This window comes from Aminobacter aganoensis (assembly GCF_014206975.1).
Lineage (GTDB): Bacteria > Pseudomonadota > Alphaproteobacteria > Rhizobiales > Rhizobiaceae > Aminobacter > Aminobacter aganoensis.
Genome location: NZ_JACHOU010000013.1, coordinates 1 through 56,543 on the forward strand (window position 1 = coordinate 1; position 56,543 = coordinate 56,543).

Below are 56,543 nucleotides of genomic sequence, written 5' to 3' on the forward strand. Positions count from 1 at the left end.
AACTCGGCCGAGATCTTGGCCTTGTCGTGGCCGTAGGGCAGCAGGTGCTCGGTCGGAATGCCGATCTTGGCGCCGATCTCCTGGATCTGTTTCTTCTTGGCGCCACGCGCGATCTCGATGTCGGTCTTAAATTCGGCCATGACTCTTTTCCCTTGAGTTTGGTTCGATTTCGACGGAGCCGGTCAGGCTCCCGGATTAAAAACGAGGTGCTGCCTGGCCTGCCGCCCGGAATGCCGAGACGACGGTGTTGGCCATCAGAAGTGCGATTGTCATCGGGCCGACGCCGCCGGGCACCGGCGTGATGGCGCCGGCCTGTTCGGCTGCACCCGCATAGTCGACATCGCCGACCAGCTTCGACTTGCCGTTGGCGCCGCCGTCGAGACGGTTGATGCCGACGTCGATGACGGTGGCACCCGGCTTGACCCAGTCGCCCTTGATCATCTCGGGGCGGCCGACTGCGGCAACCAGGATGTCGGCGCTGCGGCACAGTGCGGGCAGGTCCTTGGTCCGGCTGTGGGCAACGGTGACGGTGGCGTTGGCGTTGAGCAGGAGATTGGCCATCGGCTTGCCGACGATGTTGGAGCGTCCGACCACCACCGCGTTGAGGCCCGACAGGTCGCGGCCGAGCGCGCGCTCGATCAAAAGCATCGAGCCTGCCGGCGTGCAGGGCACGAAGGCGGTGTCGAGCTCACCGGTGCCGAGCTTGCCGACATTGGTGAAATGGAAGCCGTCGACATCCTTGTCGGCGGCGATCGTCTGGATGATCTTGCCGGCATCGATGTGGTCCGGCAGCGGCAGCTGCACGAGGATGCCGTGGATCGCCGGATCGGCGTTGAGTTTTTCGACCAGCGCCACGAGATCCGATTCGGAGGTGTCGGACGACAGCGCATGTTCGATCGAGTGGAAGCCGCACTCCTTGGCCTTCTTGCCCTTGGAGGCGACATAGACCTGGCTTGCCGGATCGTGGCCGACGATGACCACCGCGATGCCGGGCACGACGCCGGTCTTTGCGATGAGCTGCTCGGCCGCTACCCGGACCTTCGCCACCACATCGGCCGCCACTGCCTTGCCGTCGATTACCGTCGTCATGCTATGCCATTCCTCCCAGGCGAACGCGTCGGAACCCACGGCAGGTGCCGTCGATTCGCAGCCCCGGATACCCGATCCGGACAGCTTTTGCGCTGAATTTTCCCGTCTGAATCTATAACAGGCGAGAGCCGTGAAAGTCAACCGTAATGCAAGAATCTTTCATGGAAAGAAATATTGGCCCAGTGCTTTTTCCTGCCATGGCCATGGGGTGAGCCCTGGGGCATCCCCAAAGGAAAAGGCCGGCTTGCGCCGGCCTTGACCCTAGTGACGAGATGTCTCCGTCAGATGACGAAGAACCAGTTGGCGAGCAGCACCACCGCCACGCCTGCGGCGAGTGTCAGGTAGGGCAGGATGCCCGCCTTGCGGTTCTTCAGGTCTTCCTGGGTGATGCCGAGGTCGTCGAGCATGTGCGCCGGGAACTTGCCGCCGTCCTGGATGTAGTGGCGGTAGCAGAACACCGGGATGATCAGCGCCGCGGCGATGAATCCGGCATACAGCGCCCAGGGGTTCCAGACCTTGGCGCCGGCGCCCATGAACATCGCATTGACGTAGGACAGCAGCGCGCCGACCGCGATCAGGATCGTCGGGGCCTTCCACGGACGATGGATGTGGCCGTTGTCGATGCGGTGGATCCAGCCCGAGTTCAGGTTGAGGAAGTTGAAGATGATGTAGCCGCAGTTCGACACCGACAGCACGAAGAAGAAGCTGGTGGCGTCGGCGGCGGCGACGGCGAGCAGGAACACGTTGAAGATCAGGTCGGTCCACATGGCACGGGTCGGTGCGCCGTGGCTGTTGACGTGGCTGAGGAACTTGGGCAGCCAGCCGTCGACCGAGCCCTGGTAGAGGGTGCGCGACGAACCGGCCATCGCCGTCATGATCGACAGCATCAGTGCCATGATCATCAGCATCACCATGATCGAGGTGACGAAGCCGGCGCCGCCGACCATGCGTGCCATGGCCTCGGCAACGCCCGAGCCGTCGACGATCGGCGTCGCCAGCATGCCGTTGAGGCCGAGCACGCCCTGGAAGGTGAACGGCACCAGCGTGTACAGCGCCAGGCAGAGCAGGCCGGAATAGAAGATCGCCCGCACCGTGTCGCGGCCGGGGTTCTTGAACTCCGAGGTGTAGCAGATGGCCGTCTCGAAGGCGTAGGCCGACCATGCGGCGATGAACATGCCGCCGAAGGCCAGGGTCCAGCCGGCGACGTTCCACGTGCCGGGCTCAGGCGAGTAGGCGGCGGCGAGCGGAACCAGCGGCGAATAGTTGTCCCAGTTGATCTGGCCGGTGATGATCGGGACGATGCCGACGATCAGCATCGGCACGATGACGATCAGGCCGATGTATTTCTGCACGTTGGCGGTGCCGAGGATGCCGCGGTGCTGGATGGCGAAGGTGATCAGCATCAGGATGACGCCGATGAAGAACACCGAGTTGAGCGAGAAGCTGACCGGCCCGAGCGTGCCGTGATAGAGCGTCCAGGTGCGGATCGCGGGGGTCGCTGCCGCAGTCAGGGCGGCGACTGCGTCGGCAGCGCTCGTGCCGACATTGGCTGCCATGTACTGCAGCACCTCGGGCGAGGTCTCGGTGAAGCCGGGGATCGGCGCCAGCGCGTTGAGGATGTAGGCCGCCGCGATCGAGCAGCCCAGCGACAGCACCGGCGTCCAGGCGAGCCAGTTGCACCACACCGACAGCGGCGCGATGAATTTCGAATAGCGCAGCCATGCGGTCGCGCCATAGACCGAGGCGCCGCCCGACTTGGACGGGAACAGCCCGGCAATCTCGGCATAGGTGAAGGACTGGATCAGGCCGAGGATGATCGACGCGGTCCAGATCAGGAAGGCGATGTTGCCGGTGGTGCCGGCGATGCCGCCGATCGAGAACAGAACCAGCGCCGGCACGCCGCTGGCCACCCAGAAGGCGCCGCGCCAGTCGATCGTTCGTTGAAGCTGGCCGTCTCCGGCGTCGCTGTGACTTGCTGTCGTTGTGCTCATTTTCGTTCCCCGTCTTGTTCAAAAAGGCCCCGCGCCTCCCAGCGCGGGACCGTGCCTGTATTGTTGTTGGGTTCGGCGTGTCAGAGCACGAAGAACCAGTTGGCGATCAGGACCACCGCGAGGCCGAGGATCAGCGTCGCGTAGGGCAGGATGCCGGCCTTTCTCTTGCGCAGGTCGGCCTCATGCATGCCGAGGTCGTCGAGCATGTGCGCCGGGAACTTGCCGCCGTCCTGGACGTAGTGGCGGTAGCAGAACACCGGGATGATCAGCGCGACCGTGAACAGGCCTGCCCACAGGGCCATCGGGTTCCAAACCTTGGCGCCGGCGCCCATGAATGCGGCGTTGACGAAGGCGAAGATGGTGCCCAGGCCGAGCAGCCAGGTCGGCGCCTTCCACGGACGCTTGATGTGCCCGTTGTCGATGCGGTGGATCCAGCCGGCGTTGAGGTTGAGGAAGTTGAAGATGATGTAGCCGCAGTTGGCGACGGCGAGGATGAAGAAGAAGCTCGTCGCGTCGGTTGCAGCGATCGCCAGCAGGAAGAGGTTGAAGATCAGGTCGGTCCACATCGCGCGCGTCGGCGCGCCATGCTCGTTGACGTGGCTGAGGTACTTGGGCAGCCAGCCGTCGACCGAGCCCTGGTAGAGGGTGCGCGACGAACCGGCCATGGCGGTCATGATCGCGAGCAGCAGCGCCAGGATCATCAGCATGACCAGCAGCGTCTTCACCAGGCCACCGCCGCCGACCATGTTGGCCATGGCGTCAGCCACGCCCGAGCCGTCGACGATCGGGGTTGCCAGCATGCCGTTGATGCCGAGGACGCCCTGGAAGGTGAACGGAACCAGGATGTAGAGCAGCATGCACAGCAGGCCGGAGTAGAAGATAGCCTTGAACGTGTCGGTGGCCGGGTTTTTGAACTCGCGGGTGTAGCAGACCGCGGTTTCGAAGCCGTAGGTCGACCAGGCGGCGATGAACATGCCGCCGAGCGCCAGCGTCCAGCCGGCGGTGTTCCACGAGCCGGGTTCAGGCGCATAGGCCGCGGCCAGCGGTACCAGCGGCGAATAGTTGTCCCAGTTGATCTGGCCGGTGATGATCGGCACGACGCCGACGATCAGCAGCGGGATGATGACCAGCATGCCGACGATCTTCTGCACGCTCGCGGTGCCGAGGATGCCGCGGTGCTGGATGGCGAAGGTCATCAGCATCAGCAGCGCGCCGATCCAGAAGGTGGCGTTGAGCGAGAAGCCGACCGGGCCCAGCGTGTGACTGTAGAGCGTCCAGGTGCGGATGCCGGGGGTGCCGGCAGCGGTGACGGCGGCGACCGCGTCAGCGGCGCTCGTGCCGACATTGGCGGCCAGATACTGCAGCACCTCGGGCGAGGTTTCGGTGAAGCCCGGGATCGGCGCCAGCGCGTTGAGGATGTAGGCGGCGGCGATGGTGCAGCCGAGCGACAGCACCGGCGTCCAGGCGAACCAGTTGCACCACACCGACAGCGGCGCGACGAACTTCGAATAGCGCAGCCAGGCAGTGGCGCCATAGACCGAGGCGCCGCCCGATTTGTTCGGAAACAGGCCGGCGATTTCAGCGTAGGTGAACGACTGGATGAAGCCCATCAGGATGGACAACGTCCAGATCAGGAAGGCGATGTTGCCCGTCGTGCCGGCGATGCCGCCGATGGAAAACAGGACGAGCGGCGGCACGCCGCTGGCCACCCAGAAGGCGCCTCGCCAGTCGATTGTCCTGTGAAGTTGGCCGGCGGGTTCCGCCGGACTGATGTCCGTAACAGCGCTCATTGTCTCAGTTCCCCATAGATTTGAGAATGCCCGTCGCCCACGCCGGAATTTCCTGGTTTCGTGGTGCGGCGTCAGTTTCCGCTAAGGCTTCTTTTTTTCCTCAAAGTGAAGTTTGTCCGATTTCGATGCGCCGTCAAGCCATTTTGTCGCAGTGCCGGTGGAAACTTCGATCCATGCTCCCCATGTCACAAGATTGGCCAATGCGGGCGCATCTTTCTGGCCGGGAAAGCCCCACCCGAAGGGGTGGTTTGCCGGTCTTTGGACCGTTCGCCGGTTATGAAGCCGGCACTGAGTCTATTTTGCCTAATATACTGGAATGAAAAAATCATTCATGATATGAATTGCAATCAAGGCCGAGATGGATCGACCTGACACAGGAGACGTCGGCAAGAGGTGGGCGCACGAACATAGGCGGGAGGAACATGAACGCCGAATGGAAAGGTCAGCGCCAGGGCATCGGGATTGAGGTGGTGCCAGTGGCAAGAGACAGCAAGTTCAAGATACTGATCGCCGAGCGAAACCCGCTTGTGGTTGCGGCGCTAGGCGACATGATTTCGCGCGACGGCCGCTTCGAACTCGTCGACAGCGTACCGACCGGCAAGGCCTTTCTCCAGGCGGCTTCCGAGGCCGATCAATCGTTCGATCTCGCGGTGCTCGGCTGGAAGCTGTCCGACATGGACAGTGGCGAGGTGCTGGCCGAAATGCAGCGGCGCTCGCTGCATGCCCGGGTCGTGGTCTTTTCCAATGACCATGACATTTCGATCCTCAAGCAGTGCGTTCGCCTTGGTGTTCAGGGCTTCTGCTATCAGTTCGACGATCCGGCGATCCTGTTCGACACGCTGGTGGCGGTGGCGCATGGCCGCATCTGCATTCCCTATGTCGACGTGTCCAAGATCAACGACACGCCGCTGTCGCGCTTGACCGCGCGCGAGCGCGAGCTGCTGTCGGTTCTCGCCGATGGCTGGACCAATCTGCAGATCGCATCGCGCACCGGGATTTCGGAGAACACGGTCAAATACCACCTCAAGAATCTCTACGACAAACTCGACGTCCGCAACCGGGCGATGGCGGTGGCGCTCTACGCCAGCGAGAAGAATCGCGGGCCGAGCGTGAACGCCTAGCCGGACGGTTTTTCAGGGTTCAGAACGGGTCGTGTCCTTCGGGGCCGGCCCGTTTTTTGTTTGACTATGCCTTGCGGCGGCCGGCGTCTGAAGACGCTGCTCCGCAGGCCGCTGCCTTGCTTCGCCCTTGCGACGAACTCAGGGCCACGGCTTCGCCGTTTCGCGAATTCTGGGTCGCCGCAGCTCCCGGCCGAGATTGGTTGTTCCTCGACCTCCTGAAGCGTGGGGAGCGTGGTTCGCAAAGCCAGCCGGTGACAGCGCCGAACCCGAAAGTTGCGGGGATCGAATTTCACCGTGAAGAAAGTCGCAGCGTGGGGACTCGTCGCCCGGTCCTCGCTTGGCCGTGGCCGCTGCGATGCCCCTGAAAGCAAAATGCCGCCCCGGTTAGGGGGCGGCATCGCATGTCTTCAGGCAAGCCGGTCCATCCGGACCGGAATGTTACTCTGCCGCGACGGGGGAGGCGGTGCGCAGATATGCTTCCAGCGAATCGTCGAGCGCGTCCCTCCACGGCGTGTGGTGTGCCGGGGCCATCGTGCCGGTGATGACCGACCGGTAGGAGTGGTTGCGGAACTCCATGATGCCCTTCTTCTTGTGTTCCTTCCACTCGAAGAATGCCGCGTTGGCACCGTCCACGTTGAAGCTCGGATAGTCGGTCTCGGCGATCAGTTCCTTGACGTATTCGCCCTGGTATTCGATCGCGTCGTGGGTGTCCTTGCCGGCATCCTCGCGGGTCACGCGATCCTCGACGTCGGCAACCATCGCCTGCTTGGTGGCAGGCAGCTTGATGCGGCCGAGGATGACGTCGCGTGTCCACCAGGCCTGCGCGTCGAACATGTTGAAGGTGAACCACTGGTCCTGCATGCCGATGTAGAACATCGCCGGATTGTGGACATAAGCGACGCCCTTGTAGAGGTCGGCGGTCGCCAGGCGGTTGGCGGTCCGGAGACGCAGGTCGTCGGGCAGGAACGGGAAGTGGTGCTTGTAGCCGGTGCACAGGATGATGGCGTCGATGCGCTTGGTCGATCCGTCCTTGAAGGTGGCGGTGTTGACGTCGACCTTCTCCAGCAGTGGCTTCTCTTCCCAGTTTTCAGGCCATTTGAAGCCCATCGGCGCGGTGCGGTAGCTGTTGGTGATCGACTTGGCGCCATACTTCCAGCACTGCGAACCGATGTCTTCGGCCGAATAGCTGGTGCCGATGAGCAGGACGTCCTTGCCGGCGAACTCGCGGGCGTCGCGGAAGTCGTGGGCATGCAGGATGCGGCCGTTGAAGCGGTCGAAGCCGGGGAATTCGGGGACGTTCGGGGTCGAGAAGTGGCCCGAGGCGACGATGACGTTGTCGAATTCCTCGGAATAGCAGTGATCCTTGGGCAGGTCCTGCACGGTGACGGTGAACTTCTTGGTCTCTTCGTTCCAGGTCACCATGCGCACGGCGGTCTCGAAACGGATCCACTTGCGGACGCCGGCCTTGTTCACGCGGCCTTCGATGTAGTCGAACAGGACGGCGCGCGGCGGATAGGAGGCAATCTGCTTGCCGAAATGCTCTTCGAAGGAATAGTCGGCGAATTCAAGGCCCTCCTTGGGGCCGTTCGACCAGAGATAGCGGTACATCGAACCATGGACGGGCTCGCCATACTGGTCGAGGCCGGTGCGCCACGTGTAGTTCCACAGGCCGCCCCAGTTGGCCTGCTTCTCGAAGCAGACGATCTCGGGGATGTCGGCGCCCTTCTCCGCGGCCGACTGAAATGCCCTCAGCTGGGCCAGACCCGATGGTCCGGCGCCGATTACGGCGACACGCTTTGCTGTCATGGTTTCCTCCTTATTTTGGTATAGACCAAATTTCGCTATTGGTTCCACTGGTCCAGTGCATACTGACTGCCGTTATACCAATTTGTCAACGACGAGTTTCCTCTGAGGAAGAAAAATTTCGCCTCATGAGGATGAAGCTCCCAAGATTTGATGATACTTACAGCCATGCAGAATTCCAGCTTTGCTCATCATCTTGCGGTATCCAGCCTCTTGCCCCGGCTGTCCGTCGGCATGCCGAACGCCGTGAATGTCGGGTTCCTGGCTCCGCTCAGCGGCCAGGCGGAGTCATGGGGCCTGCCCGGACTGCACGGCTGCCGGATCTGGGAGGACTGGCTCAACAAGACCGGCGGCCTGCTGATCAACGGGCGGCGCTATCCGATCAAGATCGTCGAATTTGATTGCGACTACGATGCCGGCCGGGCGGAGGAGGGCGCGCGCCATCTGATCGAACAGCATGACATCAAGCTGCTGATGATGCTGGGCGGAGATACGATTGCGCGGATACGGGAATATCTGACCCAGCGCAAAGTCCTGACCTCAACCCTGCTGCCCAGCGACCTGTCGCCGGACATGCCGTATCTGATCGCGCCCAGCGAGTTGCATCCGATCTACAACGTGACCGGGGTCGACTGGCTGGCCAGGACCAGGCCGGAGCTTCGAACCGTTGCGATCTGCAGCCAGTCCGATGCGCTTGGTCTGCCCTCGCTGGCGACCTATCGCGCGGCCTTCAAGGCCGCCAATGTGGGGATCGTCAAGGAAATCCAGTACGATCCCCATGCGACCGACGCTGCCGGGATCGTGCAGCCGATGCTGGATTCGAACCCCGACATACTGTGCTGGTGCACCAGCTACACGCCGATGGTCCATGCCATGACCGAATACGCCCATGCACAGGGCTTCAAGGGGCAGATCATCTCCTGCACGCTGGACTATTACGACCAGCTCGTCGCCCGGACGTCCGCCGAATTCATGGAAGGCTTCGTCTTCCAGTTCCCCGACTTCGACGATGAAAAGCTGACCGACAAGACCTTCTTCTTCAACCAGCCGAAGGGCTTCTTCGACGAGTACAACAACCGCTTCCCCGGCACCTGGACCGCGGTGAGCTGGGAATATGTCGCCATCCTGGACATCTGGCATGCGGCGGTTGAAAAGTGCAACAGCGTCAATCCGCTGCCTGTATTGGCGGCGATGAAGCAGCTTGGCCATGTCACCCACGCGTTCGGCCCGGCCCATTGGTGGGGCGAGAACATGTTCGGCATCGACAACGCGCTGGTCGGAGACTGGCCGGTGGTGACGCTGAAGAGCGGCAAGGCGAAGATTGCCGCCTTCGGTTCGATCCCGCGCTGGCTGAAGCGCCATGGCGGCCTGCTCAAGCAGGAAATGTCGGACCTGGGCCAACTCTGGGAGCAGCGCCTGCAATCGAGCGGCAGTGGAACCGCCTTGCAGGCACGGACACCCGAGTTAATCCTGCAGAAATAGCTTCTGCTCCTCGACCAGGTGCAGCTTGATGAATTCGACCGCACGCTCCACGTCGCGCGAGGCAATCGCGTTGAACAGCGCGTTGTAGCGTTGTTGATATTCAAGGATCCGTTTCGGCGACAGATGCCGGCGCAGCAGGGTGGTGCGGAAGCTCACGCGGCAGGCCTCGATCGCCAGGTTGTAGCAGGATGCCAAGAGGCGATTGTGCGTTCCCTCGGCAATCTTGCGATAGATTTCCTCTTCGCATTTGACGAAGGCGACGACGTCGGTGTGCACGCTTTCGATCTTCGACATGAGCTGTTCCAGCTCCCACACCTCGCGCGGGGTCATGTTGATGACGGCAAGGCGGACCATTTCGGGCTCGAGGATACCGCGCACGACAAGGTGGTCCAGCGGGCTGGTCTCCAGCGCCACCGAGCTCTCTCCGCGCTCCGGCTCTTCCGAGCGATAGGTCACGAAACTGCCGCTGCCGGGGCGCCGGTTTATGACCTTGCGGGCTTCCAGCACGTCCAGCGCCTCGCGCACGGTGTTGCGGGCCACCCCCAGTTCCGAAGCCAGCGCCCGTTCGGACGGAAGGCGCGCGTTCAGCGGATATTCCTCCGACCTGATCTTCGCGAACAGCCGGTCCAGAACGGTCTGCACCGTCGCCCCCACCGAGTAGCTGGCGATGAGTTGAGAGGTGAGTTGGTCGGTTTCAGCCTTCATTTCGCGACCTTGCATATCAGTTCCGCCTCATGGCTGCAGCGGGCGACGAAGCCTACCGCAGCGCAGTCCAAGTTTGAAATGTTTATCGAATCCGACCCAGTACCACGGTAGAGCGAACCAGGACAATCGCTTGATGGGCGAGGCGGCGTCAATGGTCCGGGCCTCGCTCGCAGCACCGCCCGTCGGGCAGGCGCTTCGCCTTATTTTTAGGCTATGCGACGAAACGAAGCCTTGCTAGAGCGGCAAAATAGAGTATTCTCTAGACTGAAATATTTTTACACACAGGCAAAATTTCTGACGAGGTGGTGATGACTATCGCAGACTACCCCGCCGTGACATCGGGACCACCGCGTCCGAGTCTCATCCTGCAGCCCGGGCTGCTGTTGCCGGGCATGGAGCGTTACCACGTTCCGGGTCGTGGCGCCGCGCTGATCGACATCGAGGCCGGCGACAAGGTGACCGTGCGCAACCTCGAGGGCGGCCAGCCTTGCGAGCTGGTGGCGTTCGATGCCTCCGGCAAGGCCGATCCGGGCATCCTGGGCACGCGCTCCAACAGCGACGCTGCCGGGCTCAAGGCGCTTCTGGTTGACGGCGACGGCAGCCTGCAGACGTTCCGCGCTGGGCTCGCTCGCCGCAAGCTCGAGTTAGGCCGCGCCGAGGCCGTGCGCTTCTTCGATGGCGCCACCGTTGCCGGCACCGAAGAGACCTTCACCGTCACCCGCCCGGGTACGCTTGTGGTGGCCGCTCCCGGCGCGCCGATGGCGATCGACAGCCACGACACCTCGACGCCGCTGGTGGTCATGATCAAGCGGGCGACGATCCGGCCCGCCGGCAAGTCCGACCTGCCCGATCCGCTCGCCGATCCGGTGCTCGATCTCCGGGTCAAGTCGAAGACGGCTGAGTCCTTCTTCGTCAAGGCCGGCGACTACATCCAGATCATCGACGTCGACGGCCGCCAGTGCACCGACTTCCAGTGCTTCTCGGCGCGCAAGCTCGACAAGGGCCGCGACCTTGCCCTCGATGTCACCGCCACCCGCTCGCTGATGGGCCACGCCTATCCGATGCCGGGCCTGCATGCGAAATATTTCGACCAGGATTTCGAGCCGCTGGTCGAGGTGATCCAGGACACCTGCGGTCGCCACGACGCCTTCGCGCTTGCCTGCTACGCCAAATATTATGACGACATCGGCTACCCCGGCCACATCAACTGCTCGGAGAACTTCAACGGCGCGCTGACGCCTCATGGTGTCAATGCCCGTGCCGGCTGGATGGCGGTCAACTTCTTCTTCAACACCGGCATCGACGCCCATGGCGTCATGTTCTCCGACGAACCCTGGTCGCGGCCGGGCGACTACGTGCTGCTGCGAGCCCTGACCGACATCGTCTGCGTCTCCTCGGCCTGCCCCGACGACACCACGCCGGCCAACGGCTGGAACCTCACCGACATCCACGTCCGGACCTATTCCGGCAACAACAAGTTCCAGCGCGCGATCGCCCGACGCACGACCCCGGAGGCAGAACCCAAGATGACCCGCGAGACCGGCTTCCACCAGAGCTTTGCCAAGCACACCCGCAACTTCATCGAATACAAGGGCTTCTGGCTGCCGCAGGAATTCGCCAAGGAAGGTCCGATCGAGGAGTATTGGGCCTGCCGCCAGAAGGCGGTGGTGATGGACCTGTCGGCGCTGCGCAAGTTCGAGGTCACCGGCCCCGATGCCGAAGCCCTGATGCAGTACACGCTGACCCGCGACGTCAAGAAGCTCGGCGTCGGCCAGGTCGTCTACACCGCCATGTGCTACGAGCATGGCGGCATGATCGACGACGGCACCTTGCTGCGCCTCGGCAAGGACAATTTCCGCTGGATCTGCGGCGACGACTATTCCGGCGACTGGCTGCGCGAGCAGGCGGAAAAGCTTGGCCTCAAGGTGCTCATCCGCTCTTCGACCGATCAGATGCACAACATCGCCGTGCAGGGCCCGAACAGCCGCGACATCCTCAAGGAGATCGTCTGGACGCCGCCGCACCAGCCGGCGCTGTCCGAGCTCGAATGGTTCCGCTTCACCATCGGTCGCATCGGCGATGCGCAGGGCGTGCCGATCGTCGTCTCGCGCACCGGCTACACCGGCGAGCTCGGCTACGAAGTGTGGTGCCATCCGCGCGATGCCGAGAAAGTCTTCGACGCGGTCTGGGAGGCGGGTCAGCCGCATGGGCTTAAGCCGATGGGCTTTGCCGCCCTCGACATGGTCCGCATCGAAGCCGGCCTGATCTTCGCGAACTACGAGTTCTCCGACCAGACCGACCCGTTCGAGGCCGGCATCGGCTTCACCGTGCCGCTGAAGACCAAGACCGACGACTTCATCGGCCGCGAGGCTCTGATCCGGCGCAAGGACAACCCGATCCACAAGCTGGTCGGCCTCGACATCGACTCGAATGTCGTCGTCGGCCATGGCGACTGCGTCCATATTGGCCGCGCCCAGATCGGCATCGTCACCTCGTCGATGCGCTCGCCGGTGCTCAACAAGAACATCGCGCTGGCCCGAGTTGATGCAACCCACGCCAACGTTGGCACCGAGGTTGAGATCGGCAAGCTCGACGGCCACCAGAAGCGTCTGCCGGCACGGATCGTCCCGTTTGCCCACTACGATCCCAAGAAGGAAAAGCCGCGGTCGTAATCAGCCGCGACTTCGCCTCCATGAATGCAAAAGCCCCGCAACCTGCGGGGCTTTTTGTTTGAGGATTCCGGGAATTGGCTTATTCACGGTCAATAGAAAACACCCTAGGCGCAAGGCAGCATCGTGGAAATATTCTCCTGGTCGCCCATCTTGCTGACGCTTCCCTTCATCGTCGTCGGCGTCGTCTCATTTTTCCTCGGCGCGGCCTTCCTGGCGATCTTTGCCAGGCAGGCACAAGGCGACCCCTTGTCGATGCCGGTCGCCGCTTTTGTCGGCACCATCACGACGGCCTGGGCGTTGTCGCTCGGCTTCACCGCGGCCGACGTCTGGTCGGTCAATGCGCGCGCCAGCCAGGTCGCCAGCGAGGAACGCTCGTCGATGATACGCCTCGCCGGCATGGCCAAACCCGAGGCGCTTGCCTCTGCCGAATTGATGAATGGTCTTCAGGCCTACAAGGATGCCGTCATTTCGGTAGAATGGCAGAACGCGAACCTGTCGCCCGAACCCGCCGTCGAGCAGGCGCTGCAGGACATCCGCCTGGCTTTGATAGCCCTGTCGAGGTCAGGCCTTCCCGATCCGATCATCGCCCAGATGGTCCAGGATTTCGACGAATTGCAGGATGCTCGGAACTCGCGCCTCGCCGTCGGGGTGGGTTCCGTGAACCAGCTCAAATGGTATCTCGTGCTGTTCCTGACGCTGTTGTCTGCAATCGTCATCGGCGCGGTCCATGCCGACAGGCCGCATGCCGGCAGAAAGGCGATCCTGATATTCGCCGTCACGGCGAGCGTCAGCCTGTGGATACTGGCCCTGCACGCCAACCCCTATGTCGGCGTCGCGCGGGTGATATTGGGCGATGCGCGCATCTGACCTCGGTGGTCGCTCAGCAGTGTTCGCTCACGCGGTCCGGGCGACGACGACAGGCTGCGGAGAGGCATTGCGCATAGCCAGCCACGCTTCGGCCTGCGCGTCAGGCATCGGAAAGGCCACGCCGTAGCCCTGGACTGCCGGGCATCCCAGCGCCTGCAGGAAGGACAGCTCCTTTTCGGTCTCGGCGCCCTCGGCGATGATCGAAATGCCGAGGCCGCGGGCCAGTTCGATGATCGCCTTGACGATCTTGGAATTGGCCGGGTTCTTGTGGATGTCGCGGATGAAACGCCGGTCGATCTTCAGCCGGTCGACTTCGTTGGCGCTGATGTGCGACAGCGATGCGTAACCAGTGCCGAAATCGTCCAGTTCCATGCGGATGCCGGCCTTGCGCAGCCGCTTCAACGTCAGTCCGATGCCGCTGTTTTCATCGTCGAGCATCACCGATTCAACGATTTCCAGCGCCACCAGGCGGGTCGGCAGGCCTTCGGCCTTGAGCAGGCCGAGCAAATGGTTGGCGAAGTCCGCCTCGTGCAGCTCCTGGGCAGACACGTTGAGCGAGAGCCGGCCGAAATCCAGCCCCGTGCGATGCCATCCGGCGGCCGTGCGTATCGCCTTGGCGAAGATGGAGCGGCCGATGGCCGGCATCAGCCCGGCCTTCTCGGCGGCCGGAAGGAACTCGCCGGGCGACACGCTCCTGCCCCTGGCCTCCCAGCGCACCAGCGCCTCGACGCCGATCACCTTGCCGGTCTGGAGCGAGACCTGCGGCTGGAAGTGAACGGCGAAGGCCTCGGCGGCGATGGCTTCGCGCAGTTCGCGCTCGAGATTGGCCCTTTCTTCGAACTTGTCGCGCAGGGTCGCGGCGAACAGCCGATAACCGCCCCGACCTTCTGCCTTGGCGCGGTAGAGTGCGAGATCGGCGTTGACGAAAAGCTCGTCCATCGTTGCCGTGGCGTCGTGGAACAGGGCCACGCCCGCGCTGGCGCTCGGCTTCAGCGACGCGCCCGCAAACTCCAGCGGCTGCTTGATGCTCGTGGTGATCCGCGTCGCGACCTCGACAGCGTCCGCCTCGGTGCCGACATCGGTCAGGATGACGGTGAACTCGTCGCCGCCAAGGCGCACGCAGACGTCGGATTCGCGCACGCTGGCCACGAGGCGCCGCGCGGTCTCGATCAGCACGGCATCGCCCGCGGCATGGCCCAGCGTGTCGTTGACGGTCTTGAAGTGGTCGAGGTCGATGTGGATGACCGCGACCGTCTCGCCCTTGCGTCTGGCCGCGGCCAGGGCGGTATCCATGTAGTCGTTGAGGAACGCCCGGTTGTACAGCCCGGTCAGCGCATCATGGTTGGCGGCGAAGTTCATCTGGTCGCGCGCCCTGAGCAGTTCGCTGGTGCAGGACACGACGCGCCGCACCAGCGGCCGGAAGATCAGCACCGCCTCGGCGACGAGCAGCAGCAAGGTGAGGACGAACACCGTCAGGTGGATCTTCTCCACCGCCGCGCCCTTTTCGGCTGCTTCCGACGAGAACAGCCGGGTCAACGTTTCATATTCGCGACGGGCCTTCTCGGCGACGTAGAGCCTCAGCGCCGCGAAGTGGGCCGTGGCATCGGCGGGCATCTCCGCGGACACCGAGTCGGGCAGCAGCTTGAGATATGAATTGACCGTGTATTCGAGGATCCGCGTCGTCGCGTCGATCTGGCCGGGAGCTTCGGTAAACAGCCTGGTCGCGTCCTCCGAGAGTTCGAGCCGGTGGAGCGGCGACCGCGTATCGGGCGATCCGTTGCGCAGGATGCGCTCGTTGGCGAGGAAGTTATCGAGGGCCGCCTTGAGGTTCTGGCGCGCCTGGGTGCGCAGCCATTGCACGTTGGCCGTATGGGCTTCCGTGGCGCTCAGCAGGATCCGCTGCGACAGCATCTGCTGGCGGGCGCCGAGCTCGATCAGGGCGGTCTTCTGGGTGTTCGCCGAGATCACCGAACTCAGCATGAAGAAGCTGGCGGTGGCCAGCGACGCGATCAGGATCAGCGCTGCCACGTAAGACGCCCTGGTCTTGTGCATCAGGCCGTCCGCGAGTTTCTCGTGTTCCGTGCTCGCCTGCGCGCTCGCCGACATGTCGACTTTCCCCCGCCAACTCGATCTCAAAGTTCCCCCGGGAAAGAAAATGCAGAACAATGATGAATTGCGTGTAAATGGAAAGAGTTCTGGTTACGCGACCAAGTAGGTATTTCCGTATGGAATCCTGTTCGGCTTTATTTTTGCACGAATTTGCATGAATTCACGGCAGATGCGAGCGAACTGTTCTTGCCGGAGTTCGCCGGACATTTGGCCGGAGCCGGCAGGTAAAATTGGCCGCCGGTGACCGGAGAACTATCTCTTCACGCCATTTCGCCAGCGCGGTGACGCGCCGTGCTGACCCTCAAGCGCCCCTGGCCCCGAGCCCCATCGCTTCAAGTTCACGAGCGGTTCCATCAGGTCTGGCTGCGGTGAAGGAGTTTGAAGCCGAAAAGAGGCAAGCGACGAACAAGAACCGTCAAACCCTGCTGAGAAAACACCCGGCGCTGGAATCGATGTCAATGAAATCGAGGGGAAGAAGTGGTGCCCAGACGCGGAATGGGCATAGAGCAGAAAAAACCTAGCAAAATCAATCGCAAGGCCAACCATTCGTGCCGATTGTGTATCACCGGTGTGTAGCAAAGTCTATGCGGCAAAAGCTGCGTATTCCGCAGACGCCATGACCTGCGCACAGCATGAGTGGTCTGGATTGGATACCCAAGCTGCAAAGCGCCAAGAACGGACATCAGGAATATCGCCCGAATAGGACATTCATCAGTGGCGCAAGACGCAAGAAGCGTTTGACGCCCTCTCCTACCATTCGGCCACTGTGTGCGGCTGAGTCCATCTTATGGTTGTGTAGTGGAGGCTAGTGCAGACTCATGCGAGAATATTGACATGTCAGGCAATTAAATGGATCGTACCTGACATCAGGAGAATCGAATGAGCGACGGCCCGCACAAAAGTCTGCCTTTGCGTCCGCGGTACAGGCAGCTAGCCGAGTGGGCCTACAAGGCCGCCTTCGCAATTCCGCAAGTTTGCGAGGCAGCGGAAGCTGCCCTCATTCGTGATGCCGCCATCGAATTGAATGTCGCTCTCCCGGGGGTCGTGAGGATCGTCGATGGAGGTGATCTTCTGAGCCGGCATCCCGATTTTCTGCACGAGCAGCTTCGCTGCTTGCGCGATGACGCAGCAATCCAGCCTTTGGCAGCGAGTGTCATCGAGTGTACGCAGATGGCTATTCATCAGGGGCGTCTGGGGCGAGATGCTATTCAGGAGGCCGTCGCGACGGCTCTCGCCGAGCGTCTTGCTGCCAATTCCCGAGCGACCGAGGAACACTATCTGGTCGAGGCGGGGCGTAATGCCTGTCTCGACATTCGTAGTCGCCTGAATGAGACCATCGACGCAATGGACAAGGGCGGGGCGTTCGCTCGCATGGCTCGCTCAATTCTTGGCGACGCAACGGCGAAAGTAACGAGGGCTCCTACCGTGCGCGACGGCATTGATGAAGGGGTTTCGCTATGAAAGTCCTGCAAGGGGAGTATCCAGCAATCCGGGTTGCCGTCGTCGAACGGGGCGTCAAGCCAATGGATGGCTGGCACGCGATCGAGATTGGCAAATCGATCATCTTCAGAATGGACGATCTCGACGATTACCGGACCAGGAACTGGGACACGAGGGTTCTTGATGCGATGATCCTGATTGCCGCGGTCGAGTATTGCGACCGGGTTTGCAGGCGGCCCGCAATGGGATGGATGCGACGGATTGAGTTGCGTGTGCCGGTGCACGATTTGGCGCGGTGGCAGATGCCAGTCGTTGGCTCGGCCCTTGCTTCGGCACTCAAGTTCCTGACGGGCGACGAATGGCAGATAACGTTTTGTCAGCGTCATTCGCATGCCGAGGAAGATGTAGGACACCAAAGCCGACTAGAGTTCGGTGATCTGCAGCGCATTGTGACCCCCTTCAGTGACGGGCTGGATTCGCGGGCAGTCACGGCCATCATCTCTGCTGCCGGGCGTTCTGACCAGCTAATCCGAGTACGAGTTGGCTCAAAAGATTACGATCGGCCTCATCATGGCCGTCGAAAGGTCCCGTTTCTTAACATTCCGTTCAAGGTCAGAGCCGACGCGGTCAGTTTCAAAGAGTCTTCAGCGCGCAGCCGCGGGTTCAAGTTCACGTTTTTGAGCGCCATCGCAGCCTATCTGGTCGGTGCCCGTGACGTTGTCATGCCGGAAAGCGGCCAGGGGGCGCTCGGTCCGTCACTGGTTCCAACGAGTCACGGATACGAGGACTACCGCAACCATCCACGCTTTTTCAGCAGGATGGAACAGTTGTTTGCCATGATTTTCGACTATGAGGTGAATTTCAATCTTCCGCGTATTTGGAAGACAAAGGGTCAGACCCTGAGTGCGTTTGCTGCCTTGCAGTTTGCCCCCAGCGAATGGATCGGCACCCGTTCATGCTGGCAGCAAAACCGAAGTTCTTCAGTTGACCACAAGTGGCGACATTGCGGCATTTGCGCTGCCTGCATGCTGCGGCGCTTAAGTTTCCACGCAGCCGGCCTGGATGAGCCGAAAGAAAACTATATCTGGGAAGATCTAAGGGCCGACCAATTCCCCAAAGGGGCTGCCAAGGGGTTCAACAGAATTACCCGGGCGATGGAGCACTATGCGATTGCCGGCGCTTTGCACCTTGATCATCTCGCCAATCTGCGCTCTTCACCCGTCCATCGAAAACGTTTGAGCAGACACGCGTGGCAACTGTCTCAAGAATTGGAAATGGCTCACGTTGATGCTGAAGGGGAGCTCTTTAGCCTGCTTGAGCAGCATGAGATGGAATGGACGACGTTTATGAAAGATCTTGGGCCCAAGTCATTTGTCGCACAGTGGCTGGCTTGACCGATATGAGCGACCTTAATGATCAGCTTACGCCGGAACAGCTTGGCGACCGCATACGAGTTGCGCGCGAGAATGCGAGCAAGACCCAGGCCAACGCTGCAGAGGCCATCGGCGTTGCCCGCACTACCTTGGTCGCGATGGAGAAGGGCGTCCGTCGTGTAAAAATCAGCGAACTGCAGCAATTGGCGCGCCTGTACGGAACGAGTGCGAACGCCTTATTGCGCAAGGAAGCAGTGCATGTCGAACTGGCGCCTAAGTTTCGCAAATTGGCAAACAATGAGGAGCAATCCGTCGCGCAGGCAGCAGAGCTAATGGCGCAACTTGTACGTGCGGAAGTCGAACTTGAGAGCCTGCTGGGTATCGAGCGCGTCCACAACCTGCCACCCGAGAGACGTATCCTCCTTGGTGATGTTCGCCAACAGGCAGAACAGCATGCTTTGGATCTCCGCCATTGGCTCGGTCTTGGGCTGTCGCCGATTGTAGACATTGTCTCCATCCTAGAAATGCAGATGGGTGTCCGTGTCTACGTCCGGCGGCTGGCAGCAAAGATCTCTGGTTTGTTTGCATACGATGAGAAAGTAGGCGCGTGCATCCTACTGAACGCGAACCATCCACTTGATCGGCGCACTCAGACGGCCGCCCACGAGCTCGGGCACCTGGTAGCCACCCGCATGGACGTTGAGGTGTCCGAGATTGACGAACTTGAGAATTCTCGAGAGGAAAAATACGCAAATGCGTTTGCCCGGGGTTTCTTGACGCCGGCGCAGGCCGTCCGTCAAAAATTCGCCGAAGTGACGGCGGGTGCAACGAGTCTAACTCGCCGCCACGTGATCGTCCTGGCTCATTTCTTTCACGTTTCTCGGGAGGCGATTGTTCGGCGCCTTGAGGAATTGCAGCTGACCAAGAAAGGTACTTGGGATTGGTTTGTCGCCAATGGAAGCATAACTGACGAGCAGGCTCGTCAAGTGCTTGGGGAGGCATTTAGGCGTGACCCTCTCAAAGATGAAGCTGCTCTGCCCGTTTCGCTTAAGGCCAGCTTGATGGCGAACCAGGCCGCCAAACGCGGCCTTCTTAGCGAAGGCCAAATTGCTAGGCTCCTTCATCTGGACCGGGTACAGGTGCGTGATATTCTGAGCGACATTGACGCCGAGGAAAGCGGGGCCAATGCGGCAACCTCAATCCTTCGGTGAGACTGTGCCGCCTCTAGTGGTGGTTGATACCAGTGTCGTGATCAACCTCAACGCAACAGGCAGAGCGAACGATATAGTCCGCGCATTTGGTGTCACCCTATGCGCAAGTGGCGTAGTCCGGGATGAACTCTTTCTCGATCGATTGAATGGCAGGGACGACGCAGGCTTGGCGCAACTGCTCGTCAAGGATGGGCTCTTGGAATTCCTGCCGTTTGACGTTGAGAGCGAGTCGTTGTTCGAAAGCTTGGTTGCCGGACCCGCAGAGAAAACACTCGACGATGGCGAGGCTGCAACACTTGCCCTTGCAGCCGCGTGGAGTGGCGTGGCGATAATTGACGAGCGTAAGGCAATCAAGATTGCTGGCGATCGGTTTCCGGATCTCCAATTGAGGACGACTGCCGACATTCTGCGCTCAGATCGAGTTTTTGCCGCTCTTGGTCGGGCCGAGGTCGCCGAAGCTGTATTCAACGGGCTTAAGGAAGCTCGGATGGCGGTACCCGCGTTCCATCACGACTGGTTGGTAGGATTGTTGGGTGAACGCATTGTCGAGTGCCGTAGCCTGCCGGCCGCTCTTCGGCAGATTTTTGAGTAATGCGATATCAGCGTGAGCCCAGGGCCCAAGTGAGTTTATCCTCGCCCTGCACTAGTTGATGCGCCTCAGCTGGGAGGGGGAGTGCCCTCGCACAGCCGCAATCTCTCCCAGTGCGCGACGACCTAGTCGGGCTCGTAGATGATTGTGACCTGGAATGACTGGCCGGCATGGAAGCTCGGGTAACTGCGGCGACATCCTTACGATCTCTCATTGCGCATTGCGCATTGCGCATTGCGCATTACGCCGCGCCGTCAGTCTAGTTCGATCCGGGCTAGTTCATGCCAAACAAAATAGCCGGATGCGAGGCTGCGCATTGAAGTCAAGATAGCGGCATGGGGGCTCGGCCTCGCCGGCCTGTGGCCAATGTTCGCCAGTACACGATACCCGATGTGAGTCCCGCTGCCCCACCGTCGGATGCCGCATATCGCAGGTAAGAACGGTGTCGTTTTGGCTATGGCGGGACCGGCTGCGAGGCAGGAGTAGGGAGGACTGTTTCGAACGTAGCAAAAGCGTCTTTTAAACGCGCAGTGCAGTATACCCACCACCACCACTCAACCAGGCCCACCATGTAGCCTTACAGCATGTACATACTCCCAATGCCCACATTGCCCCGGTTTAGTGTGTTCATGCACTATGCCTCGTTCGTAGCCTCAGACCGCCACGGGTTTGCATGATGCCCGAGAGGAACACTCGATCACGAGGGCATTGCTTCAACAGCCAGAGATCGAATTCGAGCTGTGCCGATTCCGGCAGTTTGAAGGGCAGCCGGCCTTGGTTGCCGCGAAAGTCGGTGCTGACCTCCCGCGTGTCGACATTGATCTTGGTCGCATAGGAAACGGCGTTCGCAAGCTCGGTGATCTCATCGATCACGATAGTGCGAACTCGAGTGCCGTTCGGATTGACGGGCGCAGTACGACATCGCGGCCTCATCGTGTCGCGAACCTCCTTCCGTGAAACGTCGACCGCGACGATAAGGTGAGCGTGCGGTGTCCACAATTCAACGCCATTCGGGTATCGGTCGAGGGAGACATGAACGCCACCGACAGCCAAGGCATTTGACCACTCGGAACTGTCGCCGTTTCGCATGCGGCGTCGCAGCGACTGAAACAGTCCGTCGACCGAAATCGACGCGAGGTTACCCGGCTGCCGGAAGTAGTGGGGATCGATGAGGTGGATGAAGTACATCGGCACCGCCGCGGTCTGTATGAGTTCGGTCGCTTCGAGAACTAGCTTGTTGATCCCACGGCGCTCTCCGAAGACACATGCAGCGCTGCACGTGTCATTAGGGCATGGACCGCCATCACAATGCTTCAAATGGCGCCACTCGTACTGAGGCACTTTGTTTCGCGCCAGCCGAGCAAGTCGGGCGATATGCCTGTGATACAGCGCTTCTGGCGTTTCGAGTTGCTGGACGTTCATCGACGTCAATGCTTCCACGACGCTCATCGCCTCCTCGTCGTAGTCGACCTGAACTCCTGGCATTCCAAAGGAGCGGTGAGGCAGCTTAACCATGGCTGGCGCCGCCCTTCGGTTCGCTGGTGCTGGAAACGACGCGGGCGTTTCCCCAATCAATGACGTCTGACAGGCGATAACGTACAGAGCGGCCGAAGCGGCAGAACGGTACGCCGCCGCCGATAATGCGCTGGTTACGTATTGTCTTGACCGAGCGTTGCTGGCGCTCGGCGAGCTGGTGCTCGTTCAAAAAGATCTGATTGAGTTCGGGATTGGACACGCGGTCCTCCAAGGGGTGGGTTCAGTTACCCAGGCCTTTACGGAGGTCGGCACTTTTCCCCGGCGCCGTGAAATATGGGCGCTCTGCCACTTGAAAACGTCGATGCGAGCACACAACTGTTGTAGAACAATAATTTTGGTGGGAGGCCGGGGTGAAGGATTTTGACTTTGACGAGGTTGAGGAGGGCTCGCCCACCGCGAGGCCCCAGATGCTTTCGCCCAAAGACAGGCGGCTGAAACGGGCGCGCAAGGTAATGGTTGGCCCTAGAGCGCGGCGGCCACGAGGCGCCGTGGCGGCCGTTCCCTACGATCTGCCCGAGGCATTCGACGAGAGCCTGCAGCGGAGCGCGATGGACCTAGTTCGTCCTATGCTTCATGGGCACGAGGATATGCATTCGGACGGGCTGGTGCCGGCGTTGGTGGATAACGTCGCGAAACTGGCGCGGCTGAGCCATCGCGCCCATCTAAAGGCGATTGCAAGTGCCTACGCATTTTTCATTCTAGATAACTATCTTGGGCACAAGCTGAGCATCGCGCTGGAGGAGCGGTTCAAGGTCACTCGTGTTGTTCGGAAGAACTACGACCCGATCAGGTTCTACCTTGAGCGGATCATATCGTATGACGGCAAGGCGGGGCGGGCGGACAAGGGGCGCGCCGATGCCCTATATGCGCGTGATGCCCGCGCGATCCGGCATCTAATTTCGATAAGCGTGGGCCCTGCGGAGTTGGTCGAAAAGGCCAAGGAAAAGGGGCACGGGCTAGATGCTTGGAGCCGCAGTCCGAAAACGGCGTCTGTCAAATCTCGCGGTCGGCCAGCAGTTTCCTCTGTCGCTCATTCGATCGCCACCGTCGGCGAGTATTCGGTCGCGCTGACAGCGGGCGGAAAACCAGTGAAATTGACAGCAGAGCAGTTGGACGTGTTGCAGGGCACTCTCGTAATGTTCCTCGAAATGGTCGACCTTCTATCACCAGCTGAACGACGTGATGCTGGCTTTTCCCCGCGGTCGCAGTCCTTCTAATCGTCCAGTCAGCCAAATCAGCGTAGCCGGCGAAGAGCCTCGCTTGAAGGCGCTCAATCGATGAGCTTCGACATTCCTTCGCGATAAATCTGCCAGTTCGCGGACCTCCAACTTCACGGGCCTTGCCACAAGGAGCATCCCCGTACCTGGGTCTTGTACGGACCGGAAAGCCTTATGACCTTCCACCCGATGTTCAGCAGCCAGCGTCCCGTAAAGGGGCGGGTGGCCACGATGTGCCATGCGCTAAAATGGAGATCAAAGTGACGCTTATCAGCGATCAAAGACAGCTGACCTATTGGCTGGCCGACCGAGCAATTTCTTCGAGGGGGCTCATCCGTCTCCCTCAGGAGATGGTCGACAAATTTGGAAGAATGATAGAATCAACGGCGAAAGCAAAATTATGGAAATTTTCCTTCAAACTTGATGAGTGGAAATGCTTGCTAACGTTAGATTATGAAAACGATGACGTTCAAATTGGTTCAAAGGTGCATATCATAATGCTGTATCTGCTCATGTGTCATCGCATGAAGACAGGTTTCAGATCACAGGATGTGATCAGAGTGTTGATCGAGCAATGTTTGGAAAAAGACAAAGACGTGTATTTTTTGCAGGATGGACGTTTCACCCGAATGCAGTCAACTTGGGAGTTTTTCCGCATCAATGGTGTGCAAATTGACGTTAAACTCAAGATAAAATCTTATGAGCTGTTTGCGGAGAGAAGCTAATTTTCGAACTTATTGCGATTTGGCGCGACGTTTGCCATCTACATAAGCTCCTCTCTGCGTAAAGGGCTGATACACGGCCACCTGTTTTCGTCGAATTCAGGTGTCGCCGTGGATCAGAATGATGGAAAAATCCTCATGACCGTACGCGTGATTACGAAGAAGCAGGAACTGATAGCTTGGCTCGCAGAGCAGGTTGTCCGTGCCGAACCACAGATCGAAACGTCAACTGCCTTGATCGGCATATTCGACGACATCATCAGATCGTTCCAGAAATATTCGATGCTACACCCGTGGGCGATCGGGAGTGAGTTTTTTTGCATATCCTACATTTTGTCGGGAAGCCGAGCAAAACCGTACAATGCAATGCAACCTTGGACTCATTGATTAGCGAGTTGTACATGGAGCCGTTCGGTTTCGACCGTCCTACGAGCCTTCGGGAGTTTGTTGAGGCGGCGGCAGAGCATGCCAAGATCAAGAACGGAATTCGGCTCGAACGTACCGGAAAAGACTGGCATGCCATTTCTTCCAAGAAGTTGATGCTGTCGCGCAACGTGAAGTTCAATATAAATATATAGTCTCGAGCACCGGGCTTGACGCCCGATTGCTATGAGTGACCGTGGGAACGACTCGCCGGCACTCTGAAGCGCTGAGAACTTCTTCAGCGGCAATTCTTCACTCAGGTGTTGAGCTCTCCTGCTGTCGACCAGCGGGAGAGCTTGCGGTGCGCGGCTATCTCACGCCCAAAGCTATCGAGGCGATGACCGCATCCCGTTTTAACTAGAATTCGGATATGTAAATAGAAGGAAAGATTCATGGCTGCCATGTCTTCGAACACAAAGAGAATGATTACATCTCGTGCTGATCTCGTATATTGGTTGAAAAATGAGATCCGAAATCATGGAACTCCGTTGCCGATTGCGAAGGGCCTTGTAGAGACATTTGAGGTCCTCGCCGGCGAGTTTGCCAACGGCAAATTGCCTGCTTGGAGTGACTTTCTTGGGTTGACCTTTGAGGAGATCGCTTTCAAATCGGAGCATGTCCAATGCAACCCAGCGATTGGACGCTTCATTGGAAGCATGTTCTCGAGGTCGATATCGACTAGTCGGCCCCTTAGCGCAGAGTATTTCATAAGGGCTGCATGCCGCGAGCCGGGCATCGAAGCTGAGGTAAAATTACTCCAGTTGGCAAAGTACACTTCAGTGCGCAGCACGGTGAAATTCTACCGAGATCACGGCTTCTCCATCAAAGTGAACCTCGGCCGCGATCCCCACGGAGAACATGCGCTGTCACGTGATCTCTATTGATCCTATCAGCGCAGTCCACGTCTGGCGAGGCGAACGCTTCGAGACAGTTGTCATAACGTCGATGTTGCGTATGGCTTGACAAGAGGAAAATATACCTATATATTGGGGGGGTGTTCGGATGGCGATTTGGCAATACCGGGCATGGTTGGCGGGCGTAATGAGCATGAAGGCAATCGCAGGTTTCAAGCAGCAACCGCTGCCAAACGAGTGCCATCGGCGAAACCACCGATACCATCTGAATGTTCACCATAGGGCCCCACTCGGGGCCTTTCTCTTTTTCAGGGATGCTTCATGACCCAGCTCACACTCGCACCACTATCGCCTGCCGTTGCGCCTGCCTTGATCCTGCTTGGCCGTGACGATGCCGGAAAGGCCCATGCCAGTTGGTTCGACGGCGAGGATGCCGCCCCGGCCAAGGACGCCGCAAGGCTGATGGGCATGGCTGCACTGTCGGTGGAGGGTGACGAGTTGCGCGACCTCGCCATCCGGCTGCCCAAGGGCAAGCTGTTCACCAGCGGGAGAGCATTCGTGCCCTTCGTGAAGGGTGAGATTTTCGAGCGGCTGCTCAACCATCTGCCCGAACCGCTGAAGGTGCGACCGATGATGATCCCGCGGCCCGCCAAGGCCAGCGAGAAGGAGACCGATGGCGGCGTCTCGTCCGATTCCGCGAAGCCGATGCCGGAGCGGCCAGCGGCAAGTCGCCCAGAAGATTGGTCGAAGATCGTGGTGGGGTCGCTCGTGCTCGCTCGTGAGGGCAGGGACGACGGCTTTTTCGAGGCCCGCGTCGTCGAAGTGATCAGCGAAGGCGTCTTCCGGCTGAGCTGGCGCGACTGGCTGGATTATCCACCCTTCACCCGCAAGGCAGAGCAGATCGCGCTGCTGCACCCCAAGGCATCGGCCTGATGGAGGCGGCGATGCGCCAGACTGGACGTGATGCAAACCCGGCTGCCGATGCGGCCGGGTCTGTTCGGGTCGCGACGATCCGCTCGCTCAACGATGCCTTCCGCACAAGTTTCGTCGGCGGCACGGTGATGATGACGGCAGGAGTTGCCGCTCTGCCGGAGATCGAGCGGCGGGCGCTGCTGCGCGCGGTTCGGGCTTTCGAGGCGTTCGACACCGACAACGATCCGCATGGTGAGCATGACTTCGGCGCTATCGATCAAGACGGCGCCCGCTACTTCTGGAAGATCGAATACTACGACATTGACCTCTCTGCTGGATCACCTGACCCGAGCGACCCACAACAGACGCGGCGGGTGCTGACCATCATGCGCGCCGAGGACTACTGAGATGGCAGTACGCGTAATGGACCGGCGTAGACTGCTGCAGGCCGCGTCCGCGCTAGCCCTGTGGCTCGCGATACCTCTGGTTGCCTCGCGCCGGGCGAGGGCCGAGGCCGGCAGGGCGGCTGTGATGGACTCGACTCCCGACGGTGACTTACTGGCCCTGGCGGATAACACCGAGCCGGTGTCTTCGGCACTGATGCAGATGATGTGCGCGCACTGCGCGGCGTACTCGGAGCTTGAGCGGATCGGCAAGAGAACCGACGCTGTCGTGCTCGGACATGCTCCGGCACTCACTGACTTCGAGCGACTTGACGAGGTCAGTCAGTTCGAACGTGACCTCTTTCTTCGACTGTGTCGGTATCCAGCCAGCAACGATGCCGAGCGGCAGGAGAAGGCCACATACCTGCTGGCGTTCTGCGACGGTGACGAGTTCGAGCGCGAACATGTTCGAGCGCTGCTTTCATCGATGGGACGGCGCGATGGCCAACTGTAGTCGTAGGTTCAATCGCCTTGACCGTCCGACTTGAGCAGTTCGACCTGGCTGACGCCAAAGGCCTGCGCGATGTCGTAGAGCGTCTCGACCGTCGGGTTACGCTTACCGTTCTCAAGATCGCTGATGTATTGCTGGCTGAGATTGGCGCGCTCGGCCACCTGCTCCTGCGTTAGGCCGGACGCCTTGCGCAGGCGCGCAAAATTCCTCCCGACCAGTTTGCGCATATCCATGCACAACCAATCGGAGATTCCGAGCATTGTTTTTATCAACTATAATATGTATTCACGGGTTTACGGGCAAATGAGTGCAATGGGGCAGGGGATGGCGCTTATAATGAAGAGCAGAGTTCGTGGTGCGGCCGTGTGCTTGCTGGCCAGCATGGCAGGCTGGTCCTCGGCTTGGAGCGAGGAGTTCGACGCGGTTCAGGATCGCTTGTCGCCGACGAACACCATGACCTGCCATGTCCGCTGGTCCGACATGGCGCTCGATCCTCTCGAATCTGGTGAGGACCTCTTCTCGTTTACATTGACCTACATCGACGATGTTCTCTGGTTTCGCGGCAAAAAGGTTCAGGGGGTGGTCAAGCCCGATCCTGCCAATCGGTGGATCGGGGTATCAATCGACCACCTTCTCGAGATGCATGGCGGCAGCCAGCTTGTCGACAAAGTGAAATCTCACGGCGGAAACCCGTACGGCCAGCGGATCGGCCTCGCGTTCAAAGATGCACAGCTCTACCTGATGCCAGTGCGCAAGACCGTCCTCAACGGTCAGCCCAAGGTCGTAGACTGCGAGCGTCATGCGGCTCCTACCCCAAGCTCGGACCAGTTCAGCCAAGCGCTCGAAGCGATGGGGCAGTCCGGCCCACCTTTAATGACATACACGTGTCGCCTCTCGGGCAATCAGGTTCTCGGGATGCCCGTGATCATTGGTCGGGAACAGTTTCGCACCGTCTCCATCAGCATCGCCGAAGATGCGTCAGCCTCTGTGAACGGTACCGTGCTTGAGCCCGTACACGTCCAGCATGCTGCGAATGGCGACGTCGCCAGCGTCGTCTACGATGCCCGTCAATTCCAGCAGGCTATGGCCGGTAGCGCGTCAGCACAGTCCATGGGCATGGACCAGCAGTCATTTGACCGAATAAAGGAGCTGATGGGTGGTGCGGTTGACCAGTCCATGGGCGACCGACGCCGCTTCGTGTCAATCCCGCTGGATCAGGACACAATCACCTTTTTCGACCTCGACGCCAGTGACCAGCCGACAAGCCAGACCGTGGGCAACTGCGCCAGAGGCATGTGATCGGCCCGCCAACACAGAATAGCGAAGCGGGGAGGGGTGAAATGACGGACTGGTACTATGAAGACAAAGGCCAGCAGCGAGGACCGATCCCTGAGAGCGATCTGGCGCTGATGTTCGCTAATCGGCTGCTGCCGCTCGAAACGCGGGTATGGACGGTGAAATTCGGCAATGAATGGCGGCTTTTGGATCGGGCTACTGCTGGCGTGGGCCGACGCCCGTAATTTCAAGCGCAGTCGCCGCAACCCGCAACTGCGGACCATGGTGCCGTTCGTGCTACTGACACCTATCGGTTATTTCTGGCGGCGCTGGGCCATCACCAGAACCTCGCTGAGGTACCTGTTCATCTGGATCGGCTGCTTAGTGTTTTACGCCGTGGTCCTAGCCGGACTGTCGGATCCGCAGATCTAACCTCGAGCCAACAGAACCTCTCGCCGGGCGGCCTTGTCGCCCGGCTGCCTCATATCAGGTTGATCGTGGACGCAAGCGAAATCATAGCCGGGCTGATTATACTGGCTGCTGTCTACATGATCCCAACCATCGTCGCCTTCTGGCGCCGCCACCCCAATCGGTGGGTCATCCTGCTGCTCAACATCTTCTTGGGTGCGACCGGCATCGTTGGTTCGGCTGCTTGATTTGGGCATGCATGGCCGTGCACATCACCAATGACCTGCACGGCAGCAATGGCGGTGAATCGGGCCTCGACCTCGTCGCCAATGACGTGGTGCCCGTGCGCCTCGTCAGCGGCTCGCCGGCGCCGCAAACGCCGCCACCGCTACCGGGCAGCTCGCCAGTGCACGACGACGCCCTAGCGCGCCTTGAGCGGTTGAAAAAGCTACTCGATGAGGGGGTAATCGACAGAGAGCAGTTCGAGCGGCTGCGGAACCAGATCGTTTAGCCGGCAGGTGATTTACTGATGAGCGACTTATTCGCCCGTAGCCTCCAGCCTCTGCGTTGCGAATGGCCGCAAAGCGCCCGCATGCCGGTCATTTCGTACTTGAAATTCTCCTCCCAAAAGCAGGCATCCTCAATGTGCCAGCCCCAGTGAGCCCCCGTTGCATCCCCGCGTGCGGCGCTTGATCCGGCATCGCCCCGAAACGCACCGTCGAATCCTACGTGGTTTGATCGCGCACAGGTGGGCTTCGCGCCCCTCCCGTGCCCCCCCCCACGACCAGCGTGTGCCGCTGGACCGTATCAGAGCGTCCGCCGCGAACCGCGCCATGCCTTCACATGGATTCGACCAAAGGGCCTTCCTGCCCTTGGAACCCTGACGACAGCTCGCGCAATCTTGCACAGGTTAGGGTCCAGTCGAGTCGTCGTCATCCTTTGCACCAAAAAAGCCGCCGACCAAGAGCCACTTCCCATCACCCTCGTTTCTGTAGAGCTGCCCGACCCCCCATCCGATACCCGCACCGTAGTAGATGGTGCAGTCAGCGCACATGTTTGCAGCCGCATCGTGTTCCTTCAGTCGTGTATCAGACATGAACGTTTCACCAGAAAGCGGAATCGAGCAGATGTCGCACTCGTTGGGCGGATCGATGTAGTATTTTCCCTGTTTGACAGTGAGAGGATCGACATGATCTTCAAGCTGGCGATCCGCTCGGCTTCCGTCGCAGATACCTGGTCCGATACGGGGGCCGAGCTTGTGAGCTATGATGCGCACTAGCCTTTCATTGCGTTCCAAATAACTTTTGAGTTCGCCGAAAGGCTGTAACGCCGGTACTTGGCGCCACCGCCTATTTTTCATCCTGTAGAATTGACGTTCGTCGCCCTGAGCATCGCACCTAAATGATCCGTAGCCGAGGTTCAAATCCTCCAGTATGTCGATGTCTCTGGCCTCATATCCGCCCCAGGTCATCGTCATAACCAGCATGCCAATGTCGCCTTCGTAGTAGTTAGACAAAACGTTTGTGAAGGCGTCGGCGCTTATCGGATTATCATCCAGCGACGATAGCTCTCCGATGTAAATACGACGAAGCTCCCCTTCATTTTGGATCGCCAGAGTATAGGTTGGGACATAAAGAGCCCCTGTCTCTTGCGTGACAGTGAAAAACAGCGTCAGCATGCCAGTGGATGGGGAATAGATAGAAACATCTACAGTAGCTTTTGGAAATTCTGTGCGAGCTTCTTCAAGCTGATCCCTGATCATTCCAGCCCAAACCGGATTGTTTGGAAGGCATTCCGAAACATCCTTCAGCAACTGAGTGACTTCGGCTCTATCGGAGAGAATAATTGAACGTTTGAGCCTTTGACCGGATGTGCCTGCCTCACCCGCAATTTCACCGAGAATTGTTTCATCGGTCAAAACGCTGTTCCGCTCGAATGCTCCTCGGCGATGTATCGCCTTAATTGTCCAGCCTTCGCCATCGAGAAGTTTGGTCCGAAATTTTGCCGGATATCCTATTTCAAAATAATCACGATCAATTTTTGGCTTTGCAAAAAGCGCATACTCCAGAAGAGAGCTAAGAAGCTCTTCTCCTTCGAGATCATCCATAAATTCCTCTACTTCCCTGAAGACTTTCTGGTCATTTCGGATTATCTCTAGGTACTCTTCGGGCGACTGTAGTTGAGGAACAAAATATATAAGATGGTCCATCCGCTTCATCTTGATGGCTACATCGGCGATCTCCTCCTCAGTCGGCTCCTCTGCTCCTCCGCGTATACCGTTTATTGATCGGGCGGTGGCAAGCACCGATGCCTCGTAGAAGCCTTCGGGGGCTTGCATCTCCACCATTATGTAGTCGTTAATACCTTTGGTTCGGCAACTCGCGTCATAGCTGGCGATCCCTTTCTGGAGCCGCTTTTCACTACGGTAGAGGCTTATCTCGTGCCAGGGTGAGAGAACTCTGCCAGAGCTCAATGCCAAGGGTTCCACTGCCTGCGCCGTGATCGTATTATCCGGCTCAGCCAAAATTATCTTTACGCCATTCGCCGAAATCGACGTGTCCTGGACAAATCGGGAAAATGGAACAAGCAGTTCTTTCCACTCTGTGGAAACTATAATGGCGCGTATTTCATCGTCGCGCGCGCCAAGGTGTCCTTTGACAGCTTCGACATATTTATAAATTTCATGAATGGCCTCACGAGAAGCGGCATCGCTTCTCTTAAGCTCGATGAGAACCCATCTCCCTCGCTTGTCTCGCGCCAGAATGTCTATGAAGCTTCGCGTTCCAATCGTGCTTGGCACGAACTGTTCGATTTTGAGGAGGGTCAAACCATCCTCTAGGACTTCTAACTGGCTGGCGAGTAGATCGCGGAGGGGGGCTTCAAACACGTGTTGGCTCATTGAGTCAGATAGCTGGGACAGGAGGTAATTCCACGATAGCCCAACCCTTGATCTCCTGAAGGGCTTGGCGCTGCACATCGGAGATGCGGTCTTTGTGCACAGCCAAGCAAACCAAGTGTCGTGCGCGGCTGGTCCCGACATAAAGCTTTTTCATGAAACTAGCCCGGATGGACGGGTTGGTTTTCGGATGCTCAGGATCAAACACTGGCCTTTCGAGGTCGCTATCAATCAGAAAGGAAAGCATCTCTTGCACATCATAAAGCGTTCCGAACTTCGTCTCTAAAACTAGCGTTGCGTCATGCGTCTCCCCTTTGACGCCATGTATGGTCGAAACCTCCATCAAGATTCCGTTTGGGCTGGAGAAAACATTGCCGGGGAGTACAGCTTCGCCATCAAGGTCAGCTGGGAGTTCTGAGAACACCATAAACGGTACAACATCGCCCGTTCCGATGTTTACATCGCAAACCTCCCCCAACTGATTGGCGATATTCGCCCAGTGTTCCGCGGGTAGGTCTTCCATCATTACCATTTCGGCCATTAGCCGGTTGAAGCGAACGGTCGTGCCCTTTTCGGATAGGTATCGTCCAAGATTGGAGAGTGTTACCGGCCCGTCTTTTCCATTGCGGCCAACGTACGTCTTTCCCGCAAGCCGAAGCAATTCGACGACGCATTGTCTAAGCAGGTGAGTGTGCGCCTGGACTGAGCCACTCGCCAGTTCTGTGCATCGTCTTGCTGCCGCACAAAATGTCGAGGGCAACACAGTTCGCTGAGATTGCGCGCGATCAAATGCCGGCCAATAGGTCTGAATGTTAAGCGGCTTGGCGCCGCCCTCATTGTCCGCGCGCCCGCCTACCACTTTGATCGTCTGCCGATTTGAAGCCGGGAGTGCCTCGACAATCTCCGCAAACTTCGGCAGCACTTCGCCGATTGTTTCGTCGTCGAATACGATAATCGAGCAGGCCGGCGCATTTTCCAAATCCGCCCTCGATCCAATGAGGTTTATGCGCCTGGTACTTAAGCCGCGAACCTTCGCGGCGATTGAGTTGGTGAACCTGCTACTGTCGGGGATAGGCTGCAGCTGGACGGCAGCGCCATTGAAACTTTCATTTGGTTTGTCACCCATACCATCGAAAATTGCCTGATCGGGATCGCCAACCTTTTGAAACTTGATGCCGGCATCATTGGGAAAAATACGGCTTAGAAACTCGTCTTGATATCTTGACGTGTCCTGCATTTCGTCGACGAGTACGATAGGAAAGCGGTGCCGTATCGCCTCCGCTACGGCCGGATTCGACACCAACAATTGGTCAGCAATCGCGTACATTTCGGAATAGAATAGAAAGCCATTCTTGATTGCTGCGTTTTTCGCAGCCTTCATGCTCTTATAGGAATCCGTTTGTTCTCCCGGATTGCCCGGAATGTCGAGCTTGAGGGCACCATTTTCGAATCTGTACCGAAGATCTGAAATCTTCCGTTGCTGACTCATGGCGAGGAATGTACGGGCCGGCAGAGATAGGCGACCCTCTAGAAAATTCGCAGTTGCCGCATCGTCAATCCGCCTCACAGCAATTCCTGTGGAGCGGCATGCAGGCAGCGCCAGGAAGGTGTTCGTAAAATCCTGAATAGTCCCAATGAAGTGAGGATAAGAAAGGAGGGCTCGGCCGGCCGGGTCAGTGCCAATTCGCTCCAAAATCTCATTCTTGGCGATGTTCGTGTGGGTAAGCACGCAGATGCCTTGATGTAGCGCGGACCACTTCTCTGCGAGCAGAATCAGCTTAAGCCCTATGACTGTTGTCTTTCCCGCCCCAGGGCACGCGTGGACGTTTTGGTACTCCTTAATCGCGCTGCGCCGCGCTTCGTCTAGGACAAGCGCATCCTGCCCAACACCATGGTTGAGCCTCGCAAGCAAGGCTTCAATCGCCGCATCATCAAGCTGCGGCAGCATCTGGCCCAGCCTCCTGCGAGGGTGGCTTGAGAGCAACGCCCGTCACGTGCTCCAATGCGTTTATGATATAGCCGGGCAACTTGGATCGTAGCTCGTCTCGTCGAGCGAGGGTCGCGGCAGCGTCTGCGTTTCGGCGTGCCTCGGCTTGTGCCTCGTCTTCGCCTTCGGGGGATGGCGTGACGACTGAGCCGAAGCGGTTTGTCAGCAATGCGGAGAGTTTGTAGGCTACTTCGGTTTTGCCGCCACTGGACTCCGCAATGTCTTTGAAAATCGCGATTGCGCGCAACTCATCGTCGTTGTTAGGCAGGGCATCGTAGCCTTCGATATCTCCCTTCAGGGCTTCGTACACTTCTGCAGAAAGACCCGCGCGAATAAGCGAATATTCAAAAGTCCAGTGGTCGGAAAGTTCGACCCTTACATTCTGGCCCGCCGAACTCTTTCGAGTTGCGATCCATTGGGTTCTGCCACCCGGATTATCTGCGTAATGAGACTCCCAATAGGCCTGATTGCGAGGTACTGCTTTCTTGAAACCGTAGATATTTCCCTCAGCAATCTTCGCGCGTTCCGGTCTTAGGTCGAGATCGCGTACGCAGGCGACGCGTGTGCTAAGCCACTCTGCCTGCAGCGCATCCTTCCCCCTGCGTTGAAAAATTCTTGCAAAGTGCCCAAAGGCCAGACTTCCGACGTTGACAACCGACACGCCGTAATCCTCAAAGGCGACATCCAAAAGCTGGGCTATGCTCGGAAGCAAAATGTTTTCGCCGTCGCCTTCAACCAATAGGACGCCTTTCGCGAAAAACAGATTGGACTTTGTTACGTCTAAGAACTTTTCGAGAAAAACGTAGTTGCCCGACTCCAGATTTGTCTCGCTTGGCCGCAGCGAAAACGCTTTCGCGCCCGACATGATTATGACGTTGTCCAACGGAGCTTTAGACGCCAGATTAGGGCTATGTGTCGTGAGAATGCTTTGAAGCGATGAGTTGCGACTGCTGAAACCTTCGCGCAGAGCCTTTAGAAATTTCATTTGAAGCTGGGGATGGAGATGCGCTTCAGGCTCCTCAATTAGCAGGAGCGGGAAGTCATGCTGCTCCTGTTCGAGGAGTAGCAACTCGGTCGCCATAAAAAGCAGATTGCTGTACCCTAAACCTTGATAGCGCTCTTGAGCGTCGATCAAGAGCTGCAGCCGCTCTAATGTCGCGCGGAACATTTGCCTGCGCTCAATCCCGGTAAGCTCTGCGAGGTCGGTCCCTCCCATTATGCTTATAAGCGGGTTCAAAGTGTTCGATTTGAAGTCCAGGTCCCGCAGTTGCGCCTGGACGCGTCCTTTCGCAGACTGAACGCCGTCATTTCCCATGATTGATTGGTTGGCTGTAACAATGGCGGCGAGAAGCTGCGTGATCGTTGGCTCGTTGAATTGTTCAGAAGATTCCAGAATTTGGGCGAGGCGCGAGCCCCTTCCTCCCATAAGTTCGGCCTCTGCATCCCGAAGCGGCCTTAGATAAGTACTCGCGAGAAACTCTCGTGCCTCCCGTTCAATCGCAGGTCCATCGGCGTTTGCACCTGAGCGTATCTCTGTTCGGATTTGACGCGTTCCCCGAACCGTAGAGGTCTGCTCAGCTAGTAGGTTTAGATAAAGGACGGACGTTCGACCTTGGCCCTCGGCGTTTTTTTCGTGCGTCAGATGCTCTACAAACGCGCCCGCTTGTCTGGTGTTGATATCTTCGAATTTGAGCTGGATAGAGAACGCGTTCGTTCCTTTGCGGAAGTCGCGATCTTGAATCCGTGTCCATTCTCCGGAGTTGACCGACAGCGCGTAACGCAGTGCATCGACCAAGGCGGTCTTGCCGCTGTTGTTCTCACCAACGATGACGTTAATTCCGGTGTTCAGACGAACTGTGAACTCCTGAAACAGCCTGAAGTTCTTTATCGTTACATTGGATAAAAACATGGTTCCCCCTTTTTTGGGGGGAGACTACTCGTCACATTTGCATCGCGCCACGAAATTTCGCGTTGATCGGCCGCTTTCGCGAATTCTAGAAACTTATACAACGGCTTCGCCCCTGCTCTGACAATGGCGCGGCTCCCGAGGCTTCGCGCTTCGCTTGTGCGCCCGCAGCGCTGATCCTTGCCCGCGCGCCTGTTCTCGTCGAAGGGCAAGGATTCGGCGGGAGCTGAACTCTGACTACAACAAGATCACTGGCGCGATTACGAGCACCTGAGGGCGCGGGTATCGTGAGCGACTTCAACAGGGAGAGAGCGCGCGAATCGCTTCGATTTCACCACGTTTACAGGCGCCGTGGTGAAATGGCGCTACGTTGGGTACGGCGGCGGGCATGTACGTCACGGGGTTGAACGGCAGCTTTCCCTTTTTCCAATCCCCGAAAGCCGACTGTCTGGAGTCGGCCCCCATAAAGACGTTCAATACCAAGGTGCCGAGCTCTCGTGCGACCAGGCCGGGTGCGAAATTCAGCCCCTACCCGGAACTAGCGGGAGCGGTCTGACGCCTTTATTTCATTCAAAATACGATATGCCTGCATTCGAGAGCAGCACACTTCCTTGGCAATGGCTGCCGCGCCGATGCCCTTTGCGTAGAGGTCCAAAATGGCTGTCCGATCGATCCGTTGTTTGGCTCCCTGATACACGCCTTTCGCTTTGGCTTTCTCAATTCCTTCGCGCTGGCGTTCCTTGATGAAGCGCCGCTCCATCTGCGCGACCATGCCCAGAACGGTGATCACGAGATGCCCCATCTCGCCGCGAGTCGTCACATGGGGATCTAGCACGGTCACATGGGCGCCCTTCTGTTCGCACTCATGCACGAGGTTCAGCACATCGCGGGTCGAGCGCCCGAGGCGGTCAAGCCGAGTGACCACCAGTTCGTCGCCGGGGCGCAGGAAATCCAGCACAGTCGCCAGTTCGCTGCGGCCTTCGCGGCTGGCACCAGAAACCTTCTCTGACCGAACGACCTCGCAGCCTTCGGCCTTCAGCTTGTTGATCTGGGTTTCAAGGTTTTGGTCGGTGGTGCTGACGCGAGCGTAACCAATGCGTGCCATGTTGTAACCTCAAGGTCAAAACACGACGCTAACTTGTCACAAATAGTCGATGTCAACCCAGATGTTACGTCGCGCCTGCCAGTGCTTGTTACGTCACGGTGGGGTATGCCCTGATGTTACAAGGAGGTGAAGCCGCTACGGCGATTGCGCCGAAGGCAGTTTGACCATCCCGGGGGCAGGCGTCTTGGATCATCCAGTCTATTGATGATCGCTGGGCAGCGCGGTCTTGTCAAAGCTCTGCCCGAGGTATGAGCAGATCACCTGCTCGAAAATGACGAGCGAGCCGACACTGGCAATTTGTTGATATTCTTTCGATTTTTGGCCGTCACCGAAATCCGCGACCCCCTTGATACAGATAGGTTCAGGCTTCGCGCCGGGACAAAACGAGGTAGCCGAATATACCGCATGGCACTCCATCTCAAGCGCAATTGCGTTTGAAAACCGCTTTAAAATCTCCTTCGACTGAGCGGATGCGGCAACCACACTCGAACCTGAGACATTCTGGCCCATTCGAATCTTAGGTGACGCAGGGATTTCCTTCCTTGCGGCTGTGATCATCGCGGTTGAAGAATGCACCGAATATAGTTTCGCAAGTTTCTTCGATAATAGTTTTTGGCTCGTTTCGATTAAATTTTCTGCATGCATTTTCAGTGCGGGGGAGATATTTCCTGAAACTGGTCGTGCCTCAAAGAATGCTATCTCCTGCATCCTTCCGGCCTTGGCCCGTTTCGTGTCGCTATAGCGGCCTTCGTCCCAGCAAAACGTGTCACTCATAATCACAACGTCGCCGAGTTTTTGCGGGTCCGATGAGGCGGCATTGTTTAATCCGCAGCACATTCCAAGCATCGACACAATCTTTGGCTTGTACCTCGATATTGCGAGACTGGTTGCTGCAGCGGCGCTGGCGAGCCCTGCTCGTTGAATGCAAACGACTGCCGCTTTGAGAGCAAATCCGGTCGATGTGTTCCAGACGCCTGTCTTAACTTTGAAGCCGGGGAAACGCCCATCATCGCTTAGAGTACCCTTTTCCCAACTCATGGCATTCACAATGGGAACAAACTCGTTGTCGTGTCGGGCAGTCAGTATTACTGCGTCGTAATCGAATGAGCTATCATGGAAATTTACACTAGCAATCTTGGTGCGCTTTATGTATTCGATATGACGAGATAGTCTGAACTTCCATTCATCTGAGATTGAGCTGTATTTTTCTATAGAAAAGTACTCTAAAGGATATGAGGAGTTCGCTGACAATTCTTCTGGAAACTCCGTAAGATCAATAATGTAACTTGGGTTTATTGCTTGACCTCGGGTTATTAGTTCAACTATGTCTGCGGAATTCTTGCTTGCAGGCGATCCTCCCCTCAGGACCGGCACTCGAATATCGAGTATTACAAGATCGTAGTGATTTGCTTCGAGTTGCCTTTGCGCGGTTGAAAAATCTGGCGCTCTATCTAGGCGGCGATATGAGCCACTGGGAAACAGGGCCCTGCGCACGGCTTCGAACTTTTCATCGCCGTCCTCAACGACCAGAACAGAGATATCCCCCATAGCCAACCCCAACTAAAAGTATCGTTAGAACCTACCCAAGACTTCTCCTATGCGAGACGCCATGTCTACCTTCCATTCATCTGTCCCCAGTTTCACTCGTACAACACCGCGATAGAGGTTTGGAAACGCGTCGCGCAACGCTGCGTCGAGAGAGTCGATACTCTCAAAGTGAAGGGGATCCTGGCGAAAAACGTCATGCTGAGTCGCTACGATCACGGCGGTCGCTTCAGGCCCAGCGTTGATAGCTTGCAAAACCTCGATGCCTGCAAGGCTTTCTTTGCTACTAGCGGACAAATTTCCCTCGGCCGCATGCAGAGTCATGTCGAGTATTACCAGATCCCATCGTACACGCTCCAGCGCGGGATAAGCTGCTCGCAGCCCCCGGACGTGGGCAGTCTCCGAAACTGCGAATTGCGATACCACATCAATAATCTGTCGAGCCTTATCTTCGTTATCTTCAACAATAAGCACTTTCATTGAATTTAGTCCGCCTAAGCTGTTTGTGGAAAGCTCACTTCGACAACAAAGCGATGGGTTCGCACAATTGGAGGTATGTTGATGTGGCAGTTTGTGAAATCGCGAATGCAAATACGACGGATCTTCTTAAAGCCAGTTCCACCTTCTCCAAAAGTACCTTTTCTGTGATCTCTCCGCGCATACTCTGTTGCTCTCACCCAAAGTTGTTCTCGCTGAGCTTCGCTCATCTCGGCAAGGTCATTTTCCACGCGGATTGTAAGTAACTCGCCCTCAACTCTATATGTTACCTGAACGTGTGTCCTTGGCCCAAGGCCACTATACTTTACGGCATTCGCGATGAGGTTGTGGAGAATCGTGACAACAGCTTCGAAGTAAATGCCGAGCATGCGGATATCATTTTGATATCCTGAAGAAACCCGCCGACCAGCCGTTAGCGTGAACTTCACGTCACTCGCCACGCTAGTAGACCGCTGAGGCTGAATCAATTTGAGTTCGAACTCTGCAAGATCTCGCAAGGAAAACTCCTCGATCGAGCTGCCGACGTCCGAGATTCCAATCCAAGCCCTAACATCAGCAAACGCAGCGTTTAGACTCTCGGTAAGCCTTTCGCGCAACGCGACTTTGACATCGTTTGCGCTGAAGAGTCGTTCCAGTACCCCTCTGATTTCCGGCATCAATTGGTTCGAAAATGCTGTTTGAGCAGCATCTGCAACGTAGCGGGCTCCCTTGCTTACCTCGTCCAAAACGGCGTCAGCCAGCGCTCCTAGCTCCAATCGCCCGTCCATTGAAAGAATTTTGTTTAGTCGTTTGGATACGTCCTCCCGTAGTCGAGCAAATGTCTGACCATTGCGATGAATTGTCAGCCATTCGCCCATGTACCTCTGGATCGCGACCGCAACTTGGTTCTTCAGTTCCGCCGTTACCTCATAGTCCTCGGAAGTACGGCAAGCGAGATCGATAGCGTTTAGTATTCGCGGTTCGATTACGCCGTGGCGGAGGTTGTTGCTCAGAACCGATTCAAGGGAAAAATCTGAGTCGAATATCGCAAATGCGACAAGGTGTTCTGCCATCACCTGAGAGAGGTGATGCCGGAATACCGCCTGCTTTAGCTGTTTCCCGGTAAGACCAATGTCGAACGTTTCAAGAAGGCTCATTTCGAGGCCAAATTGCAGTTCGGCCTTGTTCAAGTGTGTCCTGCCAAGGCCATATATATCCTTGAAATAGAATCCGCGAAAAACCGAATTTTCTTCAGCAAGTTGTTTCAGAAAGTAGTCTCGCTCTGAACCGGCGTGCTGCAAAATAAAACGTATGATAGCAATTCTCGTCTCAGAAACCTGCCGCTCATCTCTCGCTAGACCGATATCTGAACGTGTGTGATTTTGCGACTGTGGATGAAACACTGAATATAATCGATCTGCGACGCTTTTGTCCGAAAGGTAGGTAAATACCAAGTCACGACAAGGCTGTTGTATAGATAAGAATCTGCGAAGAAAAGTATGAATGCTTCGCGCCCTCTTTACTTTAAGGACGTCTGAGGCAAGAGAAAAAATTTGGCGATTTACGCGACCGCTACCAACTGCAAGTCCAACCTTCAAGGGAAAGCGGCGTGCAACAACAGGGTCTGTCATAAGGATTGAGACAAATATCGAGGTCGGCCTATGATCTGCAGGAAATCGCATAATGTACCCTGCAATAGATCCCCAATCCAAGAAATTCAGAGACATCCGATCGATTTTGTATAGGTCTTTTAGTTCACGGTATAGATGTTCGCGTGACATCCGAGCGTAAACGATAGAGTATATGTTTAGTGTGTGATTGAACGTTTTGGCGAGGAATTCCTTGCTGCGTACCTTGATTTTTAGAGCGTCGAGATATCGTCCTTGTTGATACAAATCGAACTTCCGACATAAGGCTCCTGACGTGGGGTACAGCATCTGGACGGCGCTTTGCATCGAGCCAGTGGTCCATCCGGGAACCTCATAACCGTTCAGCTTTCTGAGCACTAGAAGAACGTACAACGCCTTTTCGAGCAATACGCCTTGGCACTCGCTGGTGATTACCTCCAGCGAAAGGTTTTGTATGTCGTCCTCGGGGTCCGAAAGCCTGAGGAGTGAGTGAGGCACAACGTTGCCAATTAGCGGCCACAAGAAGCGAAGCATATTCTGCAAGCTCCGTCGCATGTCCTGGATGTCGTTCACCTCCAGCTGCCGAGCTAATCCTCCATCTCGGGCCTGTAGTGCAGTGTCTGCCAATTTTCGGTAGGAGCTCAGCGTGGCATCGATCGTATCGTATTTGAACGTTTGTCGATCAAACAGGCCGGTGTAACAGCGGCGCATTCGAGCGACCGTTTCCGGGGGGAGCGCTTTACCGGCAACTCTGCAGAACAGTGAATAGTCTGCAGGGGGCATGTCATGCGCTAGATCGGTGGTAGCGTCGACAAAAGCATCCCCAACGGACAGGTTTCGAAAAACTGTGACGTCGTCCGGATTGTCGATGATCCCCGTTAGCCGCTCTTTCAGAAGGTATGACTTGTAGGTGAAAGAGAAGCCAAGGTACGACTTTAGATTGTGATGCCTTTGAGAAAAATCTGAGGGGCCATGTGGTGGGTTTAGCAGAGTGGCCAATGCGAGTGATCTTTGATCAACCGCACGAAATTTCCTATTTTGCGCGAACTTTTTTCGGGCTTCAAACGCAATTATCCTTTGCTTGACCCCAGCGCGTATTCGGAGGCTATCTAGCGATGCGTCCAAAGTCTCTCTCTCTTATTTGGGAACAGGCGAAGGATAGCGGGACGCATTGAAAATTCAATGACAGCGCCGCGCTTCACGTGACCTGTTACTGACAGTTTCATTCACTTGGTGCTAGAGTCCGGCATTCAAACAACATCGGACTGATGAAGCGAAAGCGGTTCGCGGAAGAACAGATTAGCGCGGTACTGCAGCCTCTCATGGGCCTGTCGGAACAGCGGGCTTGTTCCATCGTCGGGGCCGATCAGAAGATGGTACGCTGCCGCTCCGATCGTACGCGGAGATTGCGATGCGGGGCTAGAGCCAAACGCTCGTTCGCCGACTTGCAAGCGATGCTGCTTGGTAGACTACCGGTATCAGGGCGAACCGTCGACACCAGCGTAGAACTCTGCTGGTTCTGGTCGGTTCCCGGAGGTGTCGTCAGAGATCCCTTGGCGGCCGCTCTATGTGAGCCCTGCCAGCGCATAGGAGGGCAGTTTTGCAATCTCTCCGGCCATCGTCTTGAGCGTGACCTCGCCGTACGTGTCGGCAACTGTCCGAGGTGCCTGACCTTGAATCGCGTCGAGGATGCGGGGAGGGATTCCGGCTTCCATGCCAATGGTCTTGAATCGATGTCGCCAGCCATGATTGGGTGCTACGTTCGGGTCGGGCACAATGGTGCGCCCGAATTCGGCAAGCCGGTTTTTCAGACCCCTCAATGCTCCGCGAGGGTTCTCGGAAGAGCCGACATTCAGGAAAAGATGACCGTCGCCGGACTCTTGCACAAACGTCGGGAAACCGAGATCGATCAACTGCTGATGTAGCGGTATCTGGCGGGCTTCGTTTGTTTTTACCGTTCCGGCTTCAGGGGTGATACGAATTACCCACAGGTCGCCGTGCTTGGACACGTCCTGTTTTCGCAGTTGGGCCAGTTCGCCCACGCGGGCTCCTGTGAACGCGCACAACCAAGGTATCCAGCGTTTGGCGCCAAAGGTCTTTGGGTTCTCTCGGCCTTGCTCATGCGCTAACGTGCCTTGCAGGATCGTTGTGGCCTCGACGTCCGTGAAGCTCTTCGATCTTAGCCGAGCCTGTTTCGCTACTCTTAAGGTAACGTTCGCAGCTGGATTGTGGGTAACAAGTCCGTTTTTCACACCCCAATCGAAGACGACTTTTAGGGCAGAAAGTGTGCTTGTCTTAACGGTCTTGGCAGAGACCCTTTTACCGGTCTTCGGCGAGGGCGTTGCAAGCCTGTGATCCTTGAAGGCTACAACGTCCTTCATCGTCACCTTCGATGCATCGTCGTGTTTGAGGAACCGCACAAGATAGACAATTGTGTTTCTGTAGCTCTCGTAGGTGCTGGGCTTTCGTCCTGCAGCCTTGCTCTCTTGCCACCAGCTCTCAACCAAGCCTGTCAACGTAGTCGCCGTATCTAGCGCGCCAGAAGACCGTGGCTTTGTATCGGCCGGGTCAATGCTGCTCTTTGGTTGGCGGGGATTGAGGCCAGCATGATCATCTTCCAGTCCGAAATCGCCGCCTTCTAGGCGCTGCAGGGTCAAGCTTGCCTTCTGCAGAGCGGCTGCGACCGCACGCGACGTTTTGTGGATACTCCACTCATCATCCATGAAGCCATTTTCGCCCAAGATCATCTGAGCCGTCTCGACGCAGCGTGTTCTCATCGCCTTCCAAAGGATGTTCTCTATTGGAATAGTGCCCGGGTCCGCGTCAGCGATGCCTTCCACGCCCGGAATAGGTTCGGTTTGCGGCAGCGGGTACTTCGTCCACATGCCCTCATACAGGTTGGTATGCCAGTAGAACTGCTCGCTCGGGTTTTCGTGGAAATCTGCAAGCCATTTGTCATGGACGAGCTTGGCAAGAAAGTGCGCTTCACGGTCGGTGATGACTCGCGTCGCATCCCCAAAATCGGCATTTGCGACGCCGTCTGGATCGCTTGGTCGGCCCCGTAGCCGAATCTGCGCCCATTCGAACTCCAGCGCGGCGAGCGCGGCAGCGTGCTTTCGTTTGGCCTCTTCGGGATCTTTCGTGCCGAGTGTCTTGGTGATGATGCTGCGGCCGGTCAATTCCGCAATATCGGCCGGTAGCCGCTTGCGAAGCCAGTACACGCCGGTCTTTGGGTGTTTGAAAGGACGGCTCATTGCAAGCACCATGTGCGTCACCCGTGTGCATCACTCGGGTAGCCTTAAGTGCTTAATTTTACTGATTTTTCAGCTAAGTCAACACCTTAGAAAGGTGGTGGTGCCCAGACGCGGATTCGAACCACGGACACGCGGATTTTCAATCCGCTGCTCTACCAACTGAGCTATCTGGGCCTAGTTCCAGGATCGGGCCAGGAGCCTTGATCCGGGTGCCTTGAGTGGTGCGCTGCACCCTTGAAAGCGGGTGGGTTATAGCACGAGATTTGCCCCTGTCCAGCGCCCCGGATGTCTTTTTCTGCAAAGAAATCACAGGTCATCGCGGAAGCCGAAAAGGCGCGTCAGTTTCGTTCGCCGGCTTCGCTGCCGCCGGTCGAATCTTCTTCCTCGTCGTCGCGGACGGGAATGGCGTAGGCGCCCGAAAGCCAGCGGTTGAGGTCGACCGCCTTGCAGCGCGGCGAGCAGAAGGGATAATTCTCGCGCACCGAAGGCTTGCCGCATTCGGGGCAGGGCTGCTTGGCGCGCAGGGGCGTCACGACATCGGTGGGCTTGCCCGTCACGCGCGTGCCCCGGCCTGCCAGTTGAGCTGGACCTGGTAGCCTTCGCCCGAAAGCAGCGACGTGGTTTCGTAGAGCGGCAGGCCCACGACGTTGGTGTAGGAGCCGACGAGCTTGACCACGAAGGTGCCGGCAAGCCCCTGGATGCCATAGCCGCCGGCCTTGCCGCGCCATTCGCCCGAGGCGAGGTAATTTTCCATGTCCTGCTTCGACAGGCGCTTGAAGCGGACCCGCGTTTCGACCAGGCGCTGGCGCAGCTTGCCTGCGGGCGTGACCAGCGCGAGGCCGGTATATACGCGGTGCGAGCGGCCCGACAGAAGCTGCAGGCAATGCAGCGCCTCGTCCGAGGTCTCCGCCTTCGGCAGGATGCGCCGTCCGACCGAGACCACCGTATCGGCGGCGAGGATGAAGCCAGACGCGGGCTCGGGCTCCTTGGCCAGCACCTCGTGCGCCTTTTGCGCTTTGGTCACAGACAGCCGCTTGGCCAGCGAGCGCGGGTGTTCGGCGCGCATCGGGCGTTCGTCGACATCGGCGGGAAACAGCCGGTCGGGCTCGATGCCTGCCTGCTGCAACAGCTCGACACGGCGGGGCGAACCCGAGGCAAGCACAAGCTTTTGCAGATCGCTCAATCCAAGATCCTGTGGGCTAAGACCGCCGACGCGCCCGTGGCAGCGGGCGGTTTACTTGAAGCGGTAGGTGATACGGCCCTTGGTCAGGTCGTAAGGCGTCATTTCGACGAGGACCTTGTCACCGGTGAGAACGCGAATGCGATTCTTGCGCATGCGGCCGGCGGTGTGGGCGATGATTTCGTGTTCGTTTTCGAGCTTGACCCGGAACATCGCATTCGGCAACAATTCCGTTACGACGCCCGGAAACTCGAGGACTTCTTCCTTCGGCATTCGGTACCTTCGGTTTGGGTGGCTTTCCCGGCGCCCCGGCCGGAATTTGCGCGGAACCTATATGATAATCCGCGCTTTGTGAACACGCTTAATCGGCGTCGATTTTCTGTGCGTCTACAGCAAATCTTTCGGCCATTCTGGCCTTCAGCCGCTCGCGCACGTCCCTGTAGGCGCTCATGATCTGGTCGCGCGTGCCAGTAGCGGCCGTCGGGTCCGGTGTCGGCCAGTATTCGACGTCGACCGCCATCGATCGCGTGAATTCGAGCGCGGCGTGATGCGCTTCCGGCGCCAGCGTGACGATCAGGTCGAAATAGTCGTCCTCGAGGTCGTCGATGGTCCGCGGCTGGTGCTCGTCCAGCGCCATGTCATCTTCGGCCAGCACGGCATCGACGAAGGGGTCGCGCTCGCCGGCGCGCACGCCCGCTGAGGTGACGAAGGTCGATGGCGACAGGCGGTGGCGGGCAATCGCCTCGGCCATCGGCGAGCGGACCGAATTCATTCGGCACATGAACAGGATGGAGCGCGGAGATTTTGCGTCCGCCATGCGTCATCCGCGCCAGTGCAATACGCAGATCAGCGTGAAGAGGCGGCGGGCGGTGTCGAAGTCGATCTCGATCTTGCCGGAGAGGCGGTCGAGCAGGGTCTGCGAGCCTTCGTTGTGCAGCCCCCGCCGGCCCATGTCGATCGCCTCGATCTGGCTCGGCGTCGAGGAGCGGATCGCCTCGTAATAGCTTTCGCAGATCATGAAGTAGTCCTTCACGATGCGGCGGAACGGCGTCAGCGACAGGATGTGGGTGACCACCGCCTCGCCATGCTCGCGCGAGATGGCAAACACCAACCGCGCGTCGACGAGCGACAGCTTGAGCCGGTAGGGCCCGTGGCCGTCGTCGTTCATCGGATGAAACGAGTTCTCCTCGATCAGGTCGAAGATCGCGACGGCGCGTTCATGCTCGACGTCGGGCGTCGAACGGCCGATCGACTCGTCGAGTTCGACGTCGACCAGGCGGGAGCGTGCGTGGCCTTTGTCGGACATGGCCGCCTACATGTTCAATCTGATGGCGACGGAGCGCGCATGTGCGTCGAGCCCCTCCGCCTTGGCCAGCGCGATAGCTGCCGGCGCCAGTTCGCGCAGCTGATCGGGGCCGAGCTTCAGGATCGAGCTGCGCTTGACGAAGTCGAGCACCGACAGCCCCGAGGAAAAGCGCGCCGAACGCGCCGTCGGCAGCACGTGGTTGGAGCCGCCGACATAGTCGCCGATGACCTCGGGCGTATGCTTGCCGACGAAGATCGCCCCGGCATTGCGGATGCGTGGAAGCAGCGCCTCGGGATCGGCGACCGCAAGTTCGAGATGCTCGGCGGCGATGCGGTTGACCAGCGGCAGGGCGGCATCGAAATCGTCGACCAGGATGACGGCGCCGAAATCGCGCCAACTCGCCGCGGCCGTCTCGGCGCGAGGCAGCAGCTTGATCTGGCGTTCGACGGCCTCTTCCACCTGCTTGCCGAAGGCGGCGTCGTCGGTGATCAGGATCGACTGTGCCGACACGTCATGCTCGGCCTGGGCCAGCAGGTCGGCGGCAAGCCAGTCCGGGTCGTTGTCGCTGTCGGCGACGATCAGCACTTCCGAGGGGCCGGCGATCATGTCGATGCCGACGGTGCCGAACACCTGGCGCTTGGCGGCGGCGACATAGGCATTGCCGGGTCCTACGATCTTGGCCACCGGGGTGATGGTTTTGGTGCCATGGGCAAGCGCGGCCACCGCCTGGGCGCCGCCGATGCGGTAGATTTCGGAGACGCCGGCGAGATCGGCCGCGACCAGCACCAGCGGATTGATGACGCCGCCTGTCGCGGGCACCACGATGACGATGCGCTCGACGCCGGCGACCTGGGCCGGCACCGCATTCATCAGCACCGAACTCGGATAGCTCGCCGTGCCACCAGGCACATAGAGCCCGACCGCCTCGACTGCCGTCCAGCGCGAGCCGAGCTCGACGCCGATCGGGTCGACATAGCGGTCGTCCTTGGGCATCTGGCGGGCATGGTGCGAGCGGATGCGGTCGCGCGCGAAGCGCAGCGCCTCGACCGTCTCGGGGTCGGCGTCCCTGTAGGCCTGGTCGATGTCCGCGCGTGTGACCGCGATGCCCAGCGTCGCAAGGTCGGCGCGGTCGAATTTGCTGGTGTAGTCGATCAGCGCCGCGTCGCCGCGCGCGCGCACGTCGTCGATGATGGCGCGCACCGTGGCCTCGACGTCCGGCGACACTTCGCGCTTGGTCGTCAGGAACGCCGCGAAGCGCGTCTCGAAGTCTGCATCGGATTGGCGAAGGGTGATGGCCATCGGGAATGCTCAAGTCTTGTGGATGGGGCGCGACGAGGCCTGCCAGGCGGCCCCGGTGTCGGTCAGGCGGGCTTCTATGACCTCGACCTCGAGCCGGATCGCGGCGTCGCCGGAAAACAAAAGCTCGATCTCGCCGGCAGGGTCCTCGCCCTGCGCGAAACCGATCGCCAGAAGCTCCAGCACCTCGTCCTTCTTGGTCCGCGAAATGCCGAAAAGCTTGACCGACAGCACGCGGTCGAAATGCAGGATCGAGCGCCGGCGCTCATATTTGGGCCGGAAGAAGCCGGACTTGGTTTCCCAGGCGAAACGGTTCATCGCCAGCGCAAAACGCTTCGACGGCGCATCGAAGGCGAGATCGCCGACCTTGACCACGGCGTCCTGCACATGGGCCGAGATGATCTCCAGATCCTCTTCGTCGAGGGCGACTAGCTTGAGCTGGTTCATGTCCGGTCGGCTGCCTGTGCGGAATGTAATGCTTCCGGCTTTGTTAGGCGGTCTTGATGCAGCACGCAACCGCAGGGGCGAGGGAGTAGGTGAGTAGGGGTAGAGGGAGTAGGTGAGTAGGGGAGTAGGGGAGTAGGGGAGCAGGGAGAGGCTTGCCTGTTCCCTTACTCCCTTATTCCCCTATTCCCTTCATTCAACCGCTGATGCGCTCGATGACGGCGCCGCAGCGCGACAGCTTCTCTTCCAGCCGCTCGAAGCCGCGGTCGAGATGGTACACGCGGTTGACCACCGTCTCGCCTTCGGCGGCGAGGCCGGCGATGACCAGCGACACCGAAGCGCGCAGGTCGGTTGCCATGACCGGCGCACCCTTGAGCTTGGAGACGCCCTCGACGATCGCGGTCTGGCCCGACAGCGTGATGTGGGCGCCGAGGCGGGCGAGTTCCTGCACGTGCATGAAGCGGTTCTCGAAGATCGTCTCGGTGATCTTCGACTTGCCCTTCGACATCGTCATCAGGCCCATGAACTGCGCCTGCAGGTCGGTCGGGAAGCCGGGGAAGGGTTCGGTCACGACGTCGACCGGCGAGATGCCCGAGCCGTTGCGCATGACGCGGACGCCGGAATTGGTCTGGATGATTTCGGCGCCGGTGCGCGAGACGACGTCGAGCGCGCCCTGCAGCAGGTCGGCACGCGCGCCTTCCAGCAGCACGTCGCCGCCGGTCATCGCCACCGCCATGGCATAGGTGCCGGTCTCGATGCGGTCGGGGATGACGCGGTGGCGCGCGCCCGACAGCGAATCGACGCCCTCGATGGTGATCGTCGAGGTGCCGGCGCCGGTGATCCTGGCGCCCATCGCGTTGAGGCATTCGGCGAGATTGACGACCTCGGGCTCGCGGGCGGCGTTTTCGAGCACCGTCTCGCCGCGGGCCAGCGTCGCCGCCATCATCAGCACATGCGTGGCCCCGACCGAGATCTTGGGGAACACATAGCGGTTGCCGATCAGCCGGTTCTTGGCCTTGGCCACGACATAGCCGTTGTCGACGTCGATGTCGGCGCCGAGCGCCTGCAGGCCTTCGATGAACAGGTCGACCGGGCGCGTGCCGATGGCGCAGCCGCCGGGCAGCGAAACCTTGGCCTCGCCCATGCGGGCGAGCAGCGGTCCGACGACCCAGAAGCTGGCGCGCATCTTCGACACGAGCTCATAGGGCGCTGTGGTGTCGACGATGTTGCGTGCGCTGAAGCTGATGGTGCGCGAATAGCCTTCGCTCTGGCGTTCGCGGCGGCCGTTGACCGTGTAGTCGACACCATGATTGCCGAGGATGCGGATCAGCTGCTCGACGTCGGCCAGATGCGGCACGTTTTCCAGCGTCAGCGTATCGTCGGTGAGCAGCGAGGCGATCATCAGCGGAAGGGCTGCGTTTTTCGCGCCCGAGATCGGGATGGTTCCGGTCAGCTCGTTGCCGCCGACAATTCTGATGCGATCCATTGGCCGTCGTTTCTCCGGGGGATCCCGGTTCTGGCGAGAAATTTTCTTGCCGCCGTCTAGACCATCGCGCCACCCGGTTCAAGAATCAGGGTTTTGCGGATCCATGCGCCAAGCGCCTGCCGTCGCCGGTCAGGCTTTCTCGGGTTTCTCTGTCTCTCCCTCGGCCGCGGCAAGGCCTTCCGGCCTCGTATCCGCTTCACCGGTACGGCGCGAGCGCGCCTGCGCCTTGCGCTTCATCAGGTTGGCGCGCAGCTCGGCTGCAAGCCGCGCCTTGCGCGCGTCCGCACCGCTCGAGGGCATTTTTGGCTTCGACGACATGTGGTGGTCCCCGCTTGTCGATCGTTCATAGCGGCTTGGCAACGGAAATGGCCAGTATTGTGGCGTAAAGGCGCCTGTGGAAAATCAGTGTCGATTTGCTGCAACTGATAACTTGCGCTCCCCCGATTCATGTGTCAAAAGCCGCCCCGTCCACGGATGCTGCCGTAGCTCAGTGGTAGAGCACTCCCTTGGTAAGGGAGAGGTCGAGAGTTCAATCCTCTCTGGCAGCACCATTCTTCCCCAGATTTCGAAAAGTCGGGCCCTTCAAGGTATCGAGGCGACGCGCTTGCGCGTGCCGAGGCTATGGTGTCTCCAGTTGCCCTGCGGTGAGCCTGAAGTCGAGCCATCGCTGGCCGCCCACGACCCAAGCTCGCCAAGGATCGGCTTCGCGAAGGCTAAAGCCCAGGCTTCATTGCCTGGCCGGCGGAATGCGCTTGATGACGGGTTGGCTGTCACCAGCCGCTTCACGCGGAGACAGTCGCTTGCAGGAAGCGGAACCGTCGCAGGCGAGCTGCGTGACATGCTGTCGCGAAGGTGAGGCGCAGGCGTGGATACAGTGAAAACAATCGCTGCCTGGCTATTGTTCGAATCCATGAGGGCGTGATACTGCGCAGTCCCTAATTTAGTTGGTTTGGCATGAAAAAAGTACTTTTTGCGTTTTCTTCATTCGTCATTGCGACAACAGCTGCTTCCGCCGCCGATATACAGGCAATTGATGAGACGGCGCCGGTTTCAGCTTGGTTCGGCTATGTCGAAGGGGCGTATGCGTTCCGCACCAGCAGCCACAATCGGCAGTACGACAGCGCCGATTCTTTTGAAGCGAGAACAGGAGGAGGTGGCTCCGGCGCTGCAAGGCTGGGCTACCGTCTTGCCGACAGTTGGGATGTGGCCGCCGGTTTCCGCTATCTTGAGCAGTCCACCGGCAGGCGCAACGATGATCGGTTCGACTGGCAGTTCACCGGCGGTCGGTACTGGAACCTCGACGTCGAGGCTGGCTATCGTGCGCAGCACGATGATTGGTCGCTTCGCCCATTCGCTGGCCTGCGCTATCAGACCTACAGTGCGGATTTCACCGACAACGTCTCGCCATTCTATTACGCCTCATCCAGGTCCTGGGGCATCGGACCGAGGATAGGTTTTGACGTTTCCAGGCCAGTAGCCGAGCAGTTGAGCTTCTTTGCATCCGCCGATGCTTCGGTGCTGTTCGGCAAGATCGAGGCTGAAAGGAAATATTCTGGTTACGCGGAGTTCTCCGACAGCCGCACCTTCGGCACCGTCGGCGCGAAAGCCGGCCTCGCCTGGGAGTTCGCCCCGGGCGTCGAGCTGGGTGGCGGATATCAGCTCGAATACCTGTCGGCCGTCGGCTACAAGACGTTTCAGGATGCGCCTCTTGAACCAAGCGGGCGCGCCAGCCAGCTGATCCATGGCCCGTTCATGCGGCTGTCGCTGAACTACTGAGTTTGTCAGCGACGTCCCGGTCGCAGGAGAATCACTGAGGGCGGTCCGCTCGGGCCGCCTTTTCTGTTCACAGCTGTGATTCGATCGGCAGGTAGCTGATCACCTTGGCCACCAGGCGGCGCCGCAGGCTGGCCTGCGGTTCGTGCTTGAGCTCGCGCGGGCCGTTGGCGGTGTGGTCGGTCCAACTCAGCCGGTCGCCGTGCAGCGACAGCCTGAAGCTGCTGCGCGGCGAAATCTGCGCTTCGATCGCGGTCTCGACCTCGCCGGCCAGTTCCTTCTGCCTGAACAGCACGCCCATCTCGGTGTTGAGCGAGGCCGAGCGCGGGTCGAAATTGAACGAGCCGACGAAGCCTGCCTCTCCGTCGGCGATGAAGGCCTTGGTGTGCAGGCTGGCGCCCTTGGAGCCGAACAGCGACATGTCGGTACGCTCGTCGTCCGGCTTCAGTTCGTAGATGTCGATGCCGCTGTCGAGCAGCGGCTTGCGGTAGCGGACATAGGCGCCGTGGACCGCGGCGACGTCGGTGGCGGCCAGCGAATTGGTCAGCACGGTGACCGCGACCCCGTTCCTGGCAAGCGTCGTCAATTCCTGCGTCCCGGCCTCGCCGGGGATGAAATAGGGCGAGACGATGCGTAATTCCCGCTTCGCCGATCTCAGCACCGGCCGGATCGCCGTCATCAGCCAGTTGTCCTGGCCCGCGCCCATCGCCTTTTCCGGCGGGTCCGAAGCGACGGCGGCCTCGCTGGTCCAGCGCAGCCTGCCCATGCCCGAGGACGACCATTCCCCGCTTTCCTGCGCGACCCGGTGGATGTAGGGCTCGGCAAGGCCGGTCGTGGCGGTGCGCTCGAGGCGCGCCCTGAGCGCCGGCAGGTCGCCCTTGGCCATGCCGGTGACGTGGCGGATCGGCAGCACGGCCTCGCTGTTCCAGAAACGGTCGAAGATCGTTTCGGTCTGCCCTACCACGATGCCGGCAAGCAACAGGTCCATGTCGCGGAAATTGGCGTCTTCGGAAGCGTCGAAATAGGCGTCGCCGATGTTGCGGCCGCCGACGATGGCCAGCCTGCCGTCGGCGATCCATGCCTTGTTGTGCATGCGCCGCGTCGTGCGCACCGCGCGCAGCACCAGTTCCAGCCCGCGCTGCAGGCCGAAGGCCCGCGCCCAGCTTGGATTGAACAGCCTGACCTCGATGTTGGGATGGCTGTCGAGCGCGATGTAGTTGGGGTCGTAGCCCTTGGCGTTGATGTCGTCGAGGATCAGCCGCACGCGCACCCCGCGGTCGGCGGCGCCGACGATTTCGCGGGCCAGCAGTCCGCCGGTCAGGTCGTCCTTCCAGTAGTAATATTGAAGGTCGAGGCTGCGCTGCGCGTGGCGCGCCGTATAGGCGCGGACGGCGAAGGCATGGAGGTTGGACGACAGCAGCGCCAGCCCGCTCTGGCCGGGATGATTGGCCAGCAGCGGTGCCACCAGCGCGTCGAACTGGGTTGCGCTTTCGGCCGTCGGCAGCGCCTGTGACGGCGTGCCGCGCGCCCGCTTGGCAAAACGGCCGAAGGCATAGACCGCAAGCAGCGATGCGATGACCAGGATCCCGGCCACGGCGACAATGATGGCGATGAGTTTCATGCGTGTTGCGGTCCGCCGGCTGGGATTGGAACCATGGCCTCGCGACAGCATTTCGGTGGAGAGCCATCGTGACGCATGTGGAAAATCTCGAACACCTCAACCATATGGGTTACAGTTGGCAACGACGCCTGCCGCAACTGAACACGAATTTCCCAGAGATTCCAGACGAGTGATGGCTAGCACACAAGGCTTGGAAACGACCGACAAGACAGGTGCCGGGCACCCGTTGCCGGCTCAACATCTGCAGAATGCCGTTTCGACCGCGGGCGCCGGCGCCCACAGCGAAATCGTCGTTGCCTCCTACAACGTCCACAAATGCGTCGGGCTGGATCGTCGTTTCGACCCGCAGCGGACGATGGCGGTGATTTCCGAGATCGGCGCCGATGTCATTGCGCTCCAGGAAGCCGACCAGCGTTTCGGCGACCGCGCAGGCTTGCTCGATCTCGAAGCGGTCGAGCGCGAGACCGGCCTGGTGCCCGTTCCGCTCGCCGGCCGGCGCAAGAGCCATGGCTGGCACGGCAATGTCGTGCTGTTTCGCAAGGGTTCGGTCAGTTCGGCGCGCCAACTCGTGCTGCCGGGAGCCGAGCCGCGCGGCGCCGTCATCGTCGATCTCGAACTCGATGCCGGACCGCTGCGCGTCATCGCTGCGCATTTCGGCCTGCTGCGCCATTCGCGCAAGCTCCAGGCCGGCACGCTGTTGACCGCCGCCGAACTGCACAGCGACAAGCCCACCGTGCTGGTTGGCGACCTCAACGAATGGCGCCTGGGCAAGCGCTCGTCGCTGCGCAGCCTGGAACCGGCCTTCGGGCCGATGCATGCCATCGTTCCGAGCTTTCCCTCGCGCTTCCCGGTGCTGGCGCTCGATCGCGTCATGGCGAGGCCGCACAATCTGCTCACCGAGATCGAGGCGCACGACACGGCCTTGGCGCGCGTCGCCTCCGATCACCTGCCGATCCGGGCGGTGATCCGGCTCAACGCCAGGCGCAACGGCCTGGCCGCGGCCGCCTGAAGCTCCTGCTGCGCAACCGCTTGAAAGGCTGAGCATCGTTGAGACGCGGATCGGCTGCCGCCGATTTGCGCGGCCTGTCCACCAAGTGGCGGGCGCGGCTGATCATCGACAACTGCGCCCATCCCGACGACCGCCCGGCGCTGGCCGAATATTACCAGCGCGCGCTCAGGGTTCCTGCGGCCTGCAGTCGCCGTCGCTGCTCAACGAGGCGCTGTCCTGGCACCAGCGTTAACGGGTCGATGAGGGCCTGATCACTGCACGACGAAGAAGTCGCTGATTCTTGCTGCCATCTCGCGGAGCAGCGGCAGGATCTCGGCCTCCATCTCGGCCGGCGTGTGACGCGTCGACTGCGTCGAGATGTTGATCGCGGCGACGATCGCGCCGGATCGGTCGCGCAGCGGGACGGCAATCGAGCGCAGCCCGATCTCCAGTTCCTCGTCGACGATGGCATGGCCGTCCGTTCGCACCTTGCCGACGATCTCGGCCAGCTTTGCCCTGTCGGTCACGGTCTTCGGCGTCCGCTGGACGATCGCCGCACGGGCGAGAAAGGCCTCAAGCTCGGCTTCCGTCAGTCCGGACAGCAGCACGCGGCCCATGGCGGTGCAGAAGGCGGGCAGACGCGCCCCGACCTGCAGATCGACGCCGATGATCCGGGGACCCGGCACGCGCGCGACATAGACCATGTCTTCGCCCGACAGGGTCGCCGCCGAACATGATTCATGCAGCTTCGCCGCCGTCTCCTTCATGAAGGGCTCGGCGAACGTCCACAGCGGCACGCCGTGCAGCCAGATGCGCGCCTGCGTCAGCAGCCGCGGCGACAGCGAAAAGTTCCGGCCCGATTGCACCGCATAGCCCGTCGCCACCAGCGTCAGCAGGAAACGCCGGGCGCCGGCACGAGTGAGGCCGGCCTTTTCGGCCGTTTCGGTCAGCGTCAGCCCGGCCGCATTGGCGGCCAGGATCTCCATCACCGACAACCCGCGCTCCAGCGAGGTCACGTGGTCGCGGGCGGTATCCTCGTCGCGCATGGCGGCCTTTCTCCGAAAATCCGGATGCGGCGGAGCAGGTCATTGACTCCGGTACGATATTGCCTCAGAAATGTATCGCATAGAAAACAAATGTTCGCAATACGAACTTTTGACAACCCGGGACGAAACGCGATGACCAAATTTCTCCCCCTGTCGAAGGCGGTCGCCGACAATCTCAACAACGGCGACACCGTGGCCTTCGAAGGGTTCACGCATCTCATTCCCACCGCGGCCGCGCATGAGGCGATCCGCCAGGGCTTCAAGGACCTGACGCTGGTCCGCATGACGCCGGATCTGATCTACGACCAGATGATCGGCATGGGCATGGCCAGGAAGGCGATTTTCTCCTATGCCGGCAATCCCGGCGTCGGCCTGCTGCGCCGCCTGCGCGATGCGGTCGAGAACGGTTTTCCGCACGCATTGGAGATCGAGGAGCACAGCCACGCCGCCATGGCCAATGCCTATGAGGCGGGTGCGGCCGGCCTGCCTTGCGCCATCTTCCGCGGCTATCGCGGCGCCGAACTCGCCCGGGTCAACCCGAACATCAAGTCGGTCACCTGCCCGTTCACCGGCGAGGTTCTGGCTGCCGTTCCGTCGGTTCGTCCCGACGTTACTTTCATCCACGCCCAGAAGGCCAACAAGCGCGGCGACGTGCTGGTCGAGGGCATCATCGGCATCCAGAAGGAGGCAGCCCTGGCCGCCAGGCGCGCCGTGGTCACCGTAGAGGAGGTGGTCGACAATTTCGACGACCTGCACCCCAACCTGACCGTGCTGCCCAACTGGTCGGTCACCGCCATCTCGGTCGTGCCGGGCGGCGCGCACCCGTCCTATGCCCATGGCTACTACATCCGCGACAACGCGTCTTATCTCGAATGGGACGAGATCGCCGCCGACCGCGACCGCTTCCGCGAATGGATGCAGAAGAACGTCATCGAAAAGACCGCCGACGATTTCTCGGCCCGCGTCGAACACCTGAGGAACGTGGCATGAGCGAGCTCGGCTTCACCCCCAATGAAATGATGACGATTGCCGCTTCGCGCGCGCTCAAGGGCGACGACGTCTGTTTCGTCGGCATCGGAGCACCGTCGGCCGCCTGCAACGTCGCGCGCCTGACCCACGCACCCGAAATCACCCTGATCTATGAATCCGGCACCATCGGCACCGCGCCCGACGTGCTGCCGCTGTCGATCGGCGACGGCGAACTCTGCGACACCGCTATCACCACCGTCTCGGTGCCGGAGATGTTCCGCTACTGGCTCCAGGGTGGACGCATCTCCATCGGCTTCCTCGGCGCCGCCCAGCTCGACAAGTTCGGCAACATCAACACCACCGTCATCGGCGACTACGCGCACCCCAAGACCCGCCTGCCGGGCGGCGGCGGCGCGCCGGAGATCGCGACCTCGTCGCAGGAGATCTACATCACCATGGCGCAGTCCAAGCGCGGCATGGTCGACAAGATCGATTTCTACACCTCCTTCGGCCATGGCGACGGTGGCGACCACCGCCAGCGCCTCGGCATCGATACCAAGGGTCCGACGCTCCTCATCACCGACCTTGCGATCTGGAAGCCCGATCCGGCCACCAAGGAATTTACCGTCGTTTCGCTGCATCCCGGCGTCACCCGCGAAAAGGTCCAGGAGACCTGCGGCTGGACGGTGAAGTTCGCCGACAAGCTGGAGGAAACGCCTGAACCGACGCAGTTGGAATTGCAGACGCTGCGTGATCTAAAGGCGCGCACCGACGCCGCCCACAAGGGCGAGGCAGTTTCCGCCAAGAGAGGATCCAAGGATGGCTGAGGCCTATATCTGCGATTACATTCGCACCCCGATCGGCCGCTTTGGCGGCGCGCTGTCGTCAGTCCGTGCCGACGATCTCGGCGCGGTGCCGCTCAGGGCTCTGATGGAGCGCAATGCCTCCGTCGACTGGGCCGCCGTCGATGACGTGATCTTCGGCTGCGCCAACCAGGCCGGCGAGGACAACCGCAACGTCGCCCGCATGTCGCTGCTCCTGGCCGGCCTGCCGGTCGAGGTGCCGGGCACGACCATCAACCGCCTCTGCGGCTCGGGCATGGACGCCCTGCTTTACGCCGCGCGTTCGATCAAGGCCGGCGAGGCCGAATTGA

54 protein-coding genes and 2 tRNA genes (1 of these 56 running past the window's edge) are annotated in these 56,543 nt (G+C 59.5%); 26 read left to right on the forward strand and 30 right to left on the reverse strand.

What is annotated here, in order from left to right:
* The 4 genes from GGR00_RS20200 to GGR00_RS20215 all read right to left on the reverse strand — a co-directional run.
* A partial coding sequence (locus tag GGR00_RS20200; protein WP_183264787.1) for a formate--tetrahydrofolate ligase occupies nt 1-140 on the reverse strand: 140 nt, incomplete at its 3' end.
* Between the two features lie 55 nt (nt 141-195).
* Complete coding sequence (gene folD, locus GGR00_RS20205) at nt 196-1,089, reverse strand: bifunctional methylenetetrahydrofolate dehydrogenase/methenyltetrahydrofolate cyclohydrolase FolD (protein ID WP_055978421.1); 894 nt, start codon at nt 1,087-1,089, stop codon at nt 196-198.
* Between the two features lie 281 nt (nt 1,090-1,370).
* On the reverse strand, nt 1,371-3,080 hold the full coding sequence (locus tag GGR00_RS20210; RefSeq protein WP_055977849.1) for a trimethylamine N-oxide permease: 1,710 nt from the start codon (nt 3,078-3,080) through the stop codon (nt 1,371-1,373).
* Nucleotides 3,081-3,160: 80 nt separating this feature from the next.
* Nucleotides 3,161-4,870, reverse strand: a complete 1,710-nt coding sequence (locus GGR00_RS20215; protein WP_055977852.1) for a trimethylamine N-oxide permease — start codon at nt 4,868-4,870, stop codon at nt 3,161-3,163.
* Nucleotides 4,871-5,346: 476 nt separating this feature from the next.
* Between GGR00_RS20215 and GGR00_RS20220 the strand changes: the two genes are divergently transcribed.
* Entirely contained in the window at nt 5,347-5,991 is a 645-nt protein-coding gene (locus GGR00_RS20220; RefSeq protein WP_377863758.1) for a LuxR C-terminal-related transcriptional regulator, read from the forward strand.
* Between the two features lie 438 nt (nt 5,992-6,429).
* Here GGR00_RS20220 and GGR00_RS20225 read toward each other — a convergent pair whose 3' ends face one another.
* Nucleotides 6,430-7,797 carry an NAD(P)-binding domain-containing protein gene (locus tag GGR00_RS20225; protein WP_055977854.1) on the reverse strand — a complete coding sequence of 456 codons (1,368 nt, stop codon included), beginning with the start codon at nt 7,795-7,797 and terminating at the stop codon, nt 6,430-6,432.
* A gap of 165 nt (nt 7,798-7,962) precedes the next feature.
* Here GGR00_RS20225 and GGR00_RS20230 point away from each other — a divergent pair, with 165 nt between their 5' ends.
* Complete coding sequence (locus tag GGR00_RS20230; protein ID WP_184700660.1) at nt 7,963-9,276, forward strand: ABC transporter substrate-binding protein; 1,314 nt, start codon at nt 7,963-7,965, stop codon at nt 9,274-9,276.
* Here the strand turns inward: GGR00_RS20230 and GGR00_RS20235 are convergent.
* Nucleotides 9,259-9,981, reverse strand: a complete 723-nt coding sequence (locus tag GGR00_RS20235; protein ID WP_055977860.1) for a FadR/GntR family transcriptional regulator — start codon at nt 9,979-9,981, stop codon at nt 9,259-9,261. The two genes, GGR00_RS20230 and GGR00_RS20235, sit on opposite strands and share 18 nt — an antisense overlap.
* A 308-nt stretch (nt 9,982-10,289) precedes the next feature.
* On the opposite strand from GGR00_RS20235, the gene GGR00_RS20240 reads away from it, so the two are divergent.
* Together GGR00_RS20240 and GGR00_RS20245 are read left to right on the forward strand one after the other, a co-directional pair.
* Nucleotides 10,290-12,653 (forward strand): trimethylamine N-oxide demethylase, encoded by a 2,364-nt coding sequence (locus tag GGR00_RS20240; protein ID WP_055977863.1) that lies wholly within the window; start codon nt 10,290-10,292, stop codon nt 12,651-12,653.
* Nucleotides 12,654-12,776: 123 nt separating this feature from the next.
* Nucleotides 12,777-13,520 (forward strand): bestrophin-like domain, encoded by a 744-nt coding sequence (locus GGR00_RS20245; protein ID WP_343065601.1) that lies wholly within the window; start codon nt 12,777-12,779, stop codon nt 13,518-13,520.
* Between the two features lie 27 nt (nt 13,521-13,547).
* Here the strand turns inward: GGR00_RS20245 and GGR00_RS20250 are convergent, their stop codons facing one another.
* Nucleotides 13,548-15,626 (reverse strand): putative bifunctional diguanylate cyclase/phosphodiesterase, encoded by a 2,079-nt coding sequence (locus tag GGR00_RS20250; RefSeq protein WP_184700663.1) that lies wholly within the window; start codon nt 15,624-15,626, stop codon nt 13,548-13,550.
* A gap of 882 nt (nt 15,627-16,508) precedes the next feature.
* On the opposite strand from GGR00_RS20250, the gene GGR00_RS20255 reads away from it, so the two are divergent.
* Genes GGR00_RS20255 through GGR00_RS20270 form a run of 4 tightly spaced genes read left to right on the forward strand, consistent with a single transcriptional unit; the run spans nt 16,509 to nt 20,245 of the window.
* Entirely contained in the window at nt 16,509-17,090 is a 582-nt protein-coding gene (locus GGR00_RS20255) for a hypothetical protein (protein ID WP_184700665.1), read from the forward strand.
* The gene (locus GGR00_RS20260) at nt 17,087-18,463 is read left to right on the forward strand and encodes a 7-cyano-7-deazaguanine synthase (protein ID WP_184700667.1); all 1,377 of its coding nucleotides are present in this window, start codon (nt 17,087-17,089) and stop codon (nt 18,461-18,463) included. The genes GGR00_RS20255 and GGR00_RS20260 overlap by 4 nt, the downstream gene beginning before the upstream one ends.
* A gap of 5 nt (nt 18,464-18,468) precedes the next feature.
* The gene (locus tag GGR00_RS20265; RefSeq protein WP_184700807.1) at nt 18,469-19,653 is read left to right on the forward strand and encodes an XRE family transcriptional regulator; all 1,185 of its coding nucleotides are present in this window, start codon (nt 18,469-18,471) and stop codon (nt 19,651-19,653) included.
* Nucleotides 19,628-20,245, forward strand: coding sequence for a PIN domain-containing protein (locus GGR00_RS20270; protein ID WP_184700669.1), 618 nt, complete (start codon nt 19,628-19,630; stop codon nt 20,243-20,245). The genes GGR00_RS20265 and GGR00_RS20270 overlap by 26 nt, the downstream gene beginning before the upstream one ends.
* A gap of 624 nt (nt 20,246-20,869) precedes the next feature.
* Here the strand turns inward: GGR00_RS20270 and GGR00_RS20275 are convergent.
* Complete coding sequence (locus GGR00_RS20275) at nt 20,870-21,757, reverse strand: hypothetical protein (RefSeq protein ID WP_184700671.1); 888 nt, start codon at nt 21,755-21,757, stop codon at nt 20,870-20,872.
* Nucleotides 21,750-21,977: a helix-turn-helix transcriptional regulator gene (locus tag GGR00_RS20280; protein ID WP_184700673.1), complete on the reverse strand. Its 228-nt coding sequence runs from the start codon at nt 21,975-21,977 to the stop codon at nt 21,750-21,752. The genes GGR00_RS20275 and GGR00_RS20280 overlap by 8 nt, the downstream gene beginning before the upstream one ends.
* Before the next feature lie 151 nt (nt 21,978-22,128).
* Here GGR00_RS20280 and GGR00_RS20285 point away from each other — a divergent pair, with 151 nt between their 5' ends.
* The 8 genes from GGR00_RS20285 (at nt 22,129) to GGR00_RS20320 (ending at nt 26,803) form a co-directional block, all read left to right on the forward strand.
* Nucleotides 22,129-22,995: a hypothetical protein gene (locus GGR00_RS20285; RefSeq protein ID WP_184700675.1), complete on the forward strand. Its 867-nt coding sequence runs from the start codon at nt 22,129-22,131 to the stop codon at nt 22,993-22,995.
* 260 nt (nt 22,996-23,255) lie between these two features.
* The gene (locus GGR00_RS20290; protein WP_184700677.1) at nt 23,256-23,720 is read left to right on the forward strand and encodes a hypothetical protein; all 465 of its coding nucleotides are present in this window, start codon (nt 23,256-23,258) and stop codon (nt 23,718-23,720) included.
* A 135-nt stretch (nt 23,721-23,855) separates the two neighbouring features.
* A complete protein-coding gene (locus GGR00_RS20295; RefSeq protein WP_184700679.1) occupies nt 23,856-24,104 on the forward strand; it encodes a hypothetical protein in 249 nt (82 codons plus the stop codon).
* Nucleotides 24,105-24,118: 14 nt separating this feature from the next.
* Complete coding sequence (locus tag GGR00_RS20300; RefSeq protein WP_184700681.1) at nt 24,119-24,295, forward strand: hypothetical protein; 177 nt, start codon at nt 24,119-24,121, stop codon at nt 24,293-24,295.
* A gap of 237 nt (nt 24,296-24,532) precedes the next feature.
* Entirely contained in the window at nt 24,533-25,024 is a 492-nt protein-coding gene (locus tag GGR00_RS20305) for a hypothetical protein (RefSeq protein ID WP_184700683.1), read from the forward strand.
* Nucleotides 25,025-25,315: 291 nt separating this feature from the next.
* On the forward strand, nt 25,316-25,927 hold the full coding sequence (locus tag GGR00_RS20310; RefSeq protein WP_184700685.1) for a hypothetical protein: 612 nt from the start codon (nt 25,316-25,318) through the stop codon (nt 25,925-25,927).
* Between the two features lie 11 nt (nt 25,928-25,938).
* The gene (locus tag GGR00_RS20315; protein WP_246441511.1) at nt 25,939-26,313 is read left to right on the forward strand and encodes a DUF3768 domain-containing protein; all 375 of its coding nucleotides are present in this window, start codon (nt 25,939-25,941) and stop codon (nt 26,311-26,313) included.
* Nucleotides 26,314-26,437: 124 nt separating this feature from the next.
* On the forward strand, nt 26,438-26,803 hold the full coding sequence (locus GGR00_RS20320; protein ID WP_184700689.1) for a hypothetical protein: 366 nt from the start codon (nt 26,438-26,440) through the stop codon (nt 26,801-26,803).
* Nucleotides 26,804-26,811: 8 nt separating this feature from the next.
* Here the strand turns inward: GGR00_RS20320 and GGR00_RS20325 are convergent, their stop codons facing one another.
* Nucleotides 26,812-27,033: a helix-turn-helix domain-containing protein gene (locus GGR00_RS20325; protein WP_184700809.1), complete on the reverse strand. Its 222-nt coding sequence runs from the start codon at nt 27,031-27,033 to the stop codon at nt 26,812-26,814.
* A gap of 103 nt (nt 27,034-27,136) precedes the next feature.
* Here GGR00_RS20325 and GGR00_RS20330 point away from each other — a divergent pair, with 103 nt between their 5' ends.
* The 4 genes from GGR00_RS20330 to GGR00_RS20345 all read left to right on the forward strand — a co-directional run bounded on the left by GGR00_RS20330 (nt 27,137) and on the right by GGR00_RS20345 (nt 28,994).
* Nucleotides 27,137-28,099, forward strand: coding sequence for a hypothetical protein (locus GGR00_RS20330; protein ID WP_184700691.1), 963 nt, complete (start codon nt 27,137-27,139; stop codon nt 28,097-28,099).
* 41 nt (nt 28,100-28,140) lie between these two features.
* Entirely contained in the window at nt 28,141-28,320 is a 180-nt protein-coding gene (locus tag GGR00_RS20335) for a GYF domain-containing protein (protein WP_184700693.1), read from the forward strand.
* 252 nt (nt 28,321-28,572) lie between these two features.
* Nucleotides 28,573-28,731 carry a superinfection immunity protein gene (locus GGR00_RS20340; protein WP_184700695.1) on the forward strand — a complete coding sequence of 53 codons (159 nt, stop codon included), beginning with the start codon at nt 28,573-28,575 and terminating at the stop codon, nt 28,729-28,731.
* Between the two features lie 11 nt (nt 28,732-28,742).
* The gene (locus GGR00_RS20345; RefSeq protein ID WP_184700697.1) at nt 28,743-28,994 is read left to right on the forward strand and encodes an SHOCT domain-containing protein; all 252 of its coding nucleotides are present in this window, start codon (nt 28,743-28,745) and stop codon (nt 28,992-28,994) included.
* Between the two features lie 399 nt (nt 28,995-29,393).
* Here GGR00_RS20345 and GGR00_RS20350 read toward each other — a convergent pair whose 3' ends face one another.
* The 18 genes from GGR00_RS20350 to GGR00_RS20435 form a co-directional block, all read right to left on the reverse strand.
* Nucleotides 29,394-31,370, reverse strand: a complete 1,977-nt coding sequence (locus tag GGR00_RS20350) for an endonuclease NucS domain-containing protein (protein WP_184700699.1) — start codon at nt 31,368-31,370, stop codon at nt 29,394-29,396.
* A 16-nt stretch (nt 31,371-31,386) separates the two neighbouring features.
* A complete protein-coding gene (locus tag GGR00_RS20355; RefSeq protein WP_184700701.1) occupies nt 31,387-33,327 on the reverse strand; it encodes a UvrD-helicase domain-containing protein in 1,941 nt (646 codons plus the stop codon).
* Nucleotides 33,311-35,275: an ATP-dependent nuclease gene (locus GGR00_RS20360; protein ID WP_184700703.1), complete on the reverse strand. Its 1,965-nt coding sequence runs from the start codon at nt 35,273-35,275 to the stop codon at nt 33,311-33,313. Before GGR00_RS20360 ends, GGR00_RS20355 begins: the two co-directional genes overlap by 17 nt.
* Nucleotides 35,276-35,810: 535 nt before the next feature.
* Nucleotides 35,811-36,377, reverse strand: a complete 567-nt coding sequence (locus GGR00_RS20365) for a recombinase family protein (RefSeq protein WP_184700705.1) — start codon at nt 36,375-36,377, stop codon at nt 35,811-35,813.
* A gap of 198 nt (nt 36,378-36,575) precedes the next feature.
* Nucleotides 36,576-37,925, reverse strand: a complete 1,350-nt coding sequence (locus tag GGR00_RS20370) for a phosphorylase family protein (RefSeq protein ID WP_184700707.1) — start codon at nt 37,923-37,925, stop codon at nt 36,576-36,578.
* Nucleotides 37,926-37,949: 24 nt separating this feature from the next.
* Nucleotides 37,950-38,402, reverse strand: coding sequence for a response regulator (locus GGR00_RS20375; RefSeq protein ID WP_184700709.1), 453 nt, complete (start codon nt 38,400-38,402; stop codon nt 37,950-37,952).
* A gap of 14 nt (nt 38,403-38,416) precedes the next feature.
* A complete protein-coding gene (locus tag GGR00_RS20380; RefSeq protein ID WP_184700711.1) occupies nt 38,417-41,026 on the reverse strand; it encodes a sensor histidine kinase in 2,610 nt (869 codons plus the stop codon).
* Nucleotides 41,027-41,592: 566 nt separating this feature from the next.
* A complete protein-coding gene (locus GGR00_RS20385) occupies nt 41,593-43,293 on the reverse strand; it encodes a DUF6538 domain-containing protein (protein WP_184700713.1) in 1,701 nt (566 codons plus the stop codon).
* 86 nt (nt 43,294-43,379) lie between these two features.
* Nucleotides 43,380-43,455, reverse strand: a tRNA-Phe gene (locus GGR00_RS20390).
* A 164-nt stretch (nt 43,456-43,619) separates the two neighbouring features.
* Nucleotides 43,620-43,838, reverse strand: a complete 219-nt coding sequence (gene yacG / locus GGR00_RS20395; RefSeq protein WP_055977872.1) for a DNA gyrase inhibitor YacG — start codon at nt 43,836-43,838, stop codon at nt 43,620-43,622.
* A complete protein-coding gene (locus tag GGR00_RS20400; protein WP_055977876.1) occupies nt 43,835-44,464 on the reverse strand; it encodes a Maf-like protein in 630 nt (209 codons plus the stop codon). The genes yacG and GGR00_RS20400 overlap by 4 nt, the downstream gene beginning before the upstream one ends.
* A gap of 51 nt (nt 44,465-44,515) precedes the next feature.
* Nucleotides 44,516-44,734, reverse strand: a complete 219-nt coding sequence (gene infA / locus GGR00_RS20405) for a translation initiation factor IF-1 (RefSeq protein WP_006200926.1) — start codon at nt 44,732-44,734, stop codon at nt 44,516-44,518.
* 88 nt (nt 44,735-44,822) lie between these two features.
* A complete protein-coding gene (locus GGR00_RS20410; protein ID WP_082496638.1) occupies nt 44,823-45,278 on the reverse strand; it encodes an arsenate-mycothiol transferase ArsC in 456 nt (151 codons plus the stop codon).
* Nucleotides 45,279-45,281: 3 nt separating this feature from the next.
* The gene (locus tag GGR00_RS20415; RefSeq protein WP_055977880.1) at nt 45,282-45,767 is read right to left on the reverse strand and encodes a UPF0262 family protein; all 486 of its coding nucleotides are present in this window, start codon (nt 45,765-45,767) and stop codon (nt 45,282-45,284) included.
* 6 nt (nt 45,768-45,773) lie between these two features.
* On the reverse strand, nt 45,774-47,066 hold the full coding sequence (hisD, locus tag GGR00_RS20420; protein WP_184700714.1) for a histidinol dehydrogenase: 1,293 nt from the start codon (nt 47,064-47,066) through the stop codon (nt 45,774-45,776).
* 9 nt (nt 47,067-47,075) lie between these two features.
* Nucleotides 47,076-47,510 carry a DUF2948 family protein gene (locus GGR00_RS20425; RefSeq protein ID WP_184700716.1) on the reverse strand — a complete coding sequence of 145 codons (435 nt, stop codon included), beginning with the start codon at nt 47,508-47,510 and terminating at the stop codon, nt 47,076-47,078.
* Nucleotides 47,511-47,703: 193 nt separating this feature from the next.
* Entirely contained in the window at nt 47,704-48,993 is a 1,290-nt protein-coding gene (gene murA, locus GGR00_RS20430) for a UDP-N-acetylglucosamine 1-carboxyvinyltransferase (protein ID WP_055977889.1), read from the reverse strand.
* Nucleotides 48,994-49,122: 129 nt separating this feature from the next.
* Entirely contained in the window at nt 49,123-49,311 is a 189-nt protein-coding gene (locus GGR00_RS20435) for a hypothetical protein (protein WP_055977892.1), read from the reverse strand.
* A 158-nt stretch (nt 49,312-49,469) separates the two neighbouring features.
* On the opposite strand from GGR00_RS20435, the gene GGR00_RS20440 reads away from it, so the two are divergent.
* Both GGR00_RS20440 and GGR00_RS20445 read left to right on the forward strand, forming a co-directional pair.
* Nucleotides 49,470-49,544, forward strand: a tRNA-Thr gene (locus GGR00_RS20440).
* 403 nt (nt 49,545-49,947) lie between these two features.
* Nucleotides 49,948-50,769 carry an Lpg1974 family pore-forming outer membrane protein gene (locus GGR00_RS20445; RefSeq protein WP_184700718.1) on the forward strand — a complete coding sequence of 274 codons (822 nt, stop codon included), beginning with the start codon at nt 49,948-49,950 and terminating at the stop codon, nt 50,767-50,769.
* A gap of 67 nt (nt 50,770-50,836) precedes the next feature.
* On the opposite strand, the gene GGR00_RS20450 is transcribed toward GGR00_RS20445, so the two are convergent.
* Entirely contained in the window at nt 50,837-52,387 is a 1,551-nt protein-coding gene (locus GGR00_RS20450; RefSeq protein WP_184700720.1) for a phospholipase D family protein, read from the reverse strand.
* A 172-nt stretch (nt 52,388-52,559) separates the two neighbouring features.
* Between GGR00_RS20450 and GGR00_RS20455 the strand changes: the two genes are divergently transcribed.
* Nucleotides 52,560-53,396, forward strand: a complete 837-nt coding sequence (locus tag GGR00_RS20455; RefSeq protein WP_184700722.1) for an endonuclease/exonuclease/phosphatase family protein — start codon at nt 52,560-52,562, stop codon at nt 53,394-53,396.
* Between the two features lie 251 nt (nt 53,397-53,647).
* Here the strand turns inward: GGR00_RS20455 and GGR00_RS20460 are convergent, their stop codons facing one another.
* Nucleotides 53,648-54,421, reverse strand: coding sequence for an IclR family transcriptional regulator domain-containing protein (locus tag GGR00_RS20460; RefSeq protein WP_055977943.1), 774 nt, complete (start codon nt 54,419-54,421; stop codon nt 53,648-53,650).
* A 132-nt stretch (nt 54,422-54,553) separates the two neighbouring features.
* Between GGR00_RS20460 and GGR00_RS20465 the strand changes: the two genes are divergently transcribed.
* The 3 genes in view from GGR00_RS20465 to pcaF are tightly spaced (each overlapping or abutting the next) and all read left to right on the forward strand, a layout consistent with a single transcriptional unit that may run on beyond the window.
* On the forward strand, nt 54,554-55,411 hold the full coding sequence (locus tag GGR00_RS20465; RefSeq protein WP_055977944.1) for a CoA transferase subunit A: 858 nt from the start codon (nt 54,554-54,556) through the stop codon (nt 55,409-55,411).
* Nucleotides 55,408-56,217, forward strand: a complete 810-nt coding sequence (locus tag GGR00_RS20470) for a CoA-transferase subunit beta (protein ID WP_055977947.1) — start codon at nt 55,408-55,410, stop codon at nt 56,215-56,217. The genes GGR00_RS20465 and GGR00_RS20470 overlap by 4 nt, the downstream gene beginning before the upstream one ends.
* Nucleotides 56,210-56,543, forward strand: the 5' portion of a protein-coding gene (gene pcaF, locus GGR00_RS20475) for a 3-oxoadipyl-CoA thiolase (RefSeq protein WP_055977950.1). Its footprint extends 872 nt past the window's final position; the window shows 334 of its 1,206 coding nt (coding positions 1-334); the start codon lies at nt 56,210-56,212; the stop codon falls past the right edge of the window. Before GGR00_RS20470 ends, pcaF begins: the two co-directional genes overlap by 8 nt.

What these genes read in the sequence shown, in the direction of transcription:
- folD (WP_055978421.1), bottom strand. Translation starts at nt 1,089, where the DNA reads ATGACGACGGTAATCGACGGCAAGGCAGTGGCGGCCGATGTGGTGGCG.
- GGR00_RS20210 (WP_055977849.1), bottom strand. Translation starts at nt 3,080, where the DNA reads ATGAGCACAACGACAGCAAGTCACAGCGACGCCGGAGACGGCCAGCTT.
- GGR00_RS20215 (WP_055977852.1), bottom strand. Translation starts at nt 4,870, where the DNA reads ATGAGCGCTGTTACGGACATCAGTCCGGCGGAACCCGCCGGCCAACTT.
- GGR00_RS20225 (WP_055977854.1), bottom strand. Translation starts at nt 7,797, where the DNA reads ATGACAGCAAAGCGTGTCGCCGTAATCGGCGCCGGACCATCGGGTCTG.
- GGR00_RS20230 (WP_184700660.1), top strand. Translation starts at nt 7,963, where the DNA reads ATGCAGAATTCCAGCTTTGCTCATCATCTTGCGGTATCCAGCCTCTTG.
- GGR00_RS20235 (WP_055977860.1), bottom strand. Translation starts at nt 9,981, where the DNA reads ATGAAGGCTGAAACCGACCAACTCACCTCTCAACTCATCGCCAGCTAC.
- GGR00_RS20240 (WP_055977863.1), top strand. Translation starts at nt 10,290, where the DNA reads ATGACTATCGCAGACTACCCCGCCGTGACATCGGGACCACCGCGTCCG.
- GGR00_RS20250 (WP_184700663.1), bottom strand. Translation starts at nt 15,626, where the DNA reads ATGTCGGCGAGCGCGCAGGCGAGCACGGAACACGAGAAACTCGCGGAC.
- GGR00_RS20255 (WP_184700665.1), top strand. Translation starts at nt 16,509, where the DNA reads ATGAGCGACGGCCCGCACAAAAGTCTGCCTTTGCGTCCGCGGTACAGG.
- GGR00_RS20260 (WP_184700667.1), top strand. Translation starts at nt 17,087, where the DNA reads ATGAAAGTCCTGCAAGGGGAGTATCCAGCAATCCGGGTTGCCGTCGTC.
- GGR00_RS20265 (WP_184700807.1), top strand. Translation starts at nt 18,469, where the DNA reads ATGAGCGACCTTAATGATCAGCTTACGCCGGAACAGCTTGGCGACCGC.
- GGR00_RS20270 (WP_184700669.1), top strand. Translation starts at nt 19,628, where the DNA reads ATGCGGCAACCTCAATCCTTCGGTGAGACTGTGCCGCCTCTAGTGGTG.
- GGR00_RS20275 (WP_184700671.1), bottom strand. Translation starts at nt 21,757, where the DNA reads ATGGTTAAGCTGCCTCACCGCTCCTTTGGAATGCCAGGAGTTCAGGTC.
- GGR00_RS20295 (WP_184700679.1), top strand. Translation starts at nt 23,856, where the DNA reads ATGACCGTACGCGTGATTACGAAGAAGCAGGAACTGATAGCTTGGCTC.
- GGR00_RS20300 (WP_184700681.1), top strand. Translation starts at nt 24,119, where the DNA reads ATGGAGCCGTTCGGTTTCGACCGTCCTACGAGCCTTCGGGAGTTTGTT.
- GGR00_RS20305 (WP_184700683.1), top strand. Translation starts at nt 24,533, where the DNA reads ATGGCTGCCATGTCTTCGAACACAAAGAGAATGATTACATCTCGTGCT.
- GGR00_RS20310 (WP_184700685.1), top strand. Translation starts at nt 25,316, where the DNA reads ATGACCCAGCTCACACTCGCACCACTATCGCCTGCCGTTGCGCCTGCC.
- GGR00_RS20315 (WP_246441511.1), top strand. Translation starts at nt 25,939, where the DNA reads ATGCGCCAGACTGGACGTGATGCAAACCCGGCTGCCGATGCGGCCGGG.
- GGR00_RS20320 (WP_184700689.1), top strand. Translation starts at nt 26,438, where the DNA reads ATGGACTCGACTCCCGACGGTGACTTACTGGCCCTGGCGGATAACACC.
- GGR00_RS20325 (WP_184700809.1), bottom strand. Translation starts at nt 27,033, where the DNA reads ATGGATATGCGCAAACTGGTCGGGAGGAATTTTGCGCGCCTGCGCAAG.
- GGR00_RS20330 (WP_184700691.1), top strand. Translation starts at nt 27,137, where the DNA reads ATGAAGAGCAGAGTTCGTGGTGCGGCCGTGTGCTTGCTGGCCAGCATG.
- GGR00_RS20335 (WP_184700693.1), top strand. Translation starts at nt 28,141, where the DNA reads ATGACGGACTGGTACTATGAAGACAAAGGCCAGCAGCGAGGACCGATC.
- GGR00_RS20345 (WP_184700697.1), top strand. Translation starts at nt 28,743, where the DNA reads ATGGCCGTGCACATCACCAATGACCTGCACGGCAGCAATGGCGGTGAA.
- GGR00_RS20355 (WP_184700701.1), bottom strand. Translation starts at nt 33,327, where the DNA reads ATGCTGCCGCAGCTTGATGATGCGGCGATTGAAGCCTTGCTTGCGAGG.
- GGR00_RS20360 (WP_184700703.1), bottom strand. Translation starts at nt 35,275, where the DNA reads ATGTTTTTATCCAATGTAACGATAAAGAACTTCAGGCTGTTTCAGGAG.
- GGR00_RS20365 (WP_184700705.1), bottom strand. Translation starts at nt 36,377, where the DNA reads ATGGCACGCATTGGTTACGCTCGCGTCAGCACCACCGACCAAAACCTT.
- GGR00_RS20370 (WP_184700707.1), bottom strand. Translation starts at nt 37,925, where the DNA reads ATGGGGGATATCTCTGTTCTGGTCGTTGAGGACGGCGATGAAAAGTTC.
- GGR00_RS20375 (WP_184700709.1), bottom strand. Translation starts at nt 38,402, where the DNA reads ATGAAAGTGCTTATTGTTGAAGATAACGAAGATAAGGCTCGACAGATT.
- GGR00_RS20385 (WP_184700713.1), bottom strand. Translation starts at nt 43,293, where the DNA reads ATGGTGCTTGCAATGAGCCGTCCTTTCAAACACCCAAAGACCGGCGTG.
- infA (WP_006200926.1), bottom strand. Translation starts at nt 44,734, where the DNA reads ATGCCGAAGGAAGAAGTCCTCGAGTTTCCGGGCGTCGTAACGGAATTG.
- GGR00_RS20410 (WP_082496638.1), bottom strand. Translation starts at nt 45,278, where the DNA reads ATGGCGGACGCAAAATCTCCGCGCTCCATCCTGTTCATGTGCCGAATG.
- GGR00_RS20415 (WP_055977880.1), bottom strand. Translation starts at nt 45,767, where the DNA reads ATGTCCGACAAAGGCCACGCACGCTCCCGCCTGGTCGACGTCGAACTC.
- hisD (WP_184700714.1), bottom strand. Translation starts at nt 47,066, where the DNA reads ATGGCCATCACCCTTCGCCAATCCGATGCAGACTTCGAGACGCGCTTC.
- GGR00_RS20425 (WP_184700716.1), bottom strand. Translation starts at nt 47,510, where the DNA reads ATGAACCAGCTCAAGCTAGTCGCCCTCGACGAAGAGGATCTGGAGATC.
- murA (WP_055977889.1), bottom strand. Translation starts at nt 48,993, where the DNA reads ATGGATCGCATCAGAATTGTCGGCGGCAACGAGCTGACCGGAACCATC.
- GGR00_RS20435 (WP_055977892.1), bottom strand. Translation starts at nt 49,311, where the DNA reads ATGTCGTCGAAGCCAAAAATGCCCTCGAGCGGTGCGGACGCGCGCAAG.
- GGR00_RS20445 (WP_184700718.1), top strand. Translation starts at nt 49,948, where the DNA reads ATGAAAAAAGTACTTTTTGCGTTTTCTTCATTCGTCATTGCGACAACA.
- GGR00_RS20450 (WP_184700720.1), bottom strand. Translation starts at nt 52,387, where the DNA reads ATGAAACTCATCGCCATCATTGTCGCCGTGGCCGGGATCCTGGTCATC.
- GGR00_RS20455 (WP_184700722.1), top strand. Translation starts at nt 52,560, where the DNA reads ATGGCTAGCACACAAGGCTTGGAAACGACCGACAAGACAGGTGCCGGG.
- GGR00_RS20460 (WP_055977943.1), bottom strand. Translation starts at nt 54,421, where the DNA reads ATGCGCGACGAGGATACCGCCCGCGACCACGTGACCTCGCTGGAGCGC.
- GGR00_RS20465 (WP_055977944.1), top strand. Translation starts at nt 54,554, where the DNA reads ATGACCAAATTTCTCCCCCTGTCGAAGGCGGTCGCCGACAATCTCAAC.
- GGR00_RS20470 (WP_055977947.1), top strand. Translation starts at nt 55,408, where the DNA reads ATGAGCGAGCTCGGCTTCACCCCCAATGAAATGATGACGATTGCCGCT.